The organism is Streptomyces sp. NPDC033131, from assembly GCF_055578365.1.
Genome location: NZ_JBVIPA010000003.1, coordinates 1 through 57,149, shown reverse-complemented (window position 1 = coordinate 57,149; position 57,149 = coordinate 1). Strand labels below are relative to the sequence as shown.

The 57,149-nt window shown below is 72.3% G+C and carries 48 protein-coding genes and 1 pseudogene (1 of these 49 running past the window's edge); 18 read left to right on the top strand and 31 right to left on the bottom strand.

Annotated elements, in window-relative coordinates; genetic code table 11:
- Both ACZ5XS_RS05550 and ACZ5XS_RS05545 read right to left on the bottom strand, forming a co-directional pair.
- Positions 1–1,321: the 5' end (the start) of an FtsX-like permease family protein gene (locus ACZ5XS_RS05550; protein WP_468648040.1), read on the bottom strand. It extends 1,928 nt beyond the left edge of the window; 1,321 of the gene's 3,249 nt are visible here — the first part of the coding sequence; its start codon is at positions 1,319–1,321; its stop codon lies off the left edge, out of view.
- 216 nt (positions 1,322–1,537) lie between these two features.
- Positions 1,538–1,951, bottom strand: a complete 414-nt coding sequence (locus ACZ5XS_RS05545) for a globin (protein ID WP_468648039.1) — start codon at positions 1,949–1,951, stop codon at positions 1,538–1,540.
- A 68-nt stretch (positions 1,952–2,019) separates the two neighbouring features.
- Between ACZ5XS_RS05545 and ACZ5XS_RS05540 the strand changes: the two genes are divergently transcribed.
- Positions 2,020–3,003, top strand: coding sequence for a methyltransferase domain-containing protein (locus ACZ5XS_RS05540; RefSeq protein ID WP_468648037.1), 984 nt, complete (start codon positions 2,020–2,022; stop codon positions 3,001–3,003).
- 14 nt (positions 3,004–3,017) lie between these two features.
- On the opposite strand, the gene ACZ5XS_RS05535 is transcribed toward ACZ5XS_RS05540, so the two are convergent.
- The 7 genes from ACZ5XS_RS05535 to ACZ5XS_RS05505 all read right to left on the bottom strand — a co-directional run bounded on the left by ACZ5XS_RS05535 (position 3,018) and on the right by ACZ5XS_RS05505 (position 13,782).
- Entirely contained in the window at positions 3,018–4,436 is a 1,419-nt protein-coding gene (locus ACZ5XS_RS05535; protein WP_468648035.1) for an FHA domain-containing protein, read from the bottom strand.
- 58 nt (positions 4,437–4,494) lie between these two features.
- The gene (locus ACZ5XS_RS05530) at positions 4,495–5,844 is read right to left on the bottom strand and encodes a vWA domain-containing protein (protein WP_468648033.1); all 1,350 of its coding nucleotides are present in this window, start codon (positions 5,842–5,844) and stop codon (positions 4,495–4,497) included.
- A 98-nt stretch (positions 5,845–5,942) separates the two neighbouring features.
- Positions 5,943–7,214, bottom strand: coding sequence for a PP2C family serine/threonine-protein phosphatase (locus ACZ5XS_RS05525; RefSeq protein ID WP_468648031.1), 1,272 nt, complete (start codon positions 7,212–7,214; stop codon positions 5,943–5,945).
- Positions 7,215–9,764: a serine/threonine-protein kinase gene (locus ACZ5XS_RS05520; RefSeq protein WP_468648030.1), complete on the bottom strand. Its 2,550-nt coding sequence runs from the start codon at positions 9,762–9,764 to the stop codon at positions 7,215–7,217.
- 25 nt (positions 9,765–9,789) lie between these two features.
- Positions 9,790–11,121, bottom strand: coding sequence for a coiled-coil domain-containing protein (locus ACZ5XS_RS05515; protein ID WP_468648029.1), 1,332 nt, complete (start codon positions 11,119–11,121; stop codon positions 9,790–9,792).
- A gap of 88 nt (positions 11,122–11,209) precedes the next feature.
- Positions 11,210–12,283, bottom strand: a complete 1,074-nt coding sequence (locus ACZ5XS_RS05510; protein WP_468648585.1) for a glutamate ABC transporter substrate-binding protein — start codon at positions 12,281–12,283, stop codon at positions 11,210–11,212.
- 14 nt (positions 12,284–12,297) lie between these two features.
- On the bottom strand, positions 12,298–13,782 hold the full coding sequence (locus ACZ5XS_RS05505; RefSeq protein ID WP_468648028.1) for a hypothetical protein: 1,485 nt from the start codon (positions 13,780–13,782) through the stop codon (positions 12,298–12,300).
- A 199-nt stretch (positions 13,783–13,981) separates the two neighbouring features.
- Here ACZ5XS_RS05505 and ACZ5XS_RS05500 point away from each other — a divergent pair, with 199 nt between their 5' ends.
- Positions 13,982–14,599: a hypothetical protein gene (locus tag ACZ5XS_RS05500; protein WP_468648027.1), complete on the top strand. Its 618-nt coding sequence runs from the start codon at positions 13,982–13,984 to the stop codon at positions 14,597–14,599.
- On the opposite strand, the gene ACZ5XS_RS05495 is transcribed toward ACZ5XS_RS05500, so the two are convergent.
- The 7 genes from ACZ5XS_RS05495 to ACZ5XS_RS05465 form a co-directional block, all read right to left on the bottom strand.
- A complete protein-coding gene (locus ACZ5XS_RS05495) occupies positions 14,584–15,555 on the bottom strand; it encodes an N-acetylglucosamine kinase (RefSeq protein WP_468648026.1) in 972 nt (323 codons plus the stop codon). The genes ACZ5XS_RS05500 and ACZ5XS_RS05495 overlap by 16 nt on opposite strands.
- On the bottom strand, positions 15,546–16,811 hold the full coding sequence (locus tag ACZ5XS_RS05490) for a 6-phospho-beta-glucosidase (protein WP_468648024.1): 1,266 nt from the start codon (positions 16,809–16,811) through the stop codon (positions 15,546–15,548). Before ACZ5XS_RS05490 ends, ACZ5XS_RS05495 begins: the two co-directional genes overlap by 10 nt.
- Before the next feature lie 7 nt (positions 16,812–16,818).
- A complete protein-coding gene (locus ACZ5XS_RS05485) occupies positions 16,819–17,712 on the bottom strand; it encodes a carbohydrate ABC transporter permease (protein WP_468648022.1) in 894 nt (297 codons plus the stop codon).
- 2 nt (positions 17,713–17,714) lie between these two features.
- Positions 17,715–18,683, bottom strand: coding sequence for a carbohydrate ABC transporter permease (locus ACZ5XS_RS05480; RefSeq protein WP_468648020.1), 969 nt, complete (start codon positions 18,681–18,683; stop codon positions 17,715–17,717).
- A complete protein-coding gene (locus ACZ5XS_RS05475; protein WP_468648018.1) occupies positions 18,683–20,014 on the bottom strand; it encodes an ABC transporter substrate-binding protein in 1,332 nt (443 codons plus the stop codon). The genes ACZ5XS_RS05480 and ACZ5XS_RS05475 overlap by 1 nt, the downstream gene beginning before the upstream one ends.
- Before the next feature lie 82 nt (positions 20,015–20,096).
- Entirely contained in the window at positions 20,097–21,308 is a 1,212-nt protein-coding gene (locus ACZ5XS_RS05470) for an ROK family transcriptional regulator (RefSeq protein WP_468648016.1), read from the bottom strand.
- Between the two features lie 264 nt (positions 21,309–21,572).
- The gene (locus tag ACZ5XS_RS05465; protein ID WP_468648014.1) at positions 21,573–22,667 is read right to left on the bottom strand and encodes a mechanosensitive ion channel family protein; all 1,095 of its coding nucleotides are present in this window, start codon (positions 22,665–22,667) and stop codon (positions 21,573–21,575) included.
- A gap of 339 nt (positions 22,668–23,006) precedes the next feature.
- On the opposite strand from ACZ5XS_RS05465, the gene ACZ5XS_RS05460 reads away from it, so the two are divergent.
- Positions 23,007–23,543: an HNH endonuclease gene (locus tag ACZ5XS_RS05460; RefSeq protein ID WP_053750340.1), complete on the top strand. Its 537-nt coding sequence runs from the start codon at positions 23,007–23,009 to the stop codon at positions 23,541–23,543.
- 68 nt (positions 23,544–23,611) lie between these two features.
- Here ACZ5XS_RS05460 and ACZ5XS_RS05455 read toward each other — a convergent pair whose 3' ends face one another.
- From ACZ5XS_RS05455 to ACZ5XS_RS05435, 5 genes are read right to left on the bottom strand one after another with little or no spacing between them, the layout of a single operon-like run.
- The gene (locus ACZ5XS_RS05455) at positions 23,612–24,250 is read right to left on the bottom strand and encodes a hypothetical protein (RefSeq protein ID WP_468648012.1); all 639 of its coding nucleotides are present in this window, start codon (positions 24,248–24,250) and stop codon (positions 23,612–23,614) included.
- Positions 24,247–25,590 carry a hypothetical protein gene (locus tag ACZ5XS_RS05450; protein WP_468648010.1) on the bottom strand — a complete coding sequence of 448 codons (1,344 nt, stop codon included), beginning with the start codon at positions 25,588–25,590 and terminating at the stop codon, positions 24,247–24,249. The genes ACZ5XS_RS05455 and ACZ5XS_RS05450 overlap by 4 nt, the downstream gene beginning before the upstream one ends.
- On the bottom strand, positions 25,590–26,375 hold the full coding sequence (locus tag ACZ5XS_RS05445) for an ABC transporter ATP-binding protein (RefSeq protein WP_468648008.1): 786 nt from the start codon (positions 26,373–26,375) through the stop codon (positions 25,590–25,592). The genes ACZ5XS_RS05450 and ACZ5XS_RS05445 overlap by 1 nt, the downstream gene beginning before the upstream one ends.
- A gap of 41 nt (positions 26,376–26,416) precedes the next feature.
- Entirely contained in the window at positions 26,417–27,571 is a 1,155-nt protein-coding gene (locus tag ACZ5XS_RS05440; RefSeq protein WP_468648006.1) for a zf-HC2 domain-containing protein, read from the bottom strand.
- Positions 27,568–28,212: an RNA polymerase sigma factor gene (locus ACZ5XS_RS05435; protein WP_468648004.1), complete on the bottom strand. Its 645-nt coding sequence runs from the start codon at positions 28,210–28,212 to the stop codon at positions 27,568–27,570. Before ACZ5XS_RS05435 ends, ACZ5XS_RS05440 begins: the two co-directional genes overlap by 4 nt.
- Before the next feature lie 234 nt (positions 28,213–28,446).
- Between ACZ5XS_RS05435 and ACZ5XS_RS05430 the strand changes: the two genes are divergently transcribed.
- The 3 genes from ACZ5XS_RS05430 to ACZ5XS_RS05420 all read left to right on the top strand — a co-directional run bounded on the left by ACZ5XS_RS05430 (position 28,447) and on the right by ACZ5XS_RS05420 (position 31,174).
- Positions 28,447–28,674 carry a hypothetical protein gene (locus ACZ5XS_RS05430; RefSeq protein ID WP_217240366.1) on the top strand — a complete coding sequence of 76 codons (228 nt, stop codon included), beginning with the start codon at positions 28,447–28,449 and terminating at the stop codon, positions 28,672–28,674.
- A complete protein-coding gene (gene malQ / locus ACZ5XS_RS05425) occupies positions 28,675–30,762 on the top strand; it encodes a 4-alpha-glucanotransferase (protein WP_468648002.1) in 2,088 nt (695 codons plus the stop codon).
- 184 nt (positions 30,763–30,946) lie between these two features.
- Entirely contained in the window at positions 30,947–31,174 is a 228-nt protein-coding gene (locus ACZ5XS_RS05420) for a hypothetical protein (RefSeq protein ID WP_217240399.1), read from the top strand.
- Positions 31,175–31,307: 133 nt separating this feature from the next.
- On the opposite strand, the gene ACZ5XS_RS05415 is transcribed toward ACZ5XS_RS05420, so the two are convergent.
- The gene (locus ACZ5XS_RS05415) at positions 31,308–31,814 is read right to left on the bottom strand and encodes a MarR family winged helix-turn-helix transcriptional regulator (RefSeq protein WP_468648000.1); all 507 of its coding nucleotides are present in this window, start codon (positions 31,812–31,814) and stop codon (positions 31,308–31,310) included.
- 111 nt (positions 31,815–31,925) lie between these two features.
- Between ACZ5XS_RS05415 and ACZ5XS_RS05410 the strand changes: the two genes are divergently transcribed.
- Positions 31,926–32,921, top strand: a complete 996-nt coding sequence (locus tag ACZ5XS_RS05410; RefSeq protein ID WP_468647998.1) for an EamA family transporter — start codon at positions 31,926–31,928, stop codon at positions 32,919–32,921.
- A 143-nt stretch (positions 32,922–33,064) separates the two neighbouring features.
- Here ACZ5XS_RS05410 and pepN (ACZ5XS_RS05405) read toward each other — a convergent pair whose 3' ends face one another.
- Together pepN (ACZ5XS_RS05405) and ACZ5XS_RS05400 are read right to left on the bottom strand one after the other, a co-directional pair.
- Positions 33,065–35,641, bottom strand: coding sequence for an aminopeptidase N (gene pepN, locus ACZ5XS_RS05405; RefSeq protein WP_468647996.1), 2,577 nt, complete (start codon positions 35,639–35,641; stop codon positions 33,065–33,067).
- A gap of 105 nt (positions 35,642–35,746) precedes the next feature.
- Positions 35,747–36,268 (bottom strand): annotated as a pseudogene (locus tag ACZ5XS_RS05400) (IS701 family transposase); the annotation flags it as partial.
- A 108-nt stretch (positions 36,269–36,376) separates the two neighbouring features.
- Between ACZ5XS_RS05400 and ACZ5XS_RS05395 the strand changes: the two are divergent.
- Complete coding sequence (locus ACZ5XS_RS05395; protein ID WP_468647994.1) at positions 36,377–36,607, top strand: ribbon-helix-helix domain-containing protein; 231 nt, start codon at positions 36,377–36,379, stop codon at positions 36,605–36,607.
- Positions 36,594–36,941 carry a type II toxin-antitoxin system PemK/MazF family toxin gene (locus tag ACZ5XS_RS05390; protein ID WP_468647992.1) on the top strand — a complete coding sequence of 116 codons (348 nt, stop codon included), beginning with the start codon at positions 36,594–36,596 and terminating at the stop codon, positions 36,939–36,941. The genes ACZ5XS_RS05395 and ACZ5XS_RS05390 overlap by 14 nt, the downstream gene beginning before the upstream one ends.
- A gap of 58 nt (positions 36,942–36,999) precedes the next feature.
- Here ACZ5XS_RS05390 and ACZ5XS_RS05385 read toward each other — a convergent pair whose 3' ends face one another.
- A complete protein-coding gene (locus ACZ5XS_RS05385; RefSeq protein ID WP_468647990.1) occupies positions 37,000–38,016 on the bottom strand; it encodes an aspartate-semialdehyde dehydrogenase in 1,017 nt (338 codons plus the stop codon).
- 358 nt (positions 38,017–38,374) lie between these two features.
- Here ACZ5XS_RS05385 and ACZ5XS_RS05380 point away from each other — a divergent pair, with 358 nt between their 5' ends.
- Together ACZ5XS_RS05380 and ACZ5XS_RS05375 are read left to right on the top strand one after the other, a co-directional pair.
- Entirely contained in the window at positions 38,375–38,914 is a 540-nt protein-coding gene (locus ACZ5XS_RS05380; protein ID WP_217238355.1) for a sigma-70 family RNA polymerase sigma factor, read from the top strand.
- Position 38,915: 1 nt separating this feature from the next.
- A complete protein-coding gene (locus ACZ5XS_RS05375; RefSeq protein ID WP_468647988.1) occupies positions 38,916–39,653 on the top strand; it encodes a hypothetical protein in 738 nt (245 codons plus the stop codon).
- A gap of 78 nt (positions 39,654–39,731) precedes the next feature.
- Here the strand turns inward: ACZ5XS_RS05375 and ACZ5XS_RS05370 are convergent, their stop codons facing one another.
- On the bottom strand, positions 39,732–43,022 hold the full coding sequence (locus ACZ5XS_RS05370; protein WP_468647986.1) for a S8 family serine peptidase: 3,291 nt from the start codon (positions 43,020–43,022) through the stop codon (positions 39,732–39,734).
- Between the two features lie 262 nt (positions 43,023–43,284).
- Between ACZ5XS_RS05370 and ACZ5XS_RS05365 the strand changes: the two genes are divergently transcribed.
- The 3 genes from ACZ5XS_RS05365 (at position 43,285) to ACZ5XS_RS05355 (ending at position 47,030) form a co-directional block, all read left to right on the top strand.
- Positions 43,285–43,779, top strand: a complete 495-nt coding sequence (locus ACZ5XS_RS05365) for an NUDIX hydrolase (RefSeq protein WP_468647984.1) — start codon at positions 43,285–43,287, stop codon at positions 43,777–43,779.
- Between the two features lie 210 nt (positions 43,780–43,989).
- Positions 43,990–45,753: a TIGR03767 family metallophosphoesterase gene (locus ACZ5XS_RS05360; RefSeq protein WP_468647983.1), complete on the top strand. Its 1,764-nt coding sequence runs from the start codon at positions 43,990–43,992 to the stop codon at positions 45,751–45,753.
- 131 nt (positions 45,754–45,884) lie between these two features.
- Positions 45,885–47,030, top strand: coding sequence for a serine hydrolase domain-containing protein (locus ACZ5XS_RS05355; protein ID WP_468647981.1), 1,146 nt, complete (start codon positions 45,885–45,887; stop codon positions 47,028–47,030).
- 93 nt (positions 47,031–47,123) lie between these two features.
- Here ACZ5XS_RS05355 and ACZ5XS_RS05350 read toward each other — a convergent pair whose 3' ends face one another.
- Positions 47,124–48,182, bottom strand: a complete 1,059-nt coding sequence (locus ACZ5XS_RS05350; RefSeq protein WP_468647979.1) for a hypothetical protein — start codon at positions 48,180–48,182, stop codon at positions 47,124–47,126.
- 208 nt (positions 48,183–48,390) lie between these two features.
- Positions 48,391–50,970, bottom strand: coding sequence for an aminopeptidase N (gene pepN, locus ACZ5XS_RS05345; protein WP_468647977.1), 2,580 nt, complete (start codon positions 50,968–50,970; stop codon positions 48,391–48,393).
- Positions 50,971–51,104: 134 nt separating this feature from the next.
- Between pepN (ACZ5XS_RS05345) and ACZ5XS_RS05340 the strand changes: the two genes are divergently transcribed.
- Positions 51,105–51,767, top strand: a complete 663-nt coding sequence (locus tag ACZ5XS_RS05340) for a mycothiol-dependent nitroreductase Rv2466c family protein (RefSeq protein WP_468647975.1) — start codon at positions 51,105–51,107, stop codon at positions 51,765–51,767.
- 232 nt (positions 51,768–51,999) lie between these two features.
- Complete coding sequence (locus tag ACZ5XS_RS05335) at positions 52,000–52,575, top strand: PadR family transcriptional regulator (protein ID WP_468647973.1); 576 nt, start codon at positions 52,000–52,002, stop codon at positions 52,573–52,575.
- Between the two features lie 24 nt (positions 52,576–52,599).
- Here ACZ5XS_RS05335 and ACZ5XS_RS05330 read toward each other — a convergent pair whose 3' ends face one another.
- Both ACZ5XS_RS05330 and ACZ5XS_RS05325 read right to left on the bottom strand, forming a co-directional pair.
- Positions 52,600–53,133, bottom strand: a complete 534-nt coding sequence (locus tag ACZ5XS_RS05330) for a hypothetical protein (RefSeq protein WP_468647971.1) — start codon at positions 53,131–53,133, stop codon at positions 52,600–52,602.
- Between the two features lie 183 nt (positions 53,134–53,316).
- Complete coding sequence (locus ACZ5XS_RS05325; RefSeq protein ID WP_468647969.1) at positions 53,317–54,324, bottom strand: fibronectin type III domain-containing protein; 1,008 nt, start codon at positions 54,322–54,324, stop codon at positions 53,317–53,319.
- Positions 54,325–54,732: 408 nt separating this feature from the next.
- Here ACZ5XS_RS05325 and ACZ5XS_RS05320 point away from each other — a divergent pair, with 408 nt between their 5' ends.
- Positions 54,733–55,455 (top strand): glycoside hydrolase family 75 protein, encoded by a 723-nt coding sequence (locus ACZ5XS_RS05320; protein WP_468647967.1) that lies wholly within the window; start codon positions 54,733–54,735, stop codon positions 55,453–55,455.
- 70 nt (positions 55,456–55,525) lie between these two features.
- On the opposite strand, the gene ACZ5XS_RS05315 is transcribed toward ACZ5XS_RS05320, so the two are convergent.
- Positions 55,526–56,287: an SDR family NAD(P)-dependent oxidoreductase gene (locus tag ACZ5XS_RS05315; RefSeq protein WP_468647965.1), complete on the bottom strand. Its 762-nt coding sequence runs from the start codon at positions 56,285–56,287 to the stop codon at positions 55,526–55,528.
- Between the two features lie 132 nt (positions 56,288–56,419).
- Between ACZ5XS_RS05315 and ACZ5XS_RS05310 the strand changes: the two genes are divergently transcribed.
- Positions 56,420–57,058, top strand: a complete 639-nt coding sequence (locus ACZ5XS_RS05310) for a TetR/AcrR family transcriptional regulator (RefSeq protein WP_468647963.1) — start codon at positions 56,420–56,422, stop codon at positions 57,056–57,058.
- The last annotated feature ends 91 nt before the right edge of the window (positions 57,059–57,149 follow it).

The following is a 57,149-nucleotide window of genomic DNA, read 5'->3' as shown; positions in this document are numbered from 1 at the left end:
GGTCGGCGCCCGAGCGGATAGCGGAGGGCAGGGCGCGCGCCCGCCCGACGGCGAGGGACGGGGTCAGCGCGGGCAGCGTCACCGCGAGCGCGCAGCCCAGCGCCACGCCCGCCGCCACCAGCCACACCCCGGCGCGCCCGCCGGCCGGCACGTCCAGGTGCAGCCCGATCCGGGCCAGCGGCCCCCGTCCGGCCAGCAACCGGGTCAGCGGCCCGGCGAGCAGCGGCGCGCAGAGCACCGCGGGGACGGCCAGCAGCAGCGCCTCCAGGGCGGTGAGCCCCGCGATGCGGCGGCGGGAGGCGCCGCGGGCCAGCAACAACCGGGTCTCGCCCGCGCGTTCGGTGCTCAGCAGCCGGGCCACCAGCAGCAGGGCGCAGGCCGCGAGCAGCACCAGCTGGAGGGCGACGATCAGGAGCGTCGAGCGGGACACGAGCAGCGAGCGGTCGACGCGGTCGAGGACGTCAGGCAGGCCGGTGGAGGCGGCGGTGCTGCCGCTGAGCACCGGCTGCTCGCGCATCGCCGCGCTCTCGGCGCGGGCCGCCTCGCGCAGGGCGTCGATCCGGCCGGTCGTCAGCGTCGAGAAGTCGGCCGACGCCATCCAGGCCGACGGCCCGGAGCTCACCGTCCCCTCGGTCAGCACGCCGGGTTCGGCGAGCAGCGGACCGTACGTCGTGAAGTCCACCTGCTTGGTCCCGCGTCCGCCGAGGTCGTCCAGTTCCCAGTACGGCGCGTCCGTCCGGGCGGGCCGGTAGAGACCGGTGACCGTGACGCGTACGTCCGGGCCGTCGAGCCGGTCGGCGACGGTGAGGCGGGCGCCGGGTCCGAGGCCGAGGCGCCGGGCGGCGGCCTGGGGGAGGGCCACCTCGACTCCACTGGCACGCGGGGCGGGCAGCCGTCCGGCCACGAGCCGTACCTGCGTGGGGTCCAGGGACGCGAAGAAGGTCAGATCCGGGTCCCCGGACCGTTCGGCGGGCGGCCGCAGGGAGCGGGGCAGGGCGTACGGTCCCGACCGCTGCAGGGTCCGTACCGTCACCGGCAGCCCGTCGAAGGTCCTGCGGGCCGCGTCCCGTACGGCGGCGTCGGCGGCCGTGCGCCGGCCGGCCGGCACGTCGGCCTTGACGATCAACGCGGTGTCGACGGCGTTGCGGGGGTCCCGTAAGGAATGGCGCAGGGCCGCGTCGCCGATCGCGCCCGAGTAGGCGGCCAGGGTCGCCAGGACGGCCGTGGTCAGCAGGACGGTCAGCAGTGCGGCGGCGAGCAGCAGCCGGTGCGCCCGGGCGCGCAGGGACACGAATCTCGCCGCCGCGCCCCACCCCGTCACCCGGCCCCCCGCCGTGTTCCGTCGTTCCCCCGTTACCCCGATCTCCGGGCGATGCTGTCAGAGGGAACGGGCCGCGGGTAAGCGCTTGTGGGGCGGGCTTGACCGGATCGTGACCGGAATCCGGGGTCGTACGACCGGAATCCGGGCCTCAATCGTGGTCGTAGCCCCCGTAGCCCCCGTAGCCCCCGTAGCCCCCGTAGCCCCCGTAGCCCTTGTTCAGTCGGCGGTGTTCACCATCGAGGCCGCCGCGTACGTCAGGTAGTTCCACAGCGTGTGCTCGTGTTCCTCGGACAGGCCGAGGTCGTCGACGGCGTCCCGCATGTGCTTCAGCCAGGCGTCGTGCGCCGCCCGGTCGACGGTGAAGGGGGCGTGGCGCATCCGCAGCCGCGGATGGCCCCGGTTGTCGCTGTACGTCGTCGGGCCGCCCCAGTACTGCATCAGGAACAGCACCAGGCGCTCCTCGGCCGGGCCCAGGTCCTCCTCGGGGTACATGGGCCGCAGGATCGGGTCCTCGGCGACTCCCTCGTAGAAGCGGTGGACGAGGCGGCGGAAGGTCTCCTCCCCGCCGACCTGCTCGTAGAAGGTCTGCTCCTGAAGCGTGCCGCGCCGAATCTCTGTCACGTCGTCCATGGTCTCAGACGGGTGGACCGAGGACTCAAGGCTTAGGTCCACCCCGGCCGAGGGTGCACAGTGGACGTATGGGAGCGCACGCTCTGGACAAGAAGCTGGACGACCTCGCCGCCGCCGCGCGAGCTGCGCTGGTGCGTGAGATCGACGAGAGCGGGGCGTGGGACGCCGACCCCGTGTGGAGAGAGGCGTTCCAGGCGGTGCCGCGGCACCTGTTCGTGCCGTACTACTACGTCGGCGTCGTGGGCGGCTACGAGCGACGCTGGGGCGAGAGCCCCGACCCGCGCACCCGCGAGCGCTGGCTGCGCGGCGTCTACACCGACACCCCGCTGGCCACCCGCTTGCGCGACGGCGAACTGGTCTCCTCCAGCAGCCAGCCCTCGCTGATGGCGATGATGCTGGCCGACCTGCGGGTGGCGGACGGCGACCGGGTCCTGGAGATCGGCGCGGGCACGGGATACAACGCGGCCCTGCTCGCCCATCGCCTAGGCGACGACAACCTGGTCACCACCGTCGACCTGGAACCGGAGATCACCGAGGCGGCCCGGCAGCACCTGGCCGTCGCCGGCTACCGCCCCGTCGTCGTCACCGGCGACGGAGCGCGCGGGGTGCCCGAACGCGCCCCCTTCGATCGGATCATCGCGACCTGCACACTGCCGTCGATCCCGCCCGCCTGGCTCCCCCAGTGCCGCCCCGGCGCCCGCATCCTCACCCCGCTCGCGACCGGCCTGGTCGCGCTGACGGTGACGGACACCGGGCAGGCGGAGGGGCGGTTCCTGCACACGCCCGCCTACTTCGTGCCGCTGCGCGGCGGTGGGCCCGAGCCGGAGCAGGCCCCGCTGGGCGGGGTTCCGCGCCCGGCCAGGGACCACGAACTGTTCCGGTTCCTGCTCGCCCTGACCCGCGGCAGCCTCGACCCGCAGGAGGCGTACGCGCTGTGGGAGCGCGAGGGACAGCCGCGCCGCGAGCGGTACGGCATCACGGTCAGCGGTGATCGCGAGTGGGCGTGGCTGGACGATCCGGAGGGGCCGTACGCATGGCCCCTCCGGTCCTGAGAACGTGCAGGAACCTATCCGCGCCGGATCGTGATCGTCGTCCACGCGCCGACGTGCACCCGGTCCCCGTCCTGCAACGGCACCGGCACGAAGGGCTGGATCGGTTCTTCCGAGCCGTTGACCGTCGTGCCGTTCGTCGAGTTCTGGTCGACGACCGCCCAGGATCCGTCCGGCTGCTGGACCAGCACCGCGTGCTGGTGCGAGACACCGGGGTCCTCCGGCGGCACCGCCAGGTCGATGTCGGGGGTGTCGCCGGTGGAGTGCCGGCGGCGGCCGATGGTGATCTGGTTGCCGGTCAGGGCGCGCTGCTGCTCGGGCGAGTACGCGGGCAGGTTGAGGCCCGCGGCCTCGGGACCCGAGCGCTGCATCATCGCCATGAAGTAGTCGCGGTCCGGGCCGACGGTCGCCGTCCAGGACGACGGCTGCTGCGGGTAGCCGGGGCCGGGAGCGGGCGGCGCCTGGGTCGCGCCGGGCTGCGGATAGCCGTAGCCGCCTTGTCCACCCGGACCACCGGGACCGCCCTGACCGGGGCCGCCCTGACCGGGACCGCCCTGACCGGGACCGCCCTGACCGGGGCCGCCCGGCGGGGGGAGTACCCAGTCGTCGCCACCGCCGCCGAAGGGCGGGCCGCCCTGCTGCTGCCGGTTCGGGTCCTGCGGGTAGCCGGGACCGGGACGGCCCTGCTGACCGGGCTGCTGGAACGCCTGGGGAGCCTGGGGTCCGCCGGGGCCGCCGTGCTGGGTCGGCCCGGGCGGCGGTGGAACCGGCCGCGACGGGTCGGCACCGAAAGGCCCGGGACCGCCGGGGCCGCCCTGACCACCGGGTCCGCCGTGCTGCGGATAGCCGTAGCCGCCTTGTCCACCCGGACCACCGGGACCGCCAGGGCCACCAGGACCGCCGTAGCCGCCCGGACCACCGGGGCCTTGACCCTGACCGGGACCGGGGCCCTGACCGGGGCCGCCCGGGCCCGGCTGACCGTGGCCGTACTGCGGGCCCGGCGGGATCGGTTCGGCCGGCCGGTTCACCTGCGAGGGGCGTGAGCCCTGGTAGTCGTACGCGTCACCGCCGCCGTACGACGGACCCGGAGGCTGCTGGAAGCGCGCCGCCGGGTTGGGGCCGGGTCCTCCGGGCCCCTGGGGCGCGGCCGGGGTGTACGACGTCGCGGTGTTGGTCAGGAAGTTCCACCGGCACTCCTCGCAGAACGGCGCACCGCCCTCACGGGGCGTGCGGCACTGCGGGCACAGCTCCGGCTCGGGCGCACGGCCGCCGGGCGGACCCGGCTGCGTGCCCGGGCCCTGCGGCGGCGGGAAGCCGTAGCCCCCGCCCGGGGGCGGCGGCGGAGGGGGCGGAGGCACGGCACCCGCCATGCGGTGACCGCAGACCTCGCACCAGTCGTCGGAACCCGACTGGTGTCCGTTCGGGCAGGTCGGCATGTCGGCGCGTCCCCCTCTCCTTCTGTGTCCTACTAGGGTCGTACTGGGCCGTACTGGGTCACTTCTTTACACGAACGGTCTTCGTCGACCGGGTTTCGAGAGTCATCTCGTCGGCCTCCGCGACCTTCGTCTTCAGTCGCACAGTACCTGTCGCGGCATCGACGACGTCCACCACCTTCGCAAGCAGTTTCGCAGTATCGGCGTTGCCGGAGGCACTCGCGAGCTGAACGGCCCTGCCCAGTTTGGCCGTTGCTCCGTCGAAGTCTCCCGATTTGCGAAGATCGAGGCCTTGTTGGATGACCTGTGCCAGTTCGGCCTGGCCGGTGTAGTGGGCGACCTGGGGGTTGATCGACGTGGACGCGACCATGTCGTCGGTCCACACGGCCCGTACGAGACCCTGCGCGCCCACCAGTGGCTGGGTGCCGCCGTCGGGCTGCGGGACGACCAGCGAGACGCGGGCGGCCAGCATCTCCTGACCGACGTTCGCGGCCGGGACCTCGACACAGACGTGGTAGTCACGGGACTCGTCCCCCCAGGAACCGGTGGGGTAGTCCCCCGAGCGCGGGCCGGACTCGGTGCGGCGGTCGGTCAGTTGCTCGACGGTGGGAGCGACCTGCTTGACGAACTTCACCGTGGTGCCCACCGGCGTCCACAGACGCAGGGCGACGTCCGCGACCTCCTTGCCCATGGCCGTCTCCATCATCCGCGTGAAGTCGGCGGCCAGGCCCGCCGGGTCCGCGACGATGTCGGCGGTGCCGAGCAGCGCGGAGGCGATCGCTGTGACTTCTTTCACTTCCCAGTCGGTGCCCACTCCGCGCGCGTCACAGGTGAAGCGGCCGGCGCAGGCGTCCAGGGAGGCCTTCAGGTCCTCGTGCGACTCGTGTTCGTTGCGGCCGTCGGTGAGCAGGATGCCGTGGCGGATGACGACGTCCTCGGAGGACAGCAGCCGGTCCGCGAGACGCAGCCAGGTGCCGATGGCCGTACCGCCGCCGGCGCTGAGCCTGCGCAGCGCCTGTTTGGCCTGGTCGCGGGTGGTGGCGTCGGCGACCGCGAGCCGACCGGCGCCGGGATAGACCTCCTTGGCCACATGCGTGCCGCCGATCACCGCGAAGTGCACGCCGTCGCGCAGGGTGTCGATGGCGGCGGCCGTGGCGTCCCGGGCGTTGCGCATCTTGGTCGGCGGGTAGTCCATCGAGCCCGAACAGTCGACCATGATCGCCACGGCCGCCGACGGGCCCTCGCCGGGCGAGTACAGGTGGGGCGCCCCGACGGCGCTTCCGATCGTGCCGCCGCCGCTCGCGGTCACCGTGACGATCGCGTTGACCTCGCGGGCACCCTCCGGGAGGTACTCGTTCTGGTACACGTCCACCGAGAACTGCGGCACGTTCGACTTCGAGAAATTGGCCATGCCTACTCTCATCCCCCTCGAATCCCGCCGAGGCGGGGCGATGACGTGGACGGGACCGGTCCCCTCCGGCCCGCCCGAAACTTCCCCGTCTGCGGCCCTCAGGCCGATCCTGCCCCCTGCGGCGGGGCCGGGAACGGCACGACGGCCACTGTTACGTTGTCGTGGCCCCCGCCGTCCAGGGCGTGGCCGACCAGCACGCGGGCGCTGTGCAGGGGCCGCACGGCGGCGTCCAGCGGCAGGACCTCGGCCATCTCCTCGGCGGCCTCCGCGTAGTTCCACAGGCCGTCGGTGCACACCAGGACCACCCCAGGCCGGTCCGGCTTGAAGGAAGCGGTGTGCGGTTCCAGTTCGTAGGCGTCCGCGCCGAGCCAGCCGGTGATCGCGTGGGCGCGCTCGTCGGCGTACGCCTCCGCCTCGTTCATCAGGCCCGCGGCGACCATCTGCGCGGCCCACGAGTCGTCCTCGGTGAGCCGGGCCGGGGGGGCGCTGCGGTCCACCGGCACCCAGTAGGCGCGGCTGTCGCCGATCCAGCCGACGACCAGCAGCCCGGACGTCACCACCGCGCCGACGAGGGTGCAGGCGGGGGCGTTCTGGTGCGGGGCGTGCTCGCGGGCCGTGGCGGGCTCCTCGGCCAGCGCGTTGACCGCCTGCGAGGCGGCGATGATCGCGTCGTGCATGGCCTGCTGCGGGTGCGTGCCGTGGGGCAGTGCGGCCAGCAGGGTCTCGGTCGCCGCGCGGGACGCGGCCAGCGAGGCGTCGTCGGGGCGGGTCGCCGAGGACACGCCGTCGCAGACGATCGCGACGACCGCGGCCGAGCCGTCGGGCAGCGCGGCACAGCCGAGGCCGAACGCGTCCTCGTTGCGGTGGTGCCGCAGACCGCGGTCACTCACGGCGGCCACCGGGCCGATGTCCTGTTCCATGTGGTCGCGCTCCCGTGGCTGGGCATGCCCGCAGTTCTCGCAGTACCCGTCGCTGTCGACCCGGCCCGCCCGGCACGCCACGCACACCTTGACGCCCTCGGGCGGGGTGGACACATCGGCGGTCACGCGCGGGTCCGGCGCCTGCAACGGATACTCGTCGGGCTCCGGCGCCCGGTCGAACCGTACCCCCGAGGCGGGGGACACGGGGGAACCGGCGAAGGGCGGCTGCGGTGGGCCCGCGAGCGGCGGCCGCGCTGGCACGGCGGGCGCGCCGTCCGGCGGGGGCGGCGTGGCACCGTTCATGGCGATGGTCGGGTGGTCGCCCGGCGGCGCCGGTACGGCGGACAGGTCGTATCCGCACGCACCGCAGAAGCGGTCACCCGACTCGAGGGGCTCCTCGCAGCTCGGACACCTCGACAGGGCGGTCTGCTGGGGCATCTGCGACATCAACTACACCCATGTCCGGGGGCGGTAACGGTTGGCACGTTCCACCAGGTCGATCCTCTCCTCGCCGCCCGACGCCAGCCGGGCCAGCGTGCGGTACGAACGCTCCAGGCCGAAGCGCAGACCCCGTTCGTCCAGGCCACTGCCGAGCAGTACCCGCCCCCCGGCGGCAGGGGGAGGGGCGGAACCCTGGCCACCGGAGAGTATCCAGTCCAGGGCACTGCCGAAGACCTCCGCGGACAACTGCTCACGCCGCGCGGGATCCAGGCCGTACGCCTCCAGGGCCTCGACCTGTCCGGCCGCAGCCGTCAGATCGTCCAGGAAGAGTACGTCGGATGCGACCGCTGTGCGCTGCCGCAGCCGTGCCCGTACGGCCGCCACGCGCGCGGCCGTGTAGTGGATGGACGACTCCGGCACCGACTCCAGCGTCCTGACGGCACCCTGCCGGTCGCCGGTGGCGAGCTGGACGCGGGCCAGGCCGAAGGCGGCGCTCACGTAGCTGGGGTCGGTCGACCAGACGAGGCGGTAGTACTCGGCGGCGTTGTCGAGCTGCCCGAGCACCTCCGCGCACAGGCCGAGGGCCAGCTTGGGGGCGATCTCGCCGGGGAAGGCGTCGTAGATCGCGTCGAAACCCAGCGCGGCGGCCTCGTGGTCGCGGGCGACGAGCGCCGCGACACTCCGGTACCAGACGACCCGCCAGTCGTCGGGCCGCTCCGTCTCCAGCTCCAGCAGGGCCTGGTGCGCGGTGTGCGCGTCGCCGTTCTCCAGCCAGGCCCGGATCTGCCGCAGCCGGGTCTCGGTCGACCGGGCCGGAGCGGCGGCGACCGCCCCCAGCAGCTCGGCCGGCGCGGTGGTCATCAGACCGGCGAGGAACCCGGCGTTGGGGTCGGACGGATCGACGTGCGGCACCGGCAGGGCGAGCGCGCCGACGGCGGCGTCGGCCGGCTTGACCAGGCCGGGAGCGACGGCCGCCGCGTTGCCGGAGGGGAGGGGAGGGGCGGCGGCGGGCAGCAGGGCGGTGGCGGAGGAACGCCGCCGCCGGGTGGGCACGGGCCGTGCCCCCAACCGCGACACCTCGCCGTCCAGCTTCGGGAACAACTCCGCGTCGGTGACCCGCACTTCGGGCCCGAACAGCGTCGACAGGGCAGGCCGGGCCCGCCCCGACTGCAGCGAGACGACCTCGCGCAGGACGCCCGTCAGCTGCTCCGCCATCTCCTGCGCGGAGGCGAACCTACGGGCCGGATCCGGGTCGGTGGCGCGGACCAGCAGCCGGTAGAAGGACTCGTACTGGCGGAAGACCTCGATGTTGTCGGGGTCGGGCAGGGAGTCCACGAAGACGTTCGTGTAGCCCTGGAAGTCGAAGGTGAGGACGGCGAGGGTGCGGGCGACCGTGTACAGGTCGGACGCCACGGACGGGCCGATCTCCGCGACCTCGGGCGCCTGGTAGCCCACCGTGCCGTAGATGGCCGACTCGTCGTCGTCCATCCTGCGCACCGCGCCCATGTCGATCAGCTTGAGCTGGTCCTCGGTCTGGATCGCGTTGTCGACCTTGAAGTCGCAGTACAGCAGGTTGCGGCTGTGCAGGTGCCCGAGGGCCTCGAGGGCCTCGATGCCGTACGCGCACGCCTGCTCCACCGGCAGCGGGTCCCGCTTGCCCTGGGGCGTGCGGCGGGCGTTGGCGATCTCCTTGAGGGACTTGCCGCCGACGTACTCCATGACGATGTACCCGTCCAGCGAACCCGTCCGCTGGTCGAGGTGTTCGACGAAGTTGTAGATCCGCACGATGTTGGCGTGCTCGATCTCCGCGAGGAAGCGCCGCTCGGAGATCGCGGCCTCCATCGCGTCCTGGTCGCCGGTGTCGAGCAGGCCCTTGAGGACGACCCAGCGGTCGGAGACAGCGCGGTCCACGGCGAGGTAGACCCAGCCGAGCCCGCCGTGCGCCAGACAGCCCGCGACCTCGTACTGGCCGTGCACGACGTCGGCGGCCTTCAGCTTCGGGACGAAGGAGTACGGGTGGCCGCACTTCGTGCAGAACCCCTCCGTGCGCCCCGGCGTCTCGCCGCGCGAGCGCCCCACCGGCGCCCCGCAGTCGGAACGCGAGCAGAACCGCTTGCGCTCGGGCACCTCGGGGTTGTCCAGGACCATCGCGCGCGGGTCGGGCCGGGGCACGCCCGGCACCTCGACCAGTCCCGCGCCGAGCCGGCCCCGGGAGGAGGACGCGGTGCCGGAGCCGGAGCTGCGCACCGACACCGAGCGGCCCGTGGACGGGCCGGACACCGAGCGTGAGAGCCGGCCCGACACCGAGCGCCGTGACTTCGCCGACTGCGACGACGTACGCGTACTGGCGCGGCTGCCGGAGCGGGAACTGCCGCTGCCGGTGGAGCCCCTGGAGCCCCGGCCGCCGGCGGTGATCCCGGTCGGCGGCGAGCCGACCATGCCGGTCCTGGAGACGACCGGGGCGAGACCGCACGTGTCGCAGTACAGCTCGCCGCCGCCGACGTCCTCGTACGCCCCCTCGCAGCCGGGCCGCTGGCAGGGCTGTTGTGCCTGACTCATGACGACGCCGCCCCCCTTCTGTCGCTCATGTTCCGGGCCCTCTACGGTCCTGTGGCCCGCCCGTCTCCGGCACCCGCGGGGCGGCGAGCAGTTCGGCGGCCGCGTGCTGGTAGCGCAGGACGGCCTGTTCGGCGACCCGCAGGTCGCAGGGTGCGCTCCACAGCATGCGGCGGGCCGCGTCGTACCGCTCCACCAGGAGCGAGTCCTCCGCGAGGCCGTGCCGGGCGACCTTCGCCTTGTACGCGTCGAGGCGCCCGCGCAGCTCCGCGCGCACCGCCAGGGGCGCGGTGACCGCGCTCAACGACTCCCGGGCCCGCAGCAGTTCGTCCTCCGCCTTCTGCTCCAGGGACTCCAGGAGCGGGGACAGGCGGTGCCACTGGGCGTGCCTGCGGTACTCGGCGGCCGTCGCCAGCTGCTCCTGCAGCACGGTCGGCGGGCCGCCGACCACCGGCACCTCCGTCGCGGCGATCTTCGCCAGGACCTCGCCGCGCGCGATGCGGGCCTCGGCGAGGGTGCGGTCCGCGCGCGAGAGGAGGTCCCGCAGCTTGACCAGCCGGGCCTCCGCGTCCTGCCGGACCGTCAGCACGGCGTCGATCTCCCGGCGCACGTCCTCCAGGGCGCGCGCCTCACGGTCGTACACCGTGGTGTCGGGCTTGCCGCCGCCGGGTGCCGAACTGCCCGGCGTGGGGACCCAGAACGCCAGCGGGTCGGAGACGACCTGCTCGCGGAGCGTCGTCAGCGTGCGCGTGATGCGCTCCAGGTCGTCGCCCGCATGATGCTCGCCGGGGCGGACCCCGACGGAGTGCGCGAGCCGTCGGGTGCGCTGGAGTTCCGCGGCCAGGAGATCGATACGGGCGGGCAGCGCCGACCAGACGGCGTCGGCGGCGACGACCATGTCCAGCGAGGTCGCGTACAGCTCGTTCATCCGGTCCACGAGCGTGACCAGCGAGAAGCGCTCGCTGAGCTTGCTCGGACCGCCGTGCAGGGTCGGCGCGTTGGCGGTCGCCGTGGCGGATCCGGCGACCGTGACGGACTCGCCGCGCAGCAGCTCGGTCAGCTCCAGCAGGTCCTCGCGGCTGGACCAGCGGCGCCGGGCGCGGATGTCACGGGCGGAACGCAACGCGTCGCTGTAGGCGTCGAAATACGCCCACAGCAGGCTGATCGACGCCTCCGCGGCCTGCCAGCGCTCCTTGGTCAGACCGGTGAGCTCGGCGCCTTCGAGGAGTCTGCGGCCCGCGTGGTCCTGCAGGGCGAGGAGCGAGGTCTCGATGGCCTCGTGCTCCGCGCCGAGCCGCGCCAGCGCACGGTCCACCTCGTCCCGGTCCATCACCGGCCCGGCGGGGTCCGTGACGCCCATCGATCACCTCTCGCTGCGTCGTGTTTCGTGTCAGTCGTCTGAAAGGGTCCGTAGGGGCGGGCTGTTGACGACCACGGTCGATGGCGCGTCAGCTCGTGCGCAGGTACTGCGGTGCGGGCGGTTCCGACGTCGAGGGGTCCTTCCCCAGTGTCGCCGAAAGCCACCTGTCGTACGACGCCTGCCAGCCGTTCGCGGTGTCCTTGCGGTAGTCCACCAGAACCTGGTTGACCCGGCGTACCAGATCGTCGGCGTCCTTCTTCATCGCCACGCCGTAGTACTCGGTGGTGAAGGGCTCGCCCTTCAGCATGACCGTCGGGTCCTGGGCGGCCTGGCTCGCGGCGAGCGCGCCGTCGGTCACCACGGCGTCCACCTCCCCGAGTTGGAGCCGCACCAGGCAGTCGAGCTGGTTGGGAACGGTGGTCCTCAGGTCGGCGGAGGAGACGAGGTCACCCGCCTGCTGGTCGTTGACCAGCTTGCCGTTGGCGGTGGAGCCCTTCGCCGTGCAGATCCGCTGCTTGGCGAGTGAGCCGTCGTACCCGGTGATCTTCGAGGACTTGGGGGCCAGCACCTGCTGGCCGGTCTTGAAGTAGGGCGCGGAGAAGGCGACGTCGGACAGGCGTTTGCAGTTGATCGTCATCGTCCGGACGATCATGTCGACCCGGCCGTCCTTGATCGCCGGGATGCGCTGGTCGGTGGGGATCGCCTTGAACTGGACCGCGTTCGGGTCACCGAGTATGTCCTGGGCGATGCGGTGGACCAGGTCGATGTCGAAGCCCTCGAGGGCCGCGTCCTGGCCGCTGTTGGGGTCGCGGTAGCCCCAGCGGTAGCTGTTCTGGTCGACGCCGACGATCAGCTTGCGCTTCTCGCCCGTGCGGTTCTTGATCTCCTCTATGGTGCTGCCGTCCGCGTTCGACGGGGACAGCGTCTGCTTCTCCGGGGCCTTCGCCACCTCGGCCGTGGGGCAGCCCTCTTCGGCACGGACCTGGCTGCCGTACGTCAGGCCGGTGCCGCTCGTGCCCGTGCTGCCGTCGCCGTCCGACCGGATCAGCGGCAGCAGCATCACGAACGTCACCGCCAGGGCGCAGACGACCGCCATCGCGCCCACACCGCCCCAGCCCTTCAGGCCGGTCCTCAGCCGTCGCCCTCGCGCCCACCGCCGCATCGTCACGCCCCCTTTCACCGGTACTCCGACAGCCTGCGGCCGATGCCGAGCACCGCGCCGGCCGCGCCCAGGACCGCGAGGACGGCCGCGCCCACCGTCAGTCCGGTCATCGCGTCCACGCCGTCACCGGCCGCCTGCTCGAACTCGGCGTTCTCGTGGGCGATCGCCTTGGCGAGGTTCGCGTCGACGCTGTCGAAGCACTCGCCGGTCGCGCCCTTGGCGCCGATCACCCGCTCCAGCGCCGCCTGGTAGTTGCCGTTCTCGTCCTGGGCGCGGGCCGCGGTGTGGCGCTTCTTCCACTCGGTCATGTTGCCGACGGCCGTGGTGACCGGCTGCTCGCCCGTCTTGTCGTCGGCGAGCTTCCCGGCCTCGGTGAGGCGCTTGGCGAGGGTGTTCATCTCCGCGCCGAAGTTGTGGTCGTAGGCGTCGTACGTCTTGCCGCCGACCTCGACGGTCTCGGCGCCGCGGGCCACCAGGGTCAGGTTCTCGCTGCCGCGGGCCTTCAGGGAGGCGATGCGGGCGTCGTGCAGGACGTTCAGCGAGCGCACGCCGTGATCGTAGGAGTCGTCGAGGGCCGCGCGGGCGACGCTGTGGCCGACGACCAGCCAGAGCAGGACCACGGTGGCGGTGGCGGTGGCGGCGACCAGGCCGTGGTTCAGGACGCGGTTCGTGCGCCGGTAGCTGCGGTGCTGGGCCCAGGCGAGCGCGGCCAGCGCGAGGACGCCGAGGCCGATCGCCGCCCAGGGGTAGGGCGTGGCGTCCGCGTAGTCGGCGCGCAGCCGCTGGTTCTCCTTCTTGTAGAGATCCTCGGCCGCCGGGAGCATCTGCTGCTGCATCTTCTCGTTGGCGTACCGCAGATAGGCGCCGCCGACCGGGAAGCCCTGGCGGTTGTACGTCCGCGCCCGCTCGACCAGGCCCTTGTACTCCGGCAGCAGCCGGTTCAGCTTGGTCACGGTCGCCGCGGCCGGTGAGTCGGGGTCGGAGTTCGCGGCGGCCTGGACCAGGCCCTCGGCGGCGGCGTCGATGTCCTTCTCGTACGTGTCGCGAGTGGCGGCCGTCTCCTGGCCGCCGGCCAGGAAGCCGCTGGAGGCGGCGGTGTTGGCGTCGGCGAGCGAGCGGTAGATGTCGGCCGCGGCCGAGCTGAGCGGCTGGCTCTTGTTCAGCACGTCGTCGGCGGCGGTCGACCGGTCGGCCATCTGGCCCGCGGTGACGGCGCCGAACGCGACGACGAGCAGGGCGAGGACGGCGCCGATGATGCGCAGCCGGCCGGGCTCGGTGGTGGCGGCGGCCCGCAGCCGGTCGACGCCCTCCGCGAAGGCGGTACGCCGGGGCTGCTCGGGCGGGGAGGGAGGAACGGGCCGGCCCGTGTTTCCGTACAGGGCGGGAACGCCGCGCTGCGCGGACGGCACCGGCCCGCCCGGCTGCGGCGGAACCACCGGCAGTGTGGGCACACCGGAACCCGGTGGTGGCGCCGTGCTGCTTTTCGGCGGGTGTGTCACTGTTGACCTCCCCCATGGTCATCCGTCGCGGCAAGTATCGCTGCCGGGACCGACATCCGCACCGGCCTTGGCTGGATCTTGATCGGATCGCAGCGTGGGCCTCCGGCGGTGCGGCCGCGTGCCGCACCACCCCCTGCCCATGAATACGCCGGCGGAATCGGTTCGGTTCCCTCGTGGGGCGCCCGCGTACCGTCGGCGCATGGGTGGTGCGCGGGTGGTACTGGTCGGCGGGACGTCGCACGTGGGCAAGTCCACCGTTGCCCGGTTACTGGCATTCCGGCTCGGTTTCGAGCATGTCCCGACGGACGGCCTGGCACGGCATCCGGGACGGCCCTGGCGGACACCGGGACGGGAGGTCCCGGCCCACGTCGCCGACCACTACTCCTCCCTCACGGTCGACGAGCTGATCGCGTCGGTTCTCGGCCACTACGAGAAGCTGTGGCCGCTCGTGGAGGAGCTGATCCGGACCCGCGCCGCGGACAGCACCCCCGGCGCGGGCCTGGTGCTCGAAGGCTCTGCCCTCTGGCCCGCCCTCGTCGCGCGGCTGGAGGCCCCGAACACGGCTGCCGTGTGGCTCACCGCGGACGAGGCCGTCCTCCGCACACGCGTGCACGCGTCCGGTGGCCACGACGAGGCGAGCGCGTCGGAACGCCTGCTGATGGACAGGTTCCTGGCGCGGACGCTCCGCTGTCAGGCGCTCATGGTGGCGGCGGTGGACGACCTGGGCCTGACGCGCCTCGACGTCGGCGACGGTACGCCCGTCGCCGACCTGGTCGACGCAGTGCTCGCGACCGTAGGGGCTCAGGCCTCGAAGTAGGCGCGCACCCGGGCCTGCACCTCCGTGGGTGACCCCACCCGGTCCAGGCCCAGCAGGGCCGCGCCCAGTACCGGACTCGCCGTCACCACCTGGGGTACGGCCTTGGGGGCGCGGGCGGCCAGCAGGTCACGTACGCCGTCGTCCAGTTGGGGATGGCGGGCGGCCAGGACACCGCCGCCGAGCAGCACCGGTGTCTCCTCCTCCAGCAGGTCGAGCCGGGTCAGTGTCACCGTGGCCATGGTCACCACCTCGTCGGCCAGACGGTCGACGAGGCCTCGGGCCGCGGCGTCGCCGGAGGCGGCCGTGGCGAACAGGACCGGTGTCAGTTCGTGGCGGCGGGCCGGGGCGATGTGCCCCAGGTGGAGCGCCTCGACGAGGGCGTACACGCGGGGCAGGCCGAAGTGGGCCGGGAGGGTGTGCGCGAGGGCCGTGGCGGGCCCCCGGCCGTCCTCCGCGCGGGAGGCGTGCCACAGGGCCTCCTCGGCGAGGCCCCAGCCGCCGCCCCAGTCGCCGGAGACGCGGCCCAGCGCGGGGAAGCGGGCGGTGCGGCCGTCGGGGCGCATGCCGACGCAGTTGATGCCGGCGCCGCAGACGACGGCGACCCCGCGCGGCTCGGAGACGCCCGCGCGCAGCACGGCGAACGTGTCGTTGCGGACCTGCGTACTCGCTCCCCACGCGCGCGCGTGCAGCGCGGCCGCCAACTGTTCCTCCTCGACGGGGAAGTCGGCGTTGGCCAGGCACGCGGAGACGTGGTCGACCGCCTCGACGCCGGCGGTGGTGAACGCGCGCGTCACCGCCTCCGCCACCTTGTCCACCGCCGCCTCCACGCCCACCACGGGCGGCCGGAACCCGCCGCCGCGGGCCGTGGCGAGGACGGTCCCGTCGGCCGCCACGACCGCGACGTCGGTCTTGCTGTTGCCCGCGTCGACGGCGAGGACACTTGCGGTCAGGCCCACGCGAGATGCTCCCGGTTGTGTGCGATCAGCTGGTCGGTCAGGGTCTCGGCGTACGCGTACTGGCCGACGAGGGGATGGGCGAGCAGCGCCCTGAACACCCGGTCGCGGCCACCCCGCAGGGCGGCTTCCAGGGCCAGGTCCTCGTACGCCGTCACCTGTGCCATCAGGCCCGCGTAGAGCGGGTCGACGGCCGGCACGGGCAAAGGCGTCGCACCCTTGTGGCCGACCGCCGCCTGCACCTCGATGACGGCGTCGTCCGGGAGGAACGGCAGCGTGCCCCGGTTGTACGTGTTCACCACCTGGTAGGGGCCGCCTCCCGCGCCGAGCAGTCCGGCCGCCAGGTCGACGGCGGCCTCCGAGTAGTAGGCGCCGCCCCGCTTGGCGAGGAGCTCCGGTTTCTCGTCCAGGGCCGGGTCGGCGTACATCTCCAGCAGCTGCCGCTCCATGGCGGCCACTTCGGCCGCCCGGGACGGCTTGGTGCGCAGTTCCCGTACGACCTCGTCGTGCGCGTAGAAGTAGCGCAGGTAGTACGACGGGACCACGCCGAGGCGGTCCAGGAGCGGGCGGGGCAGGTGCAGGTCGGCGGCGATCGGGTCGCCGTACTCCGACAGCAGTCCGGGCAGGACGTCCTCGCCCTCCGGGCCGCCCAGGCGTACGCCCGTCTCCCAGGTGAGGTGGTTCAGGCCCACGTGGTCCAGGTGGACCTCGCCGGGCGTGACCCCGAGCAGGCCGGCGAACTTCCGCTGGAAGCCGATCGCCACGTTGCACAGGCCGACCGCCTTGTGGCCGGCCCGGAGCAGGGCGCGGGTCACGATGCCGACCGGGTTGGTGAAGTCGATGATCCAGGCGTCGGGGTTCGTACGGCGGACCCGTTCCGCGATGTCGAGAACCACCGGGACCGTGCGGAGCGCCTTGGCGAGGCCGCCCGCGCCGGTCGTCTCCTGGCCGACGCACCCGCACTCCAGGGGCCACGTCTCGTCCTGCTGCCGGGCGGCCTGGCCTCCGACACGCAGTTGAAGCAGCACGGCGTCGGCGCCGTCGACGCCCGCGTCGAGGTCGGAGGTCGTCACGATCCGGCCTTTGTGGCCCTGCCGGGCGAAGATACGGCGGGCCAGACCGCCCACCAGCTCCAGACGGTCCGCCGCCGGGTCCACCAGGACCAGTTCCTCGATGGGCAGGGTGTCCCGCAGACGGGCGAAGCCGTCGACGAGTTCGGGCGTGTAGGTCGAGCCTCCGCCGACCACGGTGAGTTTCATGTCTGGGTCAACCCTTTACTCCGGTGAGCGTGACGCCCTCGACGAACGCCTTCTGGGCGAAGAAGAACACGAGGATCACGGGGGCCATGACCAGGACGGTCGCGGCCATGGTGAGGTTCCAGTCCGTGTGATGCGCTCCCTTGAACGACTCCAGGCCGTAACTCAGTGTCCAGGCGCCCGGGTTCTCGGACGCGTAGATCTGGGGGCCGAAGTAGTCGTTCCAGGCGTAGAAGAACTGGAAGAGGGCGACCGCGGCGATGCCCGGCCTGGCCATCGGCAGGACGACCTTCAGCAGCGTGCGCAGTTCCCCGCAGCCGTCGACCTTCGCCGCGTCCAGGTACTCGTTCGGGATGGTCGTCAGGAACTGCCGGAGCAGGAAGATGGAGAACGCGTCACCGAACGCCATCGGGATGATCAGCGGCCACAGCGTGCCCGACAGGTCGAGCTGCTTCGCCCAGAACAGGTACATCGGGATGACGACCACCTGGGGCGGCAGCATCATCATCGAGATCACCAGCATCAGGGACAGATTGCGGCCCCGGAAGCGGAACTTGGCGAGCGCGTACGCCACGGGGACCGACGACACCACGGTGAGGACGGTGCCCGCGCAGGCGTACAGCAGGGTGTTCTTCCACCAGGTCAGGAAGCCGGGCGTGTCGAAGACCTTGGCGTAGTTGCCCCATTCCCAGGTGTGCGGGATCAGATCGCGGCTGAGGGCCTGGGAGTCGCTCATCAGCGAGGTCAGGAAGACGAACACGAAGGGGAGGGTGAAGAAGAGGGCCGCGGCGACGCCGAAGGAGTGGACCGCGACCCATTCGAGTGCGGACCTGCGGCGGGCCGTGCGCTCGGCGGGCGAGGGCGGGGCCTTCGGCTCCACGGGCCTGTCGAGTACCTGGGTCATGGTCAGTCACCTGCCTGGATGAGACCGCCCCGGCGCCGCATCAGCAGCGCGGTGAACGCCATCGACAGCGCGAAGAGCACCAGGGCCACCACACAGGCGGAGCCGTAGTCGAAGCGCTGGAAGCCGAGGTTGTAGACGAGCTGGGGGAGGGTGAGCGTCGACTTGTCCGGGTAGCCGGGCTCGAACTGGGTGCCGGCGCCCTGGATCACGCCCGAGGCGACCTTTCCGGCGATGAGCGGCTGCGCGTAGTACTGCATCGCCTGGATGACCCCGGTGACCACGGCGAACATCACGATCGGCGAGATGTTCGGCAGGGTGACGAACCGGAACCGCTGCCAGGCCGACGCGCCGTCCAGCTCGGCGGCCTCGTACTGCTCCCGCGGTACGTCGAGCAGCGCGGCCATGAAGATGACCATCAGGTCGCCGATGCCCCACAGGGCGAGCAGGGTGAGGGCCGGCTTGGACCAGGTGGGGTCGTTGAACCAGCCGGGGGCCGGGAGACCGATGCCTTCGAGGATCGAGTTGACCGGTCCGGTGCCGGGGTTGAGCAGGAAGGCGAAGGCCATGGTGGCGGCCACCGGCGGGGCCAGGTAGGGCAGGTAGAAGAGGGTGCGGAAGACGCCCGTGCCCGTCCTGATCTTCGTGATCAGCAGGCCGACGCCGAGACCGAAGGCGACCCGGAGGGTGACCATGATCAGGACGAGCCACAGGGTGTTGCGCAGGGCGGGCCAGAAGAGGGGATAGTGCTCGAAGACGTACGTCCAGTTCTTCGTTCCGCTCCAGGTCGGCGGCTTGAAGCCGTCGTAGTGCATGAACGAGAAGTAGACCGTCGAGATCAGCGGGTACGCGAAGAAGACCGCGAAGCCGATCAGCCAGGGCGACATGAATGCCGCGGTGCGCAGTGCTTGTCTGCGCTGCTTCGCGGCGAGGGCGGGCGGGCGGCGCTCGGCCGCCGGGGTGAGCGCGCTCATCACTTGGCCTGTGCGATGTCCGTGTCGATCTGCTCGGCCGTGTCGGCGAGACCCGCCTTGAGGTCCTTGACCTTTCCGCTCTCGTACTCGTACCCGAAGTTCTGGATCGTCGTGAGGTACACCCCGCCGTTGACGGAGGCCGGGGACGTCGAGGAGTTCGGGTTCGCGGCGATGTCCAGGAACGTCTTGAAGCGCGGGTCGTACGTCAGGTCCGGCGACCTCAGGGCCGCCAGCGTGGACGGCACGTTGTGGATGGCGTTGGAGAAGGCCACCACCGCGTCCGTGTCCGTGGTGATGTACTTGACCAGCTCCCAGGCCGCGTTCTGCTTCGTGCTGGTGGCGGCGATCCCGGCGATGGTGCCGGTGATGTAGCCCTTGCCGTACTGGTCGGCCTGGTCGTCGGGGACGGGCAGCGGGGCAACGCCGATCTCGAAGTCCGGCTTCGCGTCCAGGGCCATGCCCAGGCGCCACTCTCCGTCGAGCTGCATGGCGACCTGGCCGGTCTGGAAGGGGTGCTTGGGGCCCCACTCGTCACCGAGGGTGGAGCGGTACTTCTCCAGCCGCTGGTAGCCGCCGAGTTCGTCGACGAGCCTCTTCTGGAGGGTGAATCCGGCCTCGAAGGCGGGATCCCCGGCGAGGTCCGACTTGCCGTTGGAGTCGAAGTACGTGGGGGAGAACTGCCCGAGATAGTGCTCGGTCGTCGTCTCCCAGCCGTGGTAGTTCGGCATGAATCCGAGCTGCTTGTAGCTGTCGCCGTCGTCGATCGTCAGCTTCTTGGCGGCGGCCTCGAACTCGGACCAGGTCTTCGGCGGGCTGTCGATGCCCGCCTTCTCGAAGGCGGTCTTGTTGTAGTAGAGGCCGTAGGCGTCACCCAGCAGCGGGACACTGCACCGGTTCCCGTCGAACTGGGTGTACTCGTTCATCGCCTTCGGGAAGGTCTTCTCCGGGTCGATTCCCGACTTCTCGAAGAGGGGGTTGAGGTCGACCAGCGCGCCCGAGGAACAGAACTTGCCCACGTTGTTGGTGGTGAACGACGAGATCACGTCGGGCGCCTTGGCGCCGCCCGTCCTGAGCGCCTGGTTCATCTTGTCGTCGGTCATGTTGCCGACGACGTTGACGTGGATGGTGGGGTGCGTCTTCTCGAAGCCGGCGACCAGTGACTTCACGGCCTTCACCTCGGCGGGCGCGCTCCAGGCGTGCCAGAAGTTGAGGGTCGTCTCCTTGCCGGCGTCGTCGCTCGCGTCGGAGCCGGACTGGCCGGTACAGGAAGTGGCGAGGAGGGCCACGGAGGCGGCGGCAGCGAGCGCGACTTTTCTTGACATTCCGGGCATGACGGGGTCTCCCTAGGGCAGGGCGGGGGCAGCGGTGGTGGGTGTGCGAGCGTGCGGGGCTCTTGGTGAGGAGGCTGGGAACTCAGCGCGAGGTGTCGAAGACCTCGTCGCGGGTGGCGGCGAGCGCGCTCTCCAGCGCGCCGCGCAGGACGGGGTGTTCCTGGACGTCGCCGACGACGAGCCGGGGCCGGGTCGCGGCCAGCTCCTCCAGTTCGGCCTGGACGAGAGCGCGCAGCGGTTCCCCGCCACAGGTGAGCGAGGCGCCGCTGAGGACGACGAGTTCGGGGTCGAGGACGGAGACGAGGGAGGCGAGACCGGTGGCGAGGTGCGTCGCGTACGCCTCCAGCAGCCGCCGGTGCGGACCGTCGTCGGCTTCGGCGGCGCGGGCGACGAGGGCGGCGGCGACCTCGGCGTACGGGCCCGACGGGATGTTCCTGACGCCGAGCCGGCGGGCCAGCTTGGGGATCGCCTGCGAGCCGGCCAGCTCCTGGTAGCCGCCGCTGCCGGCCTTGCTGACCTGCCGGACCAGGGGGGTGCCCGGCACCGGGAGGAAGCCGACCTCGCCGGCGCCGCCGGTCCAGCCGCGGTGCAGCCGGCCGCCGAGGACCAGGGCGGCGCCGAGGCCCCCCTCGTTCCACAGCAGGACGAAGTCGCCGTGCCCGCGGGCCGCGCCGAGCCGCTGCTCGGCCACCGCCACGAGGTTCACGTCGTTCTCGTACTCGACCGGCATGGGCAGGGCGGCGGCGAGTTCGTCGAGCAGCGTGGGGGAGTGCCAGCCGGGCAGGTGGGAGGCGTAGCGCAGGCGGCCGGTGTTGGGGTCGAAGGCACCGGGGGTGCCGATGACGAGCCGGTGCACGTCGTCACGGGCGAGGCCGGCCGCCTTGACCGCGCCGTCCAGGGCGTCGCCGACCTGTCGCACGACGGGCTGCGTGGGACGCCGCCCCGGGGTCGGCAGCTCGTACGTCCCCACCGTGCGGCCGGTGATGTCGGCGACGGCGGCACGGACGCGCTCGGGGGTGACGTCGAGTCCGGCGGCGTACGCGGCGGCCGCGTTGACCTCGTACAGCTGGGCGTTGGGCCCCGGGCGGCCCTCGCTGGTGCCGGTCGCGAGGACCAGCCCGGACGCCTCCAGGCGGGCCAGGAGCTGGGACGCGGTCGGCTTCGACAGGCCGGTGAGCTTGCCGATCCGGGTGCGGGACAGCGGCCCGTGCTCCAGGAGGAGGTCCAGGGCGGCGCGGTCGTTCATGGCGCGCAGGACGCGCGGGGTGCCCGGCGTACCGGCGGTTCCTGCCATGGGGTCGACACCTGCCTCTCGGCTGTCCAGGTTCCCAGTGATCAGGCCGGGAAGTCCATCTCGGCGTGATTGTTAGGAAGGTTTCCTGTCTGGTGGTCTGGACCATAGAACTGGCGTGAAGCAGTCGTCAAGAGACCGACGCCGAGGCAACACAGTCGTTACCTGCCGGGGCGACAAGGGGGTGAGGGCAGCCGGGCATGGCCGGAACGCGACAAGCGAGAGGGGGCGCCCGGAAGAATCCGGGCGCCCCCTCTCGTACGTCTCCTACTTCGTCACACTCGGCGGCGTCAGCGGCGTGGCCGCCTGCGCCTGCGGTGACGCCGTGTTGGAGTACGCCGACGGGGCCGCCATGCCGGCCGTCGGATCCGCGTCCGGATCCGTGTCCGCGGGGAGGGCGGGGCCGCCGACGATCGGGATGCTCGCCGCGTCGAAGGCGTGCTTGATGCGCCAGCGCAGTTCGCGTTCGACGGTGAGGGCCTTGCCGGGCATCGTCTTGGCGGAGACGCGGACGACCATCGAGTCGAGCAGGACGCTGTCCAGGCCGAGGACCTCGATCGGGCCCCACAGCAGCTCGTTCCAGGGCTCTTCCTTGCTCATCTTCTCGGCGACCTCGTTCAGGGTCCGTTTCACCTTGTCGAGGTCCTCGTCGGAGCGGACGGTGACGTCGACGCCGGCCGTGGCCCAGCCTTGGGAGAGGTTGCCGATGCGCTTGACCTCGCCGTTGCGGACGTACCAGATCTCGCCGTTGTCGCCGCGCAGCTTCGTGACGCGCAGGCCCACCTCTATGACCTCGCCCGCGGCCACGCCCGCGTCGATGGTGTCGCCGACGCCGTACTGATCCTCCAGGATCATGAAGACGCCGGACAGGAAGTCCGTCACCAGGTTCCGGGCGCCGAAACCGATCGCCACACCCGCGACACCGGCGGACGCCAGCAGCGGGGCGAGGTTGATCTGGAAGGTGCCGAGGATCATCAGGGCCGCGGTGCCGAGGATCAGGAAGCTCGCGACCGAGCGGAGCACCGAGCCGATCGCCTGGGAGCGCTGACGGCGGCGCTCCACGTTCACCAGCAGGCCGCCGAGCGGGCTGCCGTCGACCGGCACCGAGCGGTTCATCCGGTCGATCAGCTTGGTGATCGACCGCCGCACCACGAATCTCAGGACCGCCGCTATCACCAGGATCAGCAGGACCCTCAGGCCGATCGCCAGCCAGGTGGACCAGTTCTGCTCGATCCAGCTGGCGGCGTTCGTCGCGCTCTCCTGGGCGTCCTCGAGCGACGGCACGGCCGGAGTGGTCGGCGTCTCGGTGGGCGACGGCGACGGCGACGGACCGGCGGCCAGTAGGACGGCGGACAAGGACACGGCAGGAACCTCCAGTGCAGCGGTCCGCCCCTCCGGCAGCGGTCAAGGTCGTCCAGTCGTGCATCAAGGTCACGGAAAGGTCACCGGTGGGGCAGGCCCACCACACTATCGGGGCATCGTGTGTGGATCGTTGTGATGTTCGAGGGAGAGACGGCTTTCACCTGGGGATGAACAGGTGGGATGAACAACTCGTGACCCGGGGGAGGAACCGGATGTGGTCGAAAACACTCCCAGCCCGTTACGGGGACATGGTGGCGCTTCCGCCAGGCATGAGGGGAGACTGACTACGAAATCGTCCCGGCGCGAGCCACGCGCCGCCGGCGTCCAAGGAGGCCATCCGTGCCGCATGTCCTGGTCCTGAACGCGTCGTACGAGCCGCTCGGCGTCGTACCGCTCCGCCGCGCACTCATCCTCGTCCTCGAGAACAAGGCCGTGTGCCTCGAGGAGTCCGGCGCCTTCATGCACAGCGCGACCGTCACAGTCCCCGCACCCAGCGTGGTCCGGCTCAAGCGATTCGTCCGGGTTCCCTATCGGGGGCCCGTTCCTCTGACCCGGCGGGCGCTGTTCGCCCGTGACGGGGGCCGGTGCATGTACTGCGGTGGCGTCGCAACCAGCGTCGACCACGTCATCCCGCGCAGCCGCGGGGGCAAGCACGTCTGGGACAACGTGGTCGCCTCGTGCCGCCGCTGCAACCACGTGAAGGCCGACCGCCATCTCGTCGAGATCGGCTGGCGGCTGCGCCACAAACCCGCCCCTCCCACCGGCCTGGCCTGGCGCATCATCGGGACCGGCCACCGGGATCCGCGCTGGATGCCGTACTTGCAGCCATACGGCGCCGACGACGCCTTGGCCCGGATCGAGGGCATCTCCGCCTGACATCGATCCGGGCTTTCGCATGTCCGCCGTCAGTGCCGGCCCCACGTCCCTGACATGGGGCCGGCCCTTCAGTGGCGCACCTCCTCCGCCCGCGCCCCGCGCACGACGTACAGCGCCCCGCCCACCACGTAGGCCACCAGCGCCGCGGCCCAGGCTCCCGCCTCCCCGCCGGGCTGCACCGGCCAGGCCCATACCGTGCTCGCGCGCCCGTGCGCACCGCCGCCCCCCAGGTACACGGCGCTGACGTAGCCGAAGGCCGGCAGCCAGCTCAGCCGGGCGCCGATCAGGGCGGCCGCGGCCGCGGTGAGGCCGGTGGAGCCGAGCGTGTTGCGGATCATCGCCGGCGGCCCGAACACCGACGCGTGCCCGAGCACCGCCACCGACAGCAGGGCCGCGGCGAGCGCGGTGAGGTTCAGGAGATGGACCAGACGCCGCCGCCACCAGGGGTGCACGGCCGTACGGTCCAGCTCCTCGGACGCGGTGTACAGGCTCGACCCGATCACCGCGGCGGCGAACAGCGGGGCCAGCGCCACGACCGGCACCCGCCGCTCCGGATCCACGTAGGCGTCCAGCCCGTGCGCCGCCCACACGGCGAGCCCGGCGGTGGCGAAGAGCACGGCGAGGGCGCGCGGGACGGTACGCGAGCGGGCGTAGAGAAGCAGTCCGGCGGCGCGCGAACGGCCGTACGGCACGGAGAGTTCGCTCACAGCGCCGGCACCTCGCTCGGCGTACACTCGCCGACCGTCGCGAAGTACTCCGACAGCCAGGCGCGGCGCTCCCGCTCGCCCATCGCCTCAAGACGGGCCCGGGCTTCCCGCCGGGCCTCGAGCCGGGCGCGGTCGGCCTCGCCCCTCTCGGCCAGTTGCTCGTCGAACTCCTTCTCCAGCGGGCTGGGCGCCAGATGGTGCGCCACGGCGTCGTCGACCGCCTCCAGACGCGGATCCACCTCGTCGCACTCCACCCGGCCGTACAGGGCCATCCCCGCCGCCCACGCGAACTCCCGCGGATCGGTGAGCTCGCCCCGTACGACGCTCCAGCCGAGGGGCGTGAGCATCGGCAGCTCCACCTCGTCCCGGCCCGGTCGCCCCGGCCGGTCCCCATAGCGCACCGGCAGGTTCTTTACGCCCTCCAGGCGGCCGGTGAGCCCGGACAGGGCATCCCTCACCTGCGGAAGAAGCTCCTCGTAGCGGGCGTTCACGCAGATCTGCGGGGTCGTGGAGGTGTCGCACACCTGACGGCGGGCGATCGGGTCGGTGCGCCACAGGCCGTCCCCGGTCTGTACCAGCAGCACGCCTGCGGCGGTCGCGGCGGCCAGCGGCAGCACGGCGACGGGGCGATGACGGGCCGCGTACGCGAGGACTGCGGCGACCGCCAGACCGCCCGTCCACACCATCATCGCCACCGGCTGCCACCACACGGGGACCGTGGTGGTCCCGCCGTCGACGACGGGTGACAGAGGCGCGTAGGAGTTGTTGCGGCTGCCGTACGAGAGCATGCCGAGGCCGACGTACGCGCCCACCGCCAGCAGTGGTGCCGCGAGCCGCCAGGCCACCAGCCGGCCCACCACCTGGCCGGCCAGGACGGCGGACGCGAGGACGACCGCGTCCGTGAGCGCAGTGACCGGGTACGGACTGTCGCCCGTGGCGCGGTACCAGGTGGCCAGCCAGGCCAGGACGACCGCGACCGCGTACCCGGCGACCACCCACAGCACCAGTGGCAGCGCCGACGCCAGCAGCCGGGCGAGCGGGCCGCGCGCGGACACCGCCAGCAGTTCCTCGGTACGGCGTCTGCGCTCGCGTCCACCGTGCCAGCAGCCCGCGGCCAGGGCCATCGGGACGCCCAGCAGCCCGGCCGCCGTGTGCAGCCGCTCACGGGTCTCGGCCCAGCCGCCCTGCCACTGCGCCGAGTCGGCGGCCAGCGCGACCGTGAACGTCAGAAGGATCGCGGCCCCCGCCCAAGGTCCGAAGCCGCGGACGACCTCGGCGCGCAGGGGGTGCGGCGAGCTCTCCGGTCTGCTCCCGGGTTTTCTCTCCGCGACGAGGGTCATCACGCCGTCCCCTCCAGCACCGGGGCCGGTGCGGTGGACGCGCGGTGGGCGCGCAGGGCCGTCGTGTAGCCGCGCTCGATCGGGTTGTCGCCGACGCCGTCCGCCGACTCGCCGAGCGCGGCCAGCGACCCGGGGGTGCCGCGATAGGCCACCCGGCCCGCCTCGACGAGGGTGACCTCCGTGCAGGCCGCCGCCACGTCCTCCACCAGGTGCGTGGAGACGATGACGGTGGACGACGTGCCCAGCTCGCGCAGCAGCGCGCGGAACTCCACGCGCTGCTCCGGGTCGAGACCGGCGGTCGGCTCGTCGAGCAGCAGCACGTCGGGGTCGTTGACAATGGCCTGCGCGATGCCGACACGCCGGACCATGCCACCGGACAGCGTCCTGACCTTCGCGTCGACGCGGTCGGCGAGACCGACCCGGGCGACGGCCCGTTCGACGGCGGCCGGGGTCGTGGCCGCGGGCATCTCCTTCAGCCAGGCCACGTACGCGACGAACTCCCGCACGGTGAAACCCGGGTAGTAGCCGAACTCCTGCGGCAGATAGCCCAGCCGCCGCCGCACCGCGGCCCGCCGCCGGTGGTCGCGTACGTCGTCCCCGAGCAGCTCCACCCGGCCGCCGGCCGGTGCCGCGACCGTGGCGAGGACCCGGATCAGCGAGGTCTTGCCCGCCCCGTTCGGGCCGAGGAGCCCGTGCACACCGGGGCCGAAGCCGAGGTCCACCGAGTCGAGGGCGACGGTCCTGCGATGCCGGACGTGCAGCCCGGTCACTCGTATCGTGCTCAAGGGTTCTCCAGACGTGGGAGGCGAGGAGTGCGCGGCCGCGGTCACGGACTCTCCAGGCGGTCGTGGGCGGGACGGCGGGCGGCCAGCAGTGCGGCGCACAGGACGGCCGCAGCCGCCCAGCCGCCCTGCGCCGGGGCGCCGTCGAGGCAGTACGCGAGCTGTTCGGACAGGCGGGCCGTCAGCCGCCCGCCGGGCGCGACGAGCGCCGGGGCGAGTACGGCGGACAGCCAGCCGCCACCGGTCACGGCCGTCGCCGCCCGCCAGCCGACGTAGCCGGCCAGGGCCAGCGAGGCCAGCGTCAGCGCGAGCCCCGGCAGCAGCCAGGCGGCCGCGCCCGGGGCACCCGAGGACGGCACCAGTGCCCCGGCGAGGGTCAGCAGCGGCAGACTCACCGCCAGCACGGCGGCCGTCCGCGTCAGCACCAGCCGCAGCCCCGCGGACGGCGTGGACGCGGCGATCTCGTGCACCGGATCGGCGTGCGATCCGTAGGACAGGGCGACCCCGGCCACCGGCACGACCGGCGCGATCGCCAGCAGCAGGGGCCGGGCGCCGGTGAAGTCGGCCCCGTGGGCGAGAGCGACCGCCCCGAACGCCACGAGCAGCACGGCCGGCAGCCAGGCACCGCGCACGGCGGGACCGGCGGCCCAGAGAGCGCGGGTGAGGTGCGAGCCGAGGGGGAGGCCGAGGTGCCTCGGGAGCCGGAGCCGGAGGCGGGTTCGGGTGTAGGGGCGGGAGGGAGCCGGGGCCGGCGCCGCTGACGCGGCCGGAGCAGTGGGCGCCGCCGCGGGAGGCCGGGTGGACCGGGGCAGGGCCGGCGCCGCCGTTCTCGCTCCGGCCGGTGCACCGCCCAGCACCGGTGGCCGGGTGGACCGGGGTCCGGCCGCGGATGCCGGACCGGGCCCGGCTGCGGCTGTCGTCCCGGGAAGGTACGGTGCCGCCCTCCCCGCTCCGCTCGGGGCGCTCGCGGCGCCCCCCGGTGCCGCCTCACGTGCGTCGGCCGGCGCCGTGCGCAGCACCGCGCCCCGTACCTCCGCCAGCACCACCCCCGCCGCCGTCTCCCGCACCGCCCGCGACACGCGGGCCGCGCACCGGCCACAGCTCTCCAGGTGCTTCTCCAGGGACCAGGCGTCCGGTTCCGGCAGGGTGCCGTCGCCGTAGCGGGTGACCAGGTCGTCGGACGCGTGCCAGCCGGTCATGCCGGGCCTCCCATCGGTGACGGCTTCAACTGGGCGAGGGCCGCGCGCAGTTCGGCGCGGGCACGCATCGCACGGGACTTCACGGTGCCCTCGGGAATGCCGAGCAGCCGGGCCGTCTCGCGGGTGGTCAGCCCGTCGACGACCGTGGCGCGCAGCACCTCGCGCAGCTCGGGGGAGATCCGCTCCAGGGCGGTGCCGACATCGCCGTACTCCAGGGCTGCCAGCACCCGGTCCTCCGCGGACGGCGCGGACGCGTGTCCGGCACGGGTCTCGTCGGCCGGCGAGTCCATCGGCGCCGTCCTGAGCCGCCCGGCCCGCTCGTGCGCCCGCCGCGCGTCGACCAGGCGCCGCGCGGCGATGGTCCACAGCCAGCCGCCGGCCTCCTCGCCGCGATGCCCGGCCGCCGACCGCCACACCGTGACGAACGTGTCCTGAAGCACCTCGCGCACGACCTCCGCGTCGGCGCAGCGCCGGGTCAGCCGGGCGTGCAGCCAGCCCGCGTGCCGGTCGTACAGCTCGGCCATCGCCGCCGAGTCCCCGGCCGCGACCGCGCGCAGGAGCGCCGCGTCCGCGGGATCCGCCGCGTCCGCCGCGTTCGGCTCGTCGGAGGTTCCCTCGTCCTTCTCCCGGTGGCCCCCCATGGGGCGGAACAGTCTCACACCCCGTCTATCGACCGGCTCCGAGCGACTGGTTCACGCGCCCCCGAAAGCCTTCCGGACGCCGTTGCCGTCGTGCCGCCTTTGCCCCAGTCTGGAATTACCCCGCCGGAACAGAATGTGAGGAGAGGCACGTTGTACCTCTCTGTACGTCTGCCGCCGCGACCACTGGGTAGGGCTGTGCGGTAACCGATCGTCGCCCTCGACAAGGAGGCCCCCGTGGTCGCATCGGCATACCTTCTGCTCCCCGCCCCCTCCAAACCCGAGGCGGAGCCCTCCGCCTCATCCGATTTCCACTTCTGTGTGTTCAGCGCGGAGGGAGCCTGCGCCGACACCCCCCTCACCAGCGAACCGCCGCTCCCCGACGCCGAACCCCTCACCAGCGAGCCGCCGCTCGCCGACGCCGCCCCCCTGACCAGCGAGTCCGACGCCCACGCGGAGCCCTAGATGACAGCACCCCGGTCGGACGAGCCGCCCACCGAGGACCTGTCCCGGCTCGCTGCGCTGCACGGCGTCGCGACCTCGTACAGCCCGTCTCCGGGCCGTACGGTCGCGGCCTCGGCCGCCGCCGTCACCCGGGCCCTGGCCGCCCTCGGCGTCGACGCGGGCAGCCCCGCGGCCGTCCGGGGCGCACTCGCCGCCCGGGAACGGGAACTGCGCGAGCGGCTGCTGCCGCCGACCGTGGCGTGCTGGAGCGGCGGCACGCCCGCGGCTCTCGACGCCCTCCCGGCCGGCACCCGTCTGCGCATCGAGACCGAGCAGGGCGAGACCCGCGCCGGCGTCGACCAACTCCCGCCCGGTGTCCACCGGTTGACGGCCACCGCCCCGGACGGCCGCACCGCCCACACCCACCTGATCGTCGCCCCGGCCCGGCTGCCCGCGCCGCCCGGCCGCTCGTACGGCCTCCTCGTCCAGCTCTACTCCCTGCTCTCGCGGCGTTCCTGGGGCATGGGCGACCTCGGTGACCTCGCCGAACTGACCGCCTGGGCCGGCCGCGCGCTCGGCGCCGGATTCGTCCAGGTCAACCCGCTGCACGCGGCCGTACCCGGTGCCCCCACCGACCCGTCCCCCTACCGCCCCTCCTCCCGCCGCTTCCCCGACCCGGTCCATCTGCGGGTCGCGGACATCCCCGAGTACGCCCAGGTCGCGGACCGCGAGCAGATGCGGGCCCTGCTGGAGCGGGCGGAGCGGCTGCGCGTGTCGGTGCTGGAACAGGGCGCCCTGATCGACCGGGACGCCGTGTGGGAGCTCAAGCGGGAGGCGCTGGAACTGGTGCGGGACGTGCCGCTCGGTCCGGGCCGGCGCGCCGCCTACGTCGACTACCTCGCCGAACAGGGCGAGGCCCTGGAGGACCACGCCACCTGGTGCGCCCTCGCCGAGGTGCACGGCTCCGACTGGCACCGGTGGCCGGCCGCCCTGCGCGACCCCCGCTCGGCCGAAACGGCCCGGGCCCGCGGGGAGTTGATGGACCGGGTGGACTTCCACACCCGCCTCGCCTGGCTCACCGACACCCAGCTCGGCGCCGCCCAGCGCGCGGCCCGGGAGGCGGGCATGCCGGTGGGCGTGGTCCACGACCTCGCGGTCGGGGTGCACCCCGGGGGCGCGGACGCGTGGGCGCAGCAGGATCACTTCGCGGCCGGCATGTCGGTGGGCGCGCCCCCGGACGCCTTCAACGCGCGCGGCCAGGACTGGGGCCTGCCGCCCTGGAGGCCGGACCGCCTGGCCGAGTCGGGCTACGCGCCCTTCCGATCCCTGCTGCGGGCTCTGTTCCGCTATGCCGGCGCCCTGCGCATCGACCACGTCATGGGCCTGTTCCGGCTGTGGTGGGTCCCGCAGGGTGAGCCGCCCACCGAGGGCACGTACGTCCGCTACGACGCCGAGGCCATGCTCGCCGTACTGGTCCTGGAGGCCTCGCGCGCCGGTGTGGTGGTGATCGGCGAGGACCTGGGCACGGTGGAACCCGGCGTGCGCGAGACGCTGCGCGAGCGCGGTGTGCTCGGCACCTCCGTCCTGTGGTTCGAGCGCGACTGGGACGGCGACGGCCGGCCCCTGCCTCCCGACCAGTGGCGCGCCGACTGCCTGGCCACCGCCACCACCCACGACCTGCCGCCCACCGCGGCCCGCCTCACCGGCGAACACGTCGAACTGCGCGACGGACTCGGCCTGTTGACCCGTCCCCTGGACGAGGAACGGGCGGAGGCGTCGGCGGACACGGCGGAGTGGCTCGAACTGCTCGCCCGGCTGGGCCTCCTGCAGGGGTCGGGCGGCGGCACCGACACGTCCTCGGAGGAGGCCGAGATCCAGGCCGTCCACCGCTACCTCCTGCACACCCCGGCCCGCATGGTCGGCATCTGGCTCCCCGACACCATCGGCGACCGCCGCCCGCAGAACCTGCCGGGCACGTGGGACCAGTACCCGAACTGGCGGCTGCCGATCGCGGACACGGAGGGGCGGCCGGTGACACTGGAGGAACTGGCGGCTTCCCCGAGGCTGCACGCCCTGGTGGACGTCCTGCGTCAGCCCGGGGCCGGCTGACGCCGTCAGTCCCCTTCCGGGGCTCCGCCCCAGGCCCCGCTCCTCAAACGCCGGAGGGGCTGATTTCAGCCGAGGGCACCTCATACGCACCCCCGGACGCGCACGCCTTCCGGCCGTTCGCTACTTTGGCTCCGTGAAGAAGAACGCCCTGCGCGCCGGCGCCCTGGCTGCCGGTACGACGCTGATGATGCTGCTCATGTCGTCCCCCGCGCTCGCGCTGACCCGCGACGACGGTGACGACCCCGGCACGGGCCTGAGCGTCATCGAGACGCTGGGCCTCTTCGTGGTGGCCCCGATCGCCCTGTTCGCGGTCATCGCCGGCCTGGTGATGGTCCTGGACAAGTCCCACGAGGCCCACCGGGTGACCACCCGCAACATCAGGACCAAGGCCAAGGCCGGCTCCAAGGCCTGACCTGCCTGACCGCGTGCTCCCTCCAGGGCGCCGCCCCCGCCCCGCGTACGCGCATCCGCCGTACGCGGGCGGGGCCGGCGCCCTCGGCGCGTTTCCGCGTGGGTCGTCGCCTGCGAGGCCCGTGCCGGGACGATCAGGACGTCTCGGTCCCCGCCAGCAACTCCCGCAACAGGTCGGCCAACTGGTCGGCCTGTTCGCCGTTCAGGGCCGACTTCAGGGCCTCCGTCTGGACGGCGAGGCCCGCGCCCACCGCCTCGTCGACGAGCTCCAGCCCCTTGTCCGTGAGGGTCACCTGCAGGCCCCGGCGGTCGTGCGGGTCCGGGGAGCGGCGCAGCAGGCCCGCCCGTTCCAGTTTGTCCAGGCGGCCGGTCATGCCGCCGGTGGTGAGCATCAGCGTCGCGGAGAGCTGGCGGGGGGAGAGGGTGTACGGCTCTCCGGAGCGGCGCAGGGTCGCCAGGACGTCGAACTCGCCGCGGCCGATGCCGAGGGACGTGTACGCCTTCTCCGTGCGGTCGCCCATCGCGCGCGAGAGCCGGTGGATCCGGCCGAAGACCTCCATGGCGGCCGTGTCGAGGTCGGGGCGGACCGTCGCCCAATGCTCGATGATCACGTCGACCGGGTCCTGGCGCTGTGCACTCATGCGGTGAGTATCCGCCCGGTTCCGGTCACCCGCAAGAAAGTAGCTTGCGTGTAAGTGACTTAGCGTTAAGCTACTCTTCGCCAAGCTACCTCTGAAGAAGGGTGCCCGGTCATGAAGCGGCCCGCGACCGTCCTGCTCACGGCCCTGGCGCCCGTCTCCTGGGGCACCACCTACGCCGTCACCACCGAGTTCCTGCCGGCCGACCGCCCCCTGTTCACCGGCCTCATGCGCGCGCTGCCCGCCGGCCTCGTCCTGCTGGCCCTGGCCCGGGTGCTGCCGCGCGGCGCCTGGTGGGGCAGGGCGACGGTGCTCGGGGCGCTGAACATCGGGGCGTTCTTCCCGCTGCTGTTCCTGTCGGCGTACCGGATGCCGGGCGGCATGGCGGCGGTCGTCGGATCGGTCGGACCGCTGTTCGTGGTGGGTCTGTCGGCGCTGCTGCTCGGTCAGCGCCCGACGGCCCGCAGTGTGATCACCGGGTTCGTCGCCGCGTCCGGGGTGAGCCTGGTCGTCCTGAAGGCCGCCGGGGCGCTCGACACCGTGGGTGTCCTCGCGGCCCTCGCCTCCACCGCCTCCATGTCCGCGGGCACCGTGCTCACCAAGCGGTGGGGCCGCCCGGACGGCGTGGGTCCGCTCGCGCTCACCGCCTGGCAACTGACCGCGGGCGGCCTGCTCATCGCCCCGCTCGCCCTCCTCGTCGAGGGCGCGCCGCCCGCGCTGGACGGCCGGGCGCTCGGCGGCTACCTCTACCTGGCGCTGGCGAACACGGCGGTCGCGTACTGGCTCTGGTTCCGCGGCATCGGCAGGCTCACCGCCACCCAGGTCACCTTCCTCGGCCCGCTGTCGCCGCTGACCGCCGCGGTGGTCGGCTGGGCGGCCCTCGGACAGGCGCTCACGCCGGTACAGCTGGCGGGCATGGCGCTCGCGTTCGGGGCGACGGTCGCGGGGCAGCTGCAACCGGTCCGTCGGTCCGCGGACCGTGGCTCGCCGCGGGTGGACTGTGCGGCCCGGCGTGGCGGGGTGCCGCCTGCGCCCACCCTCCCCCACTCTCGGCTTCGCTCGAGCGGGGGGACCCCCATCGCCCCGGCGGCACGATTGCCCGCAGCTTGACGGCGGTCGGGCGGGGGCCGGGTGCGCGGCCCGGCGTGGCGGGGTGCCGCCTGCGCCCACCCGCAGCCTGAAGGCCGTCTTGGGCGAGCGGGGGCGCCCGGTGGTGTACCGGGCGCCCCCTGTCGTCGTACGTACGGCGGCCGCTACTGGGCGGCTGCCGCGTCCGCCGCCTGTGCCTTCAGGGCGCGCTCCACGCCCGCGCGGGACTCGGAGACGAGCCGGCGCAGGGACGCGTTGGGCTCCGCCGAGGCCAGCCACTCGTCCGTCTTGCGCAGGGTCTCCTCGGAGACCTGGATCGTCGGGTAGAGGCCGACCGCGATCTGCTGGGCCATCTCGTGCGAACGGGACCCCCAGATGTCCTTCAGCACCTCGAAGTACCGGTCCGTGTAGGGGGCCAGGAGCTCGCGCTGCCCCGTCTGCACGAAGCCGCCGATGACGGACTCCTGCACGGCGTTCGGGAGCTTGTCGGACTCGATGACCGACGCCCACGCCTCCGCCTTGGCCTCCGGCGTCGGGCGGGCGGCCCGGGCGGTGGCCGCGTGGCGTTCGCCGGCCGCCGTCCTGTCACGCTCGTACTCGCCCGCGATCTCCGCCTCGTCGAAGCGGCCCACCGCGGCCAGCCGCTGCACCAGCGCCCAGCGCAGCTCCGTGTCGACGGTCAGGCCCTCGATCGTCTGGGTGCCCTCCAGGAGGGCGTCCAGGAGGTCCAGCTGCTCCGGCGTCCGGGCGGTCGCGGCGAACGCGCGCGCCCACGCCAGCTGGTGGTCGCTGCCAGGCGCCGCCGCGCGCAGGTGCGCGAGCGTGGCGTCGGTCCAGCGGGTCAGCAGGGCCTCGCGGGCGGCCGGGTCGGCGTACAGCTCGATCGCCAGCTTCACCTGGCGGTGCAGCGACTGCACGAGGCCGATGTCCGACTCCTTGCCGATGCCCGACAGGACCAGGGACAGGTAGTCGCGGGTCGGGAGCTCGGCGTCCCGGGTCATGTCCCACGCCGACGCCCAGCACAGGGCGCGGGGCAGGGACGACTCGAAGTCGCCGAGGTGCTCGGTGACGAAGGCGAGCGACTGCTCGTCGAGGCGGACCTTCGCGTACGACAGGTCGTCGTCGTTCAGGAGGATCACCGCGGGCCGGTGCTTGCCCACCAGCTGCGGTACGGCGGTCAGTTCGCCGTCGACGTCCAGCTCGATGCGCTCGTCGCGCACCAGCTTGCCGCTGTCGTCGTCGAGGTCGTACAGGCCGACCGCGATGCGGTGCGGACGCAGCGTCGGCTCGCCCTTCGCGCCGGTGGGCAGCGCGGGGGCCTCCTGGCGGATCGCGAAGGACGTGACGACACCGTTCGCGTCCGTCTCGATCTCGGGGCGCAGGATGTTGATGCCGGCCGTCTGGAGCCACTTCTCCGACCAGGTGCCCAGGTCACGGCCGGAGGTCTCCTCCAGCGCGCCCAGCAGGTCGGACAGGCGCGTGTTGCCGAAGGCGTGCGCCTTGAAGTAGGCCTGCACGCCCGCGAAGAACTCGTCCATGCCGACGTACGCGACGAGCTGCTTCAGTACGGAGGCACCCTTGGCGTAGGTGATGCCGTCGAAGTTGACGAGCACGTCGTCCAGGTCGCGGATCTCGGCCATGATCGGGTGCGTGGACGGCAACTGGTCCTGCCGGTACGCCCACGTCTTCATGGAGTTGGCGAAGCTGGTCCAGGAGTGCGGCCACCGGCTGCCCGGGGCGTGCGCCTGGCAGGCGATGGACGTGTACGTGGCGAACGACTCGTTCAGCCACAGGTCGTTCCACCACTCCATGGTGACCAGGTCGCCGAACCACATGTGGGCCAGCTCGTGCAGGATCGTCTCGGCCCGCGTCTCGTACGCCGCGTCCGTCACCTTCGACCGGAAGACGTACTGGTCGCGGATGGTCACCGCGCCCGCGTTCTCCATCGCGCCCGCGTTGAACTCCGGCACGAACAGCTGGTCGTACTTCTTGAACGGGTACTGGTAGTCGAACTTCTCCTGGAACCAGTCGAAGCCCTGCCGGGTCACCTCGAAGATGGCGTCCGAGTCGAGGTGCTCGGCGAGCGAGGGACGGCAGTAGATGCCGAGCGGCACCGACTGGCCGTCCTTCTCGTACACGCTGTGCACCGAGTGGTACGGGCCGACGATCAGCGCGGTGATGTACGACGAGATGCGCGGCGTCGGCTCGAAGACCCAGACGCTGTCCTTCGGTTCCGGGGTGGGCGAGTTGGAGATGACCGTCCAGCCCTCCGGCGCCTTCACGGTGAACTGGAAGGTGGCCTTGAGGTCCGGCTGCTCGAAGGACGCGAACACCCTGCGCGCGTCCGGCACCTCGAACTGGGTGTACAGGTAGGCCTGGTTGTCGACGGGATCGACGAACCGGTGCAGGCCCTCCCCGGTGTTGGTGTACGCGCAGTCGGCGACGACCCGGAGGATGTTGCGGCCCTCGAGCAGGTCCGGCAGCGCGATCCGCGAGTCCGCGAAGAGGTCCGCGGGGTCGAGTTGGTCGCCGTTGAGGGTCACCTCGTGGACGGCCGGGGCTACCAGGTCGATGAAGGACTCCGTGCCGCCCTCCGCGACTTCGAAGCGCACCGTGGTCACGGACCTGTAGGTGCCGCCCTCCTGCGCGCCGGAGAGGTCGAGATCGATCTCGTACGAGTCAACGGTGAGCAGCTTCGCCCGCTGCTGCGCCTCTTCGCGAGTCAGGTTTGTGCCAGGCACGCGGTCATCTCCTCGATATGTGTGGGTTGCGCCATCCTTCCACGGGTCGGTGTCCAGAGGTACGACGGCCGGGCCCCCAGGTCCCGGTTGTCGCGCGGGCGGGGCTCAGGCGGCCTGCCAGTACGGCGTCTCGAGGGCGGCCGGGGTCCCGGACAGCAGGCCGTAGGCGTGGGCCGCCGACACCAGGGTCATGTGGCGGTGCCGGCCGGGGTAGGAGCGGCCCTCGAAGTCGAGCAGGCCGTAGCGGTCGCCGAGGGTGGCCACCGTCGTGAGCGTGCCGTCGTGCAGACCGGTGAGGGCCAGCAGCTCCGCCATCCTGAGTTCGGGCAGGTCGGTGAGCCAGATCCGGCCCGGGCGCTGCAGGGTGGCGTCCCACTCGGCGAAGACGCGGCCGGCGGAGGAGATCCGGCCGCCGCCGGGCGCCAGGCCCTGTATCTCCGCCGGGCTCGAGATGACCTGCAGCCGCCGGGGCCGGCCGTCGGGACCGGTCGTCATGGTCACGTTCGGGTGCCGGGTGCCGCCCTGGAGCAGCAGGTGCCGGGCCGAGAGCGGCGGCAGGGACGTGACCACGGAGTCGGCCCCCGGCCTGTGACCTGTCCGCGCCGGAGCCGGCCGGGGAACGGATGGCCCTGGGGGCTCCGCCCCCAGGGGGTCGTGTGTTCTTGCGGTGGGCGGGGATGCCGAACGGTAATACCACTAGTAGCTACGGGAGTCATACCCTGGTACCGTAAAGGTATGAAGATCAGTGTGAGCTTGCCGCAGGAGGATGTCGCCTTCGTCGACGAGTACGCATCGCGCACGGATGCCGAGTCCCGCTCCGCCGTCATACACGCCGCCATCGAACTGCTGCGGCAGGCTCAGCTGGAGCAGGAGTACGCGGAGGCGTTCGCCGAGTGGGACGGGAGCGAGGACGCGGAGTTCTGGGACCAGTTCTCCGGGGACGGGCTGACTGATGAAGCGCGGTGACATCTATCTGGTCGACTACGAGCCAGCGCGCGGCAGTGAGGCCAACAGAGCACGCCCAGCAGTGATCGTCTCCAACGACGGTGCCAACGCGGCGGTGGAACGGACCGGGCGAGGTGTGGTCACGTTGGTGCCCCTGACGACCAACACCTCTCGCGTCTACCCGTTCCAGGTGCTGCTGCCTTCCGGGGAGTGCGGTCTCCCGAAGGACTCCAAGGTGCAGTGCGAGCAAGTACGCGCCCTCGCCCCCGAGCGGCTGCTGCGGCCGATCGGTTCCGTGCCTCGGCAACGCATGACCGAGATCGACACGGCGCTGCGGCGGCATCTGGCTCTCTGAGCACGCGAAGGGGCGCCCACCGGTATCGGTGGGCGCCCCCGCTGCGTACGGAACGGCGTCAGCCCTTGAGTTCCGCCGCCACCAGCTCCGCGATCTGCACCGCGTTCAGCGCGGCGCCCTTGCGGAGGTTGTCGTTGGAGACGAAGAACGCCAGGCCGTTGTCCACGGTCTCGTCCTGGCGGATGCGGCCGACGAACGACGGGTCCTGGCCGGCGGCCTGGAGGGGCGTCGGGACCTCGGTGACCGCGACGCCGGGGGCGCCGCCCAGGAGCTCCTTGGCGCGCTCCACGGTGAGGGGGCGGGCGAAGCGGGCGTTGACCTGGAGGGAGTGGCCCGTGAAGACGGGGACGCGGACGCAGGTGCCGGAGACCTTGAGCTCGGGGATCTCCAGGATCTTGCGGGACTCGTGGCGGAGCTTCTGCTCCTCGTCGGTCTCGTGCAGGCCGTCGTCGACGATGGAGCCGGCCAGCGGGAGCACGTTGTAGGCGATCGGCGCGACGTACTTGTTCGGCGCGGGGAACTCCGCCGCCGAGCCGTCGTGCGTCAGCTTCGGCGCGTCCTCGCCGACCTTCTTGACCTGCTCGAACAGCTCGTCCACGCCGGCCAGACCGGAACCGGAGACCGCCTGGTAGGTGGCGACGACCAGCGCTTCGAGGCCCGCCTCGGCGTGCAGCGGCTTCAGGACCGGCATCGCGGCCATCGTCGTGCAGTTCGGGTTGGCGATGATGCCCTTGGGGCGGTTGGCGATCGCGTGCGGGTTCACCTCGGACACCACCAGCGGCACGTCCGGGTCGCGGCGCCACGCGGAGGAGTTGTCGATCACTACCGCACCCTGCGAGGCGACCTTCTCGGCCAGCGCCTTGGAGGTCGAGCCGCCCGCGGAGAACAGCACGATGTCCAGGCCGGTGAAGTCGGCGGCCGTCGCGTCCTCCACCGTCACGCCGTCCAGGACGGTCCCCGCGGACCGGGCCGAGGCGAACAGGCGCAGCTCGGTCACGGGGAAGTTCCGCTCCGTGAGGATCCTGCGCATGACCGTGCCGACCTGACCGGTGGCTCCGACGATTCCGACCCTCACGACGACTCCTTCTGCGTGCTCTGTGCGTGGCGTACATGTGCCTGCTGCATGACTGAGGTGTTTCCATCATGCGGTCAGTCCCGGTCCGCGTGTCCACTTCTTTGAGCGGCGTGCCCGAGGAATGGGACGCGTCGGGCCCGGGGGCCGGCTCCGGTTCTCCACGCCCGACCCCGCTGAGCTGCAGAAATTCGTCCGGCGGCGTCCCCGCACCGCAAGCTGTGCTGCCCCACCCCTGCCCGCCGTGCCCCGCCGCACGCGAAGGTGTGACGTACGCCTCTGCGGTACGCCCCACCAAGGGGCCGAACGTTTCGGCCCCCGGCGGCGTCATAGAGGAAACGCGGCGAGAAGAGGGGGCGCTGTGCTGCGCAGAAAGGGCCGCCGTGGTCAGGGGGACGGCACGCACGACGTGCTGGACGACCCGCTGGACCCTGCTCAGGAACGCCGGGTGCGGGCGGTGCTCGCGCTCGGCGGGGTGCCGCAGGCGGACCTGCCGGACGGGGTGCAGCAGGTCCGCCTGCGGTTGCTGGAGCGCGCGGCGCGGGGCGACGAGGCGCCGCGTGACGTGTCCGCGTGGGCGGCGGTCGTCGCCTCCAACCTGGCCATGGACTGGCACCGCGCCAAGCGCCGCCAGGAACGCGTCGGCGAACGCCTGGCCTCCCTGCGGCAGGCCGACCACACCTCCGGCGAGGACACCAGCCTGCTCTCCCTCGCCGTCGCCCAGGGCCTGGACGAGCTGCCCGACGCCCAGCGTCAGGTTCTCGTCCTGCGGTTCTACGCCGACCTTCCGGTGCGCGGGATAGCCGAGGAGCTCGGCATCCCCGAGGGCACGGTGAAGAGCCGGCTGCACACGGCGGTACGGGCCCTGAGGGCGCGGCTGCACGAGGACGAGGTGGTGTGACGTGACCGCCGAACACGACGGACGCGCCGGCATGGACGCGCTGATGGCCGCCCTGACCGACGAGCCGCTGTCCGACGACGCCCGCGCGGATGCCGCCTTCATGGCCGAACACCGTTCCGCCGAGGCCGATCTCGCGCTGCTGCGCGAGCAGCTGGGGATCATCGGGCAGGCGCTGGCAGAACCCCCGCGGGCCACCCGAGCGCCCGTACCCGTTCCCGTGCGACCCTCCCGCGCCCGGCGCCGCACCCTCAACCTCGCCTTCGGCGGTCTCGCGGTGGCGGCCGCCGCGGCTCTGCTGTCGGGCATGGCCTGGCTGCTGGCGCAGGCCGGGGGCGGCATGGGCGCCGGGGCGAGCAGTGACAGCGCGGCCTCCAAGGAGGATTCCGACGCCGGTTCCCTCTTCGGCAGCCCGCACTACCTCGCCTGCTCCCGGCTGGTCGCCGAGGGCCGGGCGGCGAGCGTGGAGCGGCTTCCCGGCACCGAGTCGTTGCGCGTCACCGTCGACGTGACGCGCTACTACAAGCCGGAGAAGCCGGGCGCGGACGACAAGAAGGAGCTGACCTACGTGATCGACGGGAACCTCGTCCCCGGTCTCCGCGTGGGCGACCAGGTGCTCTTCGCCGTCCCGGACGGCGAGCGTCAACCCGCGTACTGGCTCGTCGGCGAGAAGCAGATCGCCCAGGACCGGGCCCGGCTCACCGCCTCGGTGGCCGCGTCGCGCGGGCTCGCCTGCGCATGACGAAGGGCGGGCGCCCGTCGGTATCCCGACGAACGCCCGCCCTGCCGGCCGTAGCGACTACGGCGTGGGCCACACCGACTACGGCGTGACCTTCTCGATCTTCACGCTGCCGAGGCCCGCGACCGAGCCGCGCGCGTTGAGCAGCTGGACCTGGCCGAAGAACTCACGGCCCTCCGGGGCGGCCGCGGCGGCGGTGACGCTGCCGGAGACCGTGGTGGAGGCGCCCGTGGCGAGCTTCACCGGCGTCGAGTCGTCGACGGTGACGCTGCCGAGGGCGGCGGAGAAGAACACGTCCTGGTAGTCGTACGCGGTGGTGCCGGCCGGGATCGCGTAGCCGATGACCTCGATGGTGTACGTGCCGGCGGCCGGGGAGGCCACGGACACGGACTCCTCCGAGTCACCGTCGGCCGAGCTGCCCGCCTCCTCGCCCGCCGCGTCGTACACGACGAGGTCCAGGTCGGCGGCGGCGTCGGAGACGTTGCCGATGGCGACGTCCAGGGACTTGGCGCCCTCGGGCACCGTGACCGTGGTGGTGTGCGTCTCGCCGTCGGCGATCGTCGGGCGGGCCGACTTCGCGGAGCCGAGCGGACCGCCGGCCAGCTTGCCGTCGATGGCGGCGAAGTTGTTCGTCACCTTCCAGGAAGCGGTGGCCGGGGTGCCGACCTTGGCCTCGGGCACGGTCACGGTCTCCGGGTCGAAGACCGCGCCGAGGACGGCGACGTCCAGCTTGTACGGGTTGTCGAGCAGCGGCGACGTACGGCGCGACTCGACCTCGATCTCCCAGACACCCGGCACCGGGTCGGCGTACGAACGCACGTCGGGCCTGCAGCCGTTGCCGTCGAGGTAGTTGTTGTAGCAGTTCGGGGTGCTGGTGGTGTCGACCGGGACGCCGTACGGGTGGATGGCGATGAACCGGGTCTGGCTCTTGTCCTTCAGCCCGCCGATGGCGACCTCGAGGGACTTGGCGCCCTCGGGGACGGTCACGAAGTACGACTGGGTGCTGTTGCGCTGGACCGTGCCCGACGCCGCGTAGGTGTGGGCGAGCGGCGCGGAGACCACGACCGTCGTCATGACCAGCTTGTCGGTGCCCTCGGTCTTCGGGTCGTCGACCTCGAGGATCGCGCTCTTGAGACCCGCGGACTTCGGCGCGGCCTGGACCTTGACGGTCACCGGCTGGTTCAGCGGCAGCTTCACCTCGTCCGAGCCGACGATCCTGAAGGTGCTCCCCGCGTTGTTCTCGAAGTGCAGCTCGTGGCGGATCGCCTTGTCGGCGCCGGACGTACGGGTGATCGTGACGTCGTACGTCCACTTCTGGCCGGCCTTGAGGCCGCCCTCACGGTCGTACAGACCCGTACCGAAGCCCGGGGTCTTCAGGAACTGGTCGATCGCGGTGTCGACCGGGGCCTTGACGGCGTAGTCGTGCGCGGTGGCGCCGTCCAGGATCGAGTCCCAGGCGTCCGGGATGTTGATGAGGCCGGCCCCCTCCTCGTACGCCTGCACACCACTGATGTGGTCGGCGGTCGAGGTGAGCGCGGTGCGCAGGGTGGCGGGGGTGAGGTCGATCTTCTTCGCCTTGGCGGCGCTCAGCAGCAGCGCGGACGCGCCCGCGGCCTGCGGGGACGCCATCGAGGTGCCCTGGAGCATGCCGTAGCCGGCCGGCAGGGTGTAGCCCGCCTCGGCGACCGGGGCGCCCGGCAGCCAGGTCTGGATGGTGTTGACGGCGGCACCCGGGGCGACCAGGGTCGGCGTGAAGCCGCCTTCCTCACGCGGACCGCGCGAGGAGAACGGCATCATGGCGTACTTCTTCTCCACGACCGAGCCGTAGTTGGCGGCCCAGGTCTTCTTGGAGATGGACGCGCCGACCGAGATGACCTTGTCGGCCAGGCCGGGGTCGCCGATCGTGTTGGCGCCGGGGCCGGAGTTGCCGGCCGAGATCACCAGCTGGACGCCGTAGGTGTCGATGAGGCGCGTGTACAGCTCGGCGCGCGCGTTGTTGCCGTCGTTCAGCGCCGGCAGGCCGCCGATCGACATGTTGACGATGTCGACACCGCGGTTGACGACCAGGTCGATCATGCCCTCGGTGAGCGCGACGTTGGTGCAGCCACCGGTCCAGGTGCAGGCGCGGGACGACACGACCTTCGCGCCCGGCGCGGCACCGTTCATCTTGCCGCCGAACAGGCCGTTGGCGGCGGTGATGCCGGCGACGTGCGTGCCGTGCTCGGACTCGATGACACCGATGTTGACGAAGTCGGCCTTCGCGCCCGCCGCGTTGTAGACGACGTCCTTGCGGATCTCGACCACGAACGGCTGGCGCTCGGCCACGTCGGTGGCTGGGTCGTCGGTGCCGAACCAGCCGATCTGGAAGCCGTCCTTGTACGGCTTCATCGGCGTGTCGTCACCGAAGTCGCTGTTGTTGTTCAGGTCCACCCGGACCGTGCCGGCCGCGGCGTCGTAGAGCACGCCCCAGACGTCGGTGGTGTCACCGTCGCGGTTCGCGTCGCCCTTGGCGTCGCCGCCCGCGGTGGCGGACTCGCGGAAGACGTTGATCTGGTACGCCCCCGCGGGTGCGGTCCAGGTCTTGCCGCCGTACGTGAAGGTGGGCCCGGACACCGAGCTGAGCATCGCGCGCCAGGTGGCGTCCTGGTCGCCGACCGGGTCGGTCGCGGTCACCCAGTCGACGATCTTCCGCTCGCCGGTGGTGGTCTTCTGCAGCGCCGGGTGGGCGAGGTCCACACCCGAGTCGAGGACGCCGATGGTGACACCCCGGCCGTCCGCCTTCGGGTGGTCGTCCACGAAGTCGACGGCGCCCGTCTCGAAGGACGGGTTGTACGGGTTCTCGGCGGGGGTCTTCTTGTTCGGCGCCGGGTAGGCGGCCGAGGCCTTGCCCGCGGCGCCCTTGGCGGTGTCCGCGCTCGGGGTCGGGTCGTCCAGCGGGATGTCCTGCCGCAGGTCGATGCCGTGCACGGAGGACAGCTTCGCGGCGGCGGCGATGGCCGCGTCCGCCTTGCCGGTGGGGACCGTCGCGCGGACGTAGCCGAGCTTGTCGTAGGTACGGCCGACCAGGCCGCCCTGGACCGAGTCGAGCTGGTCGGCGACCTTCTCGGTCTGCCCGGGCGCGGTCGCCACCATCAGTGTGACGGTCTTGTCGCCGTCGGCCTTGGCCTCGGCGAGGAGGCCCGCGTCGTCGGAGCCGAGTTTGTCGTGGGCGGACTTCACGCCCGGGTCGGCCGCGACGGGAGCCTCGGCGTCGGCGAGGGCCATGGGTATCGGCCCCGCCGCGGAGAGCGCGGCCACCAGACCGGCGGCCACGGCTATCCGGGCCACGCGTCTCGCGCCGGATATCGGTTCGAGCTGGGGGGTGAGGGTCATCGGCATCCCTTGTAGGTAAAGGAACGAGCGGGTGGCGACCGGGACCGATCAGTCCTGGTCGCGGTGGTCCGGAACGCGGTCCCGGACGATCGCACAGCCTTACGCATGGGAAGGATGTTTAGGGAGAGTTGACCGAATCGATATGGGCGCATGGGGAAAACCCCCGATGCCATTTGGGGAGATGAGTAGTGAAAGGGGGCAAGTCTCCCAAGGAGTGCGCTTCCGGGGGCAAGCGGTTGGCGCTCCGGGTTAACGTCCCGTGATGCGAAGGAAGTTGAGGGTGGCGGCCTACGCCATATGTGTCCGTGACGGACGACTCCTGCTCTCCCGCTCCCCGGCACCGGACGGCGGCCCGCCCGAGTGGGTCCTGCCCGGCGGCGGCATGGAACACGGCGAGGACCCCCACGACACCGTCCTGCGCGAGGTGACCGAGGAGACCGGATACCGCATCGAGGTCACCGGCCTGCTCGGCGTGGACTCGTCCCGCCGGGTCTTCCCCCGCCGCTTCGGCCGTGCCGTCGACGACCACGGTGTACGGCTCGTCTACGAGGGCAGGGTCACCGGCGGCGACCTGCGCTACGAGGTCGGCGGCTCCACCGACATGGCCGACTGGCACGACCTGGACGCCGTGCCCGCGCTGCACCGGGTGTCGTTGGTCGACATCGGGCTGCGCCTGTGGCGCGAGCGGCCCGCCGGCGGGCACCTTCGGCCGACTGCGCAAACGCCTCCTCTACCCGGGCAGATGAACACGGAGTAACCGCCTCCGGGCCGTCCGGGGAGCGGTCGTGGACGCGTAGGGTAGTCCAAGATCCACGTACGGTGATCGGCGTTGCGCGTTGCGGCCTCGTTCACGCGCAGGTCACCCCCAGTGCCAACGATCCAGTGAGAGCGGGAAGTTCGCGTCAGGACCTGGCTGCGATCACCCGCGACCACTGCCGACGCAGTTCGCACTCGGGGAGATCGCGCCATGTCGCGCACACGCTCTGTCGCCAGCTCCGCGCTGGGGATCAACCGCCGTACCGTCCTCGCCGCCACCGCGGCCGTGACCGTCTCCGGGGGCGTCGGCTACGCCCTGCGGCCCACCGACAGCCGGGCGGCCACCAACGCCACCGGCACCCGTGCCGAAGGGGCGCCCGTCGCCCAGTCCCGCATGGCACCCGCGGCGCCCCTCGCGCCCTACACCCGCGGCACCACGCTCGCCTCCGTTGCCGCCCCGCGTACGGGCTCCGGCTACCGGCGCCTCGGCGACGGACCCGGCTGGAAGCGGCGGCTGCGGGTCGAGCTCGGCGCGCCGAAGACCGGCCGGGCCGGACGCCGGACCACCCTCGCCGCGTTCGTGCAACTCACCGACCTGCACCTGATCGACGCCCAGCACCCGATGCGCCTGGAGTACCTGCGCTCAGCCGACGTGCACGCCTGGCGGCCGCACGAGGCGCTGACCGTGCACGGCGCGGTCTCGCTGGTGGAGCGGGTCAACGCGCTGCGGGGCGCCCCCGTCACCGGCGCCCCGCTGCACTTCGCGATGACGACCGGCGACAACACGGACAACAACGCGAAGACCGAGCTGGAGTGGTTCCTGACCGTCATGAGCGGCGGCCGGATCACCCCCGACTCCGGTGACCCGCGCCGCTACGAGGGCGTCCAGAACAGCGGCCTCAAGCAGTACTGGCAGCCCGACGCGAGCGTGCGCGACACCGACAAGCAGCTCGGCTTCCCGCAGCTGGAGGGGTTCCTGGCCGCTGCGGTACGGGAGTTGAACAGTCCCGGCCTCAACCTGCCCTGGTACTCCACCGTCGGCAACCACGACTCCCTGCCGCTCGGCTGCTACGGCCACGGCGACTCCTGGCTCGCCCAGTACGCCATCGGCGGCAAGAAGCTGATGAGTGTGTCCGCGTCCGAGGCGAAGAAGCTCCAGGACGCCATCAAGAACGCCCGGGACCCGCAGGGGACCGCGTTCCGTGACTTCCTCAAGGCGCACGTCCGTGACATGCGCTCCATCACGCCGGACGAGAAGCGCGCCCCCTACACGGCCGCCGACTACCTCAAGGCCCACCTCGACCCGGCCTACCGGGGAGTCGGCCCGGTCGGCCACGGCTACTCCTCCGCCAACGTCGACGCCGGTACGCAGTACTACAGCTTCCGCATCGCCGAGGACGTCATCGGCATCAGCCTCGACACCACCGACGCGGGCGGCCACTACAACGGCTCCATCGGGACGGCCCAGCTGAAATGGCTGGACAAGACACTGCGCGACAACAAGGACTCGTACGCGGTCGTCTTCAGTCACCACACCAGTAAGTCGATGACCAACACCCGCCCCGACCCGGCCCGGCCCGGCGAGCGGCGGCACACCGGCCAGGAGGTCGTCGCCCTCCTCGGCGGCCACGCAAACGTCCTCGCCTGGGTGAACGGGCACATCCACCGCAACGACATCACCCCGCACTCCGCCCCCGACGGCCGCTCCTTCTGGGAGATCTCCACCGCCTCCCACGTCGACTACCCGCAGCTCGCCCGCGTCATCGAGCTGGTGGACAACAAGGACGGCACCCTCTCCATCTTCACCACCTGCATCGAGTCCACCGCCCCCCACCGCACGGACTTCAGCGACCTCTCCCAGACCGGCCTGGCCGCCCTCTACCGCGAGCTCTCCTACAACGCGCCGGGCGCCCGGACGGACCTGGCCGGAGAGTCGAAGGACCGGAACACGGAGCTGGTGCTCAAAAAGGGCTGAAACCGGCTCAACCGCAGCGGTGGTCCTCAACCCTCGCGTACCGCCCCGGGTCTGTCCCCCCGACCCCGCTCGACGAAGCGACGCACCGATGAAGCGACGCCGGGCGGAACGACGACAACGGGGAGACAGACATGATCGTACGGACGACCCTCGTGGCGGCGACGGCAGTGGCCCTCACGGCAGCCCTGGCAGCCCCCGCGATCGCCGCGGAACCCGCCGGCACCGGCGGCCGGCACGACGCGACCCGCAAGGCGATCGAGGCCGCGGTGGCGGACGGCGTGCCCGGCGTGACGGCCACGGCGAAGGACGCTCGCGGCACCTGGTCGGCGACCGCGGGCGTGAGCAACCTCAAGACGGGCAAGCCGCGTTCGCCGCAGGACCACTACCGGGTGGGCAGCATCACCAAGACCTTCGTCGCCACGGTGCTGCTCCAACTGGAGGCGGAGGGACGGCTGTCGCTGGACGACAAGGTGGAGAAATGGCTCCCGGGCCTGGTCCACGGAAACGGCCACGACGGCCGCCGCATCACCGTCCGCCAGCTGCTGAACCACACCAGCGGCATCTTCAACTACACGGACGACGACACCTTCGTACGGACGTACTTCCTGAAGGACGGCTTCCTCAAGCACCGCTACGACGACAGCACGCCCCAGGACCTGATCGCGATCGCCATGTCCCACCAGCCGTACTTCGCGCCGGGCACGTCCTGGAACTACTCCAACACCAACTACGCGCTGGCCGCCCTGGTCATCGAGAAGGCCACGGGCCGCCCCTACGGCGCGGAGGTCCACGACCGCATCGTCGCCCCCCTGAAGCTGCGCGCCACCTCGGTCCCCGGCACCCGCCCGACCCTCCCGCAGCCCAGCGGCCGCGCCTACGGCAAGCTGGCCGAGACCGCGACCGGCCCGACGTACGACGTCACGGAACTGAACCCCTCCCTGGCCTACGGCTCCGGCGACATGATCTCCAACTCGACCGACCTGAACCGCTTCTACACGGCCCTGCTCCGAGGCGACCTGCTCCCTGCCGAGCAGCTGAAGGCCATGAAGACCACGGTCCGACCGGAGATCTTCCCGAACGCCGGCTACGGCCTCGGCCTGATCGACCGCAAGCTCAGCTGTGGCGTCCACGTGTGGGGCCACGGCGGCGGCATCCACGGCTCGTCGTCGGAGGCGACCACAACCGCGAACGGCCGCCACGCGCTCGCCTTCAACTTCAACGGGGACTGGGCGGGGGACAGCGAGGCGGTGCTGGAGGCGGAGTACTGCGGCAAGTGACGAGGAGGGGCCGCCGGGCGCAACCGGCAGGCCCTCTTCTCCCCGCGGCTCCTCTCCTCCCCCTCTCTTCCCTCCTGGTTCCGCCCCGGTCCGTCACTGCCCGGGCAGCACCACGACGTAGGCGGCCGGATCGCGGTCGCCGGATGCCATCAGGGCCGTGCGGACCACCGCTGCCTGCTGTTCCATGGTGTCCCGGAGCTTCCTCGGGGTGATGTGGACGACCGTGATGCCGAGCCGCTCCAGGTGCTCGCGTTTGCGGGCGCACTCGGACCACAGGGCGTCGTCGTCCTGGCGGGGGGCGCGGGTGTCCAGCTCCACCGCCACCGCCTGCCCGGGCCAGTACGCGTCCAGGCCGCCGAGGTGGGGGCCGCCGGGCAGGCGCAGGTCCACGTTCCAGACCGGGTCGGGAAGTCCGTACTCCCGCACCATCGTGTAGAGGCGGCCCTCCGCGATGGCCCGGCCCTCGGCGAGGAGAGAGTCCACCGCGTCCACCACGTGCGGGCGGCTCAGCAGCTTGGCGTTGTTCAACTCGCGTACCACCGAAGCGGGTTCGCAGTGGCCGGCGCGCACCGCCTCGGTCAGCAGGCGGCGGACGGCGTCCGCGTCCGTCAGTGCGGTCACGGCGTCGGCGAGGGCGCGCGGGACCGGGGCGACCGGCAGGCCGGCGACCTGTTCCGGCGCGGGCAGGGAAGCCGTGCGGACGATGTGGGCGCAGCCCGTCGAGCGCAGCCGGCGCAGGCGGGGGACCAGGACGTCGATCCGGTCCAGGGCCGTCAGCGGGGGCGTGGCGGAGAAGCCGTGCAGGGTGAGCGCGGCCAGGCCGGTGATCATCACCTCCGTGTACACCGGCCGGTGCGGTTCCTCCGCTCCCGGCTGGGCCGGGACGCCCGCCGCCCGCTCCTTCGCCGCGTACATCAGCACCGCGTGCAGCCGCTCCTCGCTGGCCGGCGGGCCGGGGTGGAGCAGGAAGACGCCGGGGAGCAGTTGCTGCCAGGGGCCGCCCGGGCGGCACTGCTCGTTCGTCTCGGCCGACCCGACGCCGTGCGAGCGCAGCTGAGCGGCCGTCAGGACGCGACGGTGCACCTCGGAGAGGTGACGCAGCGGGCGGGGGGAGACCGGCGAAGCCGACGGGAGCGGGGTGTTGTGGTTCATGGCGTGCAGATTCCCGCAGTCGGCCGGGCCGCTAACCGCTGTTACACGCTCGTCGACAAACTCGGACAAGGCAGAACTAAAGGACACATGTTCGGATGCCGAGTGGGCAGGGAAACCCCTGGTCCATTCGGGTGGGACCAGGGGTTACGGCTCCTATTGCCTGAATTTCGTAACGGTCACGGAATGCCCCGTCGTGGGCCGGAGCTCGTCAGCCGGCCGCTCCCGCGTCGCACGCCTGTCCCCGCAGCCCCCGCGCCAGGTCGTCCCGTGCCTCCAGCACCAGCCTCCGCAGCGCCGGCGCCGCGTCCTCGTTGGCCGCCAGCCACGCGTCCGTCGCGTCCAGGGTCTGCCGCGAGTGCTGGAGGGACGGGAACAGCCCTTCGACCACGTGCATGGCGATCTGGATGGAGCGCTCCGCCCACACCCGCTCGATCGCCGCGAAGTACTTCTCGGCGTACGGCGCGAGCAGCTCCCGCTGGGACGGCTGGGCGAAGCCCGCGAGGGTCGCCTCGACCAGGGCGTTGGAGAGGGCGTCGGACTCCACGAGCTGCGCCCAGGCCTGCGCCTTGACCGCCGCCGACGGCCGGGCGGCGAGGCAGCGGACCTGGTGGCGCTTGCCGGACGCCGTGTTGTCGCGGGCCAGTTCGGCGGCCAGCACCCGCTCGTCCGCGACCCCGTGCGCGGCCAGCGGCTGCAGGAACGCCCAGCGCAGCTCCTGGTCCACCTCCAGGCCGTCGATGTCGGCCGTGCCGTCCAGCAGGCCACGCAGCAACTCCATGTCGTCCGCGCCGGACGCCACCGTCGCGAAGAACCGCGCCCAGGCCAGCTGGTGCTGGCTTCCCGCCTCGGCGGACCGCAGTTCCCGCAGCGCGCCCTCCGCGAGGAGCCGGCCGCCCGTCTCCCGCCAGGCCGGCGCCACGTAGTTGACCAGCGCCGAGTTGGCCCACGCGTGCAGCATCTGCAGGACGCCGATGCCGGACTCGCGGCCCGCGAAGCGCAGCACCAGCTCCACGAAGTCCCGCGCCGGCAGCAGCGCGTCCCGCGTCATGTTCCACAGCGCCGACCAGCACAGGGCGCGGGCGAGCGGATCGGTGATGTCTCCCAGGTGACCCTTCAGGGTCTCCAGCGAGGTCTCGTCGAAGCGGATCTTGCAGTACGTCAGGTCGTCGTCGTTGACCAGGACCAGGTCCGGTGCTTCTGAACCGGCCAGTTCCGTCACGACCGTGCGCGGACCGTCGACGTCCACCTCGGCACGCGCGTACCGCTCCGGCGCCCCGGACGCGGACCGCCGGTACAGGCCCACCGCCACCCGGTGCGGGCGCAGCTCGGGGTGCGACTCCGCCGCCTCCTGCAGCACCGCCAGCTCGTCGACCCGGCCGTCCGGGGCCAGCAGCACCTGCGGGGTCAGCGAGTTGACCCCGGCCGTCTGCAGCCACGCCCGCGACCACGCGCCCATGTCCCGGCCGCTGGTCTCCGCCAGCACCGACAACAGGTCGCCGAGGCGCGTGTTGCCGTACGCGTGCCGCTTGAAGTAGCGCCGCGCGCCTTCGAGGAACGCGTCCTGCCCGACGTACGCCACCAGCTGCTTGAGCACCGACGCGCCCTTGGCGTACGTGATGCCGTCGAAGTTCAGCTTGGCGTCCTGGAGGTCGCGGATGTCGGCGGTGACGGGGTGGGTGGAGGGGAGCTGGTCGGCCCGGTAGGCCCAGGCCTTGCGGCGGTTGGCGAAGGTGATCCAGCCGTCCGTGAAACGGGTCGCGCCGACCAGGGCGAAGGCGCCCATGAAGTCGGCGAAGGACTCCTTGAGCCACAGGTCGTCCCACCACTCCATGGTGACCAGGTCGCCGAACCACATGTGCGCCATCTCGTGCAGGATGACGTTCGCCCGGCCCTCGTACGACGTCTGCGTGACCTTGCCGCGGAAGATGAACTCCTCGCGGAAGGTCACCAGGCCCGGGTTCTCCATCGCGCCGAGGTTGTACTCGGGGACGAAGGCCTGGTCGTACTTCCCGAAGGGGTACGGGTAGTCGAAGTGGTCGTGGAAGAAGTCCAGGCCCTGCTTGGTGACGAGGAAGACGTCGTCGGCGTCGAAGTAGGGGGCCAGGCCCTTGCGGCACATGGCGCCGAGCGGGATGTCCAGGGTCGTGCCGTCGTCCAGGACCCGGGAGTAGGCGTCCGTCACGTAGTGGTACGGGCCCGCCACCACGCACGTGATGTACGTCGAGATCGGCTGGGTCCGAGCGAACCGCCAGATCCCGTCGGTCTGTTCGCCCAGGCCGTTGCTCCAGACCGTCCATTCCTCGGGCGCCCGTACCTCGAAGCGGAACGGCGCCTTGAGGTCCGGCTGCTCGAAGTTGGCGAAGACGCGGCGGGAGTCGGCCGGCTCGTACTGGGTGTAGAGGTAGACCTCGCCGTCCTCCGGGTCGACGAAGCGGTGCAGGCCCTCACCGGTCCGGGAGTAGGCGCACCGCGCGTCGACGACCAGCTCGTTCTCGGCGGCCAGGTCCTCCAGGAGGATCCGGGAGCCGTCGAAGACCTCGCCTGGGTCGAGGTCCTTGCCGTTGAGGGAGACGGCGGTCACACTCGGCGCGATCAGGTCCGCGAAGCTCGACGCGCCGGGCTCGCCGCACCGGAAGCGGATCGTGGTCACGGACCGGAAGGTGCGCGGCCCGTCCGCGGTCTCGTCGCCGACGGCGGAGCGGACGTCCAGACGGACGTCGTAGCCGTCCACGGACAGCAGGGCGGCCCGCTCCCGGGCTTCGTCGCGGGACAGATTCTCACCGGGCACGGGCGGCACTCCCTCAGGTGGTGTTCAGTATGCGGACAGGCTGATCCTCCCACGGGCTCCGGCGCCGGTCAGCAGGGAATGGGCGGGGTCCGGTCACTGTTGCAGCTCGGAAAGACCCCTTGTGAAGGAGCCCCATGTCCGAGACCGCGAGCACCTCCGGCAAGACGCCCGTCGACTTCTGGTTCGACCCGCTGTGCCCCTGGGCCTGGATGACGTCCCGCTGGGTCCTGGAAGTGGAGAAGGTCCGCGACATAGAGGTGCGCTGGCACATCATGAGCCTCGCGGTGCTGAACGAGGACAGGATCGACGAACTCCCCGAGGAGTACCGGGAGATGCTCGCGACCAAGGCGTGGAAGCCGGTGCGGGTGGCGACCGCCGCCTGGCAGAAGCACGGCGCCGACGTCCTCGGCCCCCTCTACACCGCCCTCGGCACCCGCTTCCACAACCAGGGCGAGGGCCCCACCGAAGAGGCGATCGCGGCGGCCCTGGCGGACGCGGGCCTGCCCGCCGACCTGATCGAGTACGCCGACCAGAAGGACTTCGAGTTCGAGGCCGAGCTGCGCGCCTCCCACAAGGAGGGCATCGACAAGGTCGGCCAGGAGGTCGGCACCCCGGTCATCGCCGTCCCCGGCCCCGACGGCGAGCAGATCGCCTTCTTCGGCCCGGTCGTGACCCCGGCGCCCAAGGGCGAGGAGGCCGCCAGGCTGTGGGACGGCACGCTCGCCGTGGCCTCGATCCCCGGTTTCTACGAGATCAAGCGCACCCGCACCAAGGGCCCGGACTTCAGCAACCTGTAAGGGGTCCTTTCACTATGCCCGTCCGGGTCGCGCGGCCTGGCACCGCACCTCGCCGCGTTGCCGAAACGCCCACGTGGCTCCTCCCCCACGCTCGAACAACCTCGCGCGGGGGGACCCCCATCGAGGCCGCTCCGGCGCCTTGCGATGCACGGCACCAGACCACGCGACCTGATCGGACGCTCATAGTGAAAGGACCCCTAAGGCCGTACGACGGCCTCCCTAGGATGACCCCATGTCACTCCCGCACGCGATCCTCACCGCCCTGCTCGAAAGGCCGTCGTCGGGCCTGGATCTGACCCGTAGGTTCGACCGGTCGATCGGCTACTTCTGGTCGGCGACGCATCAGCAGATCTATCGCGAGCTGGGAAAACTGGAGGCCGAGGGCTACATCAGGGCGCTGCCCGCCGAGCAGCCGGCGCGCGGGCAGAAGAAGAGCTACGAGGTCCTGCCCGCCGGCCGCGCCGAACTCGGTCGGTGGACGGCCGCGGCGCAGGACCCCAAGCCGCACCGCGACGCGCTGCTCCTGCGCCTGCGCGCCGCGGCCGTCGTCGGCACCGCGGGTCTGGAGTCCGACCTGCGCCGCCATCTCGACCTGCACCGGCTGCAGTTGGCCGAGTACGAACAGATCGAGCAGCGCGACTTCCCGCCCGGCCACGACAGCGCGCAGGCCAGGCTGCAGCACCTGGTCCTGCGCGCGGGCATCGAACTGGAGACCTTCTGGACGCAGTGGCTCACCGAGGCCCTGGCGGAACTGCCCGCTCTCCAAGAGGGGCTCGGCCAGGGCCAGTCCGACGGATCGGATGCCTAGGGCCTGTCCGGCGGATCGAGTTCCCTAGAGCCGGTAGGGCTTCGAGCGGCGGCGCAGGAACCAGGCGGTGGCCAGGGCGCCCGCTCCCACCAGGGTTCCTCCGGCGATCAGCGTGAGCGTGCCGTAGTCCTTCGTGGCGCCGCCCACGCCGCCCATGACACCCCGCGACGGCGTGGCCGTGGCGGAGACCGTGGGAGTGGACACGGGGGTCACGATGACCGACTGGGTGCCCGCGGTGCTGTTGTCCGCGCAGCGGACGATGACGGTGTAGGTGCCCGCGCTCACGCTCGACCAGGCCGCCGACTGAAGGTTGCTCGTCCCGGACAGTGACACCTGGCGGCCCTGTGCGAAGGTCGCCTGGCTGCTGTTCAGGAGTGAGGCCGTGCCCCAGTTGCCGTTGACCTGCGTGCAGGCGCTGGTCGTGACGGAGACCGTGGACCCGGTGGTGCTCACGGAGATCCCCGGGCCGGCGGCAGCCGGCGTGGCGGTCAGGGCGAGCGGCAGCGCGGCGGCTGCCACGGTCAGGCCGGAGCGGAGCAGAAGCTGAGTAGTGTCCATGGACCTGTTCCTCCGGCGGCACGGTTGGCGGTACATCCCTTGCGCCGCCGAGGATCGGGAACGCCCGTGCTGCCCTCAACGGGAAGCCAACGTGCCCACGGCCCGTCCCGCATGCGGACGGCGTCCGGTCGGGTGACGCGTTCCGTCGTCCGGCCGCGGTGGGAGCGGAGGCGGTAGCGGTTGTCACGGCCGCGGGGTGGCCCCCGTGGTCACCGTCCGCTCCGCGGAGAAGCCTCCCCAGGTGCCGTCCGGCAGCTTCGCCCGGATCCGCACCCGATGGCTGACGCCGGCCTCCCGTCCCAGGTAGAAGACGTACGTCGCCCGGTCGCGCGGCGCGGACCCGCCGAACACCAGCGAGGTGGCGGGGCGGCCGTCGAGGTGGACCTGGTACTCCGTGACCGTCCCGCCGGTGCGTGGCGGCACCCAGGCGAGGTCGAGGTGGTACGCCCCGTCGGCGTGCCGGGTCGTCGCCTCGAAGCCGGTGGGAGCCGTGTCCCGCCCGTCGTCGGTGCCCGCTGTGGTGAGGCGCAGCGGAGCGCCGGCGGGGGAGACGTTGTCGGCCGCGTCCCTCGCCCGCACGGTGAAGGAGTAGCGGGTGCCCGGACGCAGCCCCGTGACCACGGTCGCCGTCTGGTTCCCGCCCACACTGTGGATCTTCGTGGTGCCCTGGTGGATGTCGTACGACGCCACGGCCCGGTCGTCCGTCGAGGCGGCCCAGGACAGCTGGACCGCCCGGCTTCCGGCCGCTCGGCCCCGCAGACTGCCCGGCCGCGTCGGGGCCGAGCGGTCCGCCGCCACGACCGTCGGAGTCGTCGCCCGCACCTCCTGGCTGCGGGGCCCGAGGCGCCCCTCGGTGTCTCTCGCCCGCACGGTGAAGACGTACACGGTGGACGGCCTGAGCCTGGTGACGTCGACCATGTGCCGCGAACCCGGTATTTCCTGGACCTTGGTGGTGTCGCGATACACCTCATAGGCGCCGACGCCGGGGCCGGCATCCGCCGACAGCGCGTTCCACATGACGTGCACGCTCGTCGCACTGCCGGCGGTGGCGGTGACGCCCGTCGGTGCCGCGGGCGGCCGGCCGCTCTCGCCGTCGGCCGTCCCGTCCCCTCCGCAGGACACGATCAGCGCGAGCGCTCCGCAGAGCGTGAGGCGACGGGGCAGGGAAGCGGGGACGGGAACGCGTCGCACGGCTGTCTCCCGGAGGGCCTGGCGGGTATTGGTCCGGACCAATATCGCGCGCTGGCGTGAGCACATCAAGAGGGCGGGTGGGGCGGGCGGCATTCGGCGACCGCCCGCCGGCGGCCGTCCTCGGGGGTGTCGGCGACGGCCCCTCGGACGTTTCGTATGCTGAACGCCCTCGCGGCTGAACTCCCCCTGCAGAGTGGGCGGTTCACGCCGCCGCGCGGGCCGCTGTCGTCGCTGATCCCGCGCCGGCGCGGGCGGCCGGGAGGCCGGAGTCCTTCGGGGACCCGGGCTCCCGGCCCTTGTCGGCCACTCGAAGACGTGCTCCGTCCGGCCCCCCAACGGTGGCCGCGTGATCGACACGGCGTCAGATTGGGCTGAGTGTCCGTCAACGCCTCCCAGGAGGTTCTTATCGTGCGTGCCCAGTCACTGACGCTGGCCGCGGCAGGCGCCGCCCTCCTCGCCCCGACGGCACCGCCCGCCACCACGCCGGTCGCGGTGCCCGCCGCCGAGCCCCGCGTCGTCCGGGAGGAGCGGGTGTCGCGGAGCGCGGGCGACGTCCGAGCCGCCGACCTGCTGGCAAAGGTGCGTGACTGCGTCCCCGTCTCCCGCGGCCGCTACCGCAGCGACGACGGCAGGCCCGCGAGCACACCCGTCTGCGGCACCCGGGACGCCGTGTTCTGGCGGGCCGACCTCGACATCGACTGCGACGGCCGGGCCGGCCGCCGCTGCAACCGCCGCAGCGACCCGCTCTTCTCCAACGCCACGGCCTATCCGCAGTCCGACGGCCGACACCTGGACGCCGAACGGCTCCCGTACATCGTGGTGCCCGGCCCGAGCCGCATCTGGAACCACGGCGACGACGGAGTGCGCGGCGGATCGGTCGCGGCCGTCGTCCACCGCGACCGCGTGCGCTACGCGGTGGTCGGCGACGTCGGCCCGCGCGACCTCATCGGGGAGGCGTCCTACGCCACCGCCAAGGCCCTCGGTATCCGCCCCGACCCGCGTGCCGGCGGCACCGACTCCGGCGTCACCTACATCGTGTTCAAGGACACGCGGGTGGCGCCCATCGAGAACCACGCGGCCGCCGTGATGGTCGGGGAGCGGCTGGCGCGGCAGTTCGTCCGCAGTCGGTGACGGCCCGTCTCCGCGGTCCGTGCGGACCGGTGACCGTCTCGCGACCCGGTGCCCACCCGGCGGTGCGTCGTCAGACCGCGGACCAGCCGTCGTCGACCGGCAGGATCACGCCGTTGATGTTGCTCGCCGCGTCCGAGGCGAGGAACACGATGGCGGCGGCCTGCTCCTCGGGCCGGGCGACGCGGCCGAGGTTGACGAAGTGCGGGCCGAGCGCCGTCGGCCCGTGGGCACCCTGCTCGACGTCCACGACGATGTGGGTCGCCGTACCGCCCGGCGCGATGGCGTTGGCCCGGATGCCCTGCTTGCGGTACATGACCGCGAGGTTCTTCGTCAGCCCCACCATCCCGTGCTTCGAGGCCGTGTACGCGGCGCCCGCCGCGCTGCCGCGCAGGCCCGCCTCGGAGGCGGTGTTCACGATGGAGCCCTTGCCGGCCGCCAGCATGTGCGGCAGTACCGCGCGGGTGAGCAGGAAGGGCGCGGTGAGGTTGACCCGGATGACCCGCTCCCACTCCGCGTCGCTCACGTCCGCGAGCGCCGACATGCGGTCCATGATCCCGGCGTTGTTCACCAGGACGTCGACCCCGCCGAAGCGCTCCACGGCGGCCGTGGTCACCTGGTCGACGACGGCCTGCTCGCTCAGATCGCCGGTGACGGCGACCGCGCTCCCGCCCGCCCGCTCGATCTCCTCGACCGCCTGCTGAGCGCCCTCGGCGTTGAGGTCCGCCACCACGACGCGCGCACCCTGCGCGGCGAAGGCCAGTGCGGCGGCCCGTCCGATGCCCGAGCCCGCCCCGGTGACGATGACGCTGCGTCCGTCGAATCCGCCGACCATGTGGGGCTCCTGTCAGTTGTTTCGAAGGTGAGCTGCCCGGTGCGTCCTCACCCTACGACTTCATGTCCGTGAGTGACATAAACTCGGCGCAGAGAATCCCGGAGAGGGACCGCCACCCAGCCGGAGGTACCGATGACCGCCCCTGGCGTCCGCACGGGACGACCGCCCCTGACCGAGGAGCGCAAGGCCGAGATCAGGCTGGAGATCGCCCGGGCCGCGGTGGACCTGTTCGTCGCCCAGGGCGTCACGGCGACCACCGGTGAGCAGATCGGACAGGCGGTCGGCGTCTCGGCGCGGACCGTGTGGCGCTACTTCCCGAGCAAGGAGAGCTGCGTCCGGCCACTGTTCTCCCAGGGCATCGACGTGATCGCCGCCTGTCTGCGGGACCGGCTCCCGGGTCAGCCGCTGGAGGAACTCTTCGACCGGACGCTCGCGAAGGAGCTCGGTCCGGTCGGCGGCCCCGCCCGCGCCACCGTCGGCGCCCTCGTCCGGCTCACCCGCACCGAGCCCGGACTGCGCGCCGTCTGGCTCCGGACGTACGACGAGGCCGAGCCGGCGTTCGCCCGCGCACTGGCCGACCGGGCCGGGCTCGCCCCCGAGGACCTGCGGCCGACGATCCGTGCGGCGATGTTCAACGCGGCCCTGCGCGCCGCGGTCGAGCACCACGCCTGGCGCACCGCCGACCCGTCGGCCGACCCCGGGACCGCGGAGACCGAGCTGGTGACCACGCTGCGCTCGGCCCTCGCCGTCGCGGCCGAAGGGGTCCTCTAGTAGTGCTTCGTTAGGTCTTTGCGTTCTCACTGATCAAGAGCATGTTGGGAGTGTGGACAAGCATGAAGTGAACCGATTACGGGCTGCGTTG

Coding starts and splice junctions, on each gene's coding strand:
- ACZ5XS_RS05370 (WP_468647986.1), bottom strand. CDS start 43,022: ATGACCCTCACCCCCCAGCTCGAACCGATATCCGGCGCGAGACGCGTG.
- ACZ5XS_RS05310 (WP_468647963.1), top strand. CDS start 56,420: ATGACCGCCCCTGGCGTCCGCACGGGACGACCGCCCCTGACCGAGGAG.
- ACZ5XS_RS05540 (WP_468648037.1), top strand. CDS start 2,020: ATGGGAGCGCACGCTCTGGACAAGAAGCTGGACGACCTCGCCGCCGCC.
- ACZ5XS_RS05365 (WP_468647984.1), top strand. CDS start 43,285: ATGCGAAGGAAGTTGAGGGTGGCGGCCTACGCCATATGTGTCCGTGAC.
- ACZ5XS_RS05330 (WP_468647971.1), bottom strand. CDS start 53,133: ATGGACACTACTCAGCTTCTGCTCCGCTCCGGCCTGACCGTGGCAGCC.
- ACZ5XS_RS05545 (WP_468648039.1), bottom strand. CDS start 1,951: ATGGACGACGTGACAGAGATTCGGCGCGGCACGCTTCAGGAGCAGACC.
- ACZ5XS_RS05440 (WP_468648006.1), bottom strand. CDS start 27,571: ATGACCGGCTGGCACGCGTCCGACGACCTGGTCACCCGCTACGGCGAC.
- ACZ5XS_RS05435 (WP_468648004.1), bottom strand. CDS start 28,212: ATGGGGGGCCACCGGGAGAAGGACGAGGGAACCTCCGACGAGCCGAAC.
- ACZ5XS_RS05535 (WP_468648035.1), bottom strand. CDS start 4,436: ATGCCGACCTGCCCGAACGGACACCAGTCGGGTTCCGACGACTGGTGC.
- ACZ5XS_RS05450 (WP_468648010.1), bottom strand. CDS start 25,590: ATGACCCTCGTCGCGGAGAGAAAACCCGGGAGCAGACCGGAGAGCTCG.
- malQ (WP_468648002.1), top strand. CDS start 28,675: ATGACAGCACCCCGGTCGGACGAGCCGCCCACCGAGGACCTGTCCCGG.
- ACZ5XS_RS05355 (WP_468647981.1), top strand. CDS start 45,885: ATGATCGTACGGACGACCCTCGTGGCGGCGACGGCAGTGGCCCTCACG.
- ACZ5XS_RS05360 (WP_468647983.1), top strand. CDS start 43,990: ATGTCGCGCACACGCTCTGTCGCCAGCTCCGCGCTGGGGATCAACCGC.
- ACZ5XS_RS05520 (WP_468648030.1), bottom strand. CDS start 9,764: ATGAGTCAGGCACAACAGCCCTGCCAGCGGCCCGGCTGCGAGGGGGCG.
- ACZ5XS_RS05420 (WP_217240399.1), top strand. CDS start 30,947: ATGATGCTGCTCATGTCGTCCCCCGCGCTCGCGCTGACCCGCGACGAC.
- ACZ5XS_RS05395 (WP_468647994.1), top strand. CDS start 36,377: ATGAAGATCAGTGTGAGCTTGCCGCAGGAGGATGTCGCCTTCGTCGAC.
- ACZ5XS_RS05470 (WP_468648016.1), bottom strand. CDS start 21,308: ATGGCAGGAACCGCCGGTACGCCGGGCACCCCGCGCGTCCTGCGCGCC.
- ACZ5XS_RS05315 (WP_468647965.1), bottom strand. CDS start 56,287: ATGGTCGGCGGATTCGACGGACGCAGCGTCATCGTCACCGGGGCGGGC.
- ACZ5XS_RS05415 (WP_468648000.1), bottom strand. CDS start 31,814: ATGAGTGCACAGCGCCAGGACCCGGTCGACGTGATCATCGAGCATTGG.
- ACZ5XS_RS05410 (WP_468647998.1), top strand. CDS start 31,926: ATGAAGCGGCCCGCGACCGTCCTGCTCACGGCCCTGGCGCCCGTCTCC.
- ACZ5XS_RS05480 (WP_468648020.1), bottom strand. CDS start 18,683: ATGAGCGCGCTCACCCCGGCGGCCGAGCGCCGCCCGCCCGCCCTCGCC.
- ACZ5XS_RS05350 (WP_468647979.1), bottom strand. CDS start 48,182: ATGAACCACAACACCCCGCTCCCGTCGGCTTCGCCGGTCTCCCCCCGC.
- ACZ5XS_RS05490 (WP_468648024.1), bottom strand. CDS start 16,811: ATGAAACTCACCGTGGTCGGCGGAGGCTCGACCTACACGCCCGAACTC.
- ACZ5XS_RS05515 (WP_468648029.1), bottom strand. CDS start 11,121: ATGGGCGTCACGGACCCCGCCGGGCCGGTGATGGACCGGGACGAGGTG.
- ACZ5XS_RS05340 (WP_468647975.1), top strand. CDS start 51,105: ATGTCCGAGACCGCGAGCACCTCCGGCAAGACGCCCGTCGACTTCTGG.
- ACZ5XS_RS05390 (WP_468647992.1), top strand. CDS start 36,594: ATGAAGCGCGGTGACATCTATCTGGTCGACTACGAGCCAGCGCGCGGC.
- ACZ5XS_RS05335 (WP_468647973.1), top strand. CDS start 52,000: ATGTCACTCCCGCACGCGATCCTCACCGCCCTGCTCGAAAGGCCGTCG.
- ACZ5XS_RS05485 (WP_468648022.1), bottom strand. CDS start 17,712: ATGACCCAGGTACTCGACAGGCCCGTGGAGCCGAAGGCCCCGCCCTCG.
- ACZ5XS_RS05500 (WP_468648027.1), top strand. CDS start 13,982: ATGGGTGGTGCGCGGGTGGTACTGGTCGGCGGGACGTCGCACGTGGGC.
- ACZ5XS_RS05510 (WP_468648585.1), bottom strand. CDS start 12,283: ATGCGGCGGTGGGCGCGAGGGCGACGGCTGAGGACCGGCCTGAAGGGC.
- ACZ5XS_RS05530 (WP_468648033.1), bottom strand. CDS start 5,844: ATGGCCAATTTCTCGAAGTCGAACGTGCCGCAGTTCTCGGTGGACGTG.
- ACZ5XS_RS05475 (WP_468648018.1), bottom strand. CDS start 20,014: ATGCCCGGAATGTCAAGAAAAGTCGCGCTCGCTGCCGCCGCCTCCGTG.